The sequence below is a fragment of the Pseudomonas sp. TAE6080 genome, assembly GCF_018732265.1.
Taxonomy (GTDB): Bacteria; Pseudomonadota; Gammaproteobacteria; order Pseudomonadales; family Pseudomonadaceae; genus Aquipseudomonas; species Aquipseudomonas brenneri.
On the sequence record NZ_JAHIDY010000012.1, the window covers coordinates 1 to 56647 of the forward strand.

Consider the following 56647-nt stretch of genomic DNA (forward strand, 5'->3'; position numbering starts at 1 on the left):
TCATGCTGCTGAGGCTGCTAGCTGAAACTGTCCAACTTTTCGGGGGCAGTCCATTTGGAATGCATTCCCCTGTGGGAGCGGGCTTGCCCGCGATAGCGCCAGATCAGACAACCCCGGCCTTGCGCCACACACTGGCCAACCAGGGCTGCTGCTCGCGCGGCAGTCCTGCCGGGCGATAGTAGTGCTCCAGCTCCACAAACCCCGCCGCAGTCAGCAGCTCCTGCCAGGCCGCAAGGTCGTGATACGAGCCATAACGCGGCCCATTCCAGCCCTCCTGGTTTTCCCCCCTGGGATTGGAGCTGAACAACACCCCACCCGGCTTCAACGCTCCATGCAGTTGCCTGAGAATACGCGGCAGTTCCTGCTTGGGAATATGAAACAGCACCGCATTGGCAAAGATCCCATCGAACCGCTCGGCAGGCAGGTCGAGCTTGAGGAAGTCCTGGTGCAGTACCTCACAGCCGCTGTCCTGGCGCGCCATCTGCGCGAAACGCTCGGCGCCATCGAGCCCGACGGCGATATGCCCAAGCCGGGTAAACGTCTGCAAATCCCGGCCCGGCCCACAGCCGAAATCCAGCACGGTAAACGGTTTATCACCCTGGATATGCCGCAGCAACGCCTCGATGTTCTGGCTCACATCATGGTCGCGGGTGCCTTCGCGAAAGTCCTCGGCCACCTGATTGTAGTGGCCCAGGGTGGTGGAGGTGATCTGGTCGAGGTCGTCGGGGGCGAGTTTCATGGCAGTCGGCACCAGGGCAAAGAGAGGTGCCGACTATACCTCAGCGCTTGTTGAGCACGCGCGCCAGGCGATCGCCGCCCAGTTGAATCACCGCCACCAGGATCACCAGCAGCACAATCACCGTGAGCATGATCTGGCTGTCGAAGCGCTGGTAGCCGTAGCGGTAGGCGATATCGCCCAAGCCTCCGGCGCCAATCGCCCCGGCCATGGCCGACGAGTTGATCATGGTCACCAGGGTAATGGTGAACCCGCCGACAATCCCCGGCAGCGCTTCCGGCAACAGCACATGCCAGACGATATGCCAGCGCCGGCACCCCATGGCCTGCGCGGCTTCGATCAGGCCATGGTCGACTTCGCGCAGGCTGACCTCGGCGATCCGCGCAAAGAACGGCGTGGCGGCGATGGTCAGCGGTACCACGGCGGCCCACACGCCGTAGGTGGTGCCGACAATCAGGCGGGTGAAGGGAATCAGCGCCACCATCAGAATCAGGAACGGGATGGAGCGGAACAGATTGACGAACGCCCCCAGCACCCGGTTCAACGCCGGGGCCTGGTAGATGCCGCCCTTGTCGCTGGTCACCAGGAACACCGCCAGCGGGATGCCCACCAGCAACGCGATCAGCGACGACACGCCGACCATCAACAAGGTGTCGATGGCGCCCTGCAATAAACGATCAAACCACATAGCCCAGCACCTCGACCTGTTGTGCCCAGCGCGTGGCGCGGGTGCGTAATGCGTCGGCGTCCAGGGTTGAGCCCGTCACCGCCAGCAGCAATTGCCCTAGGGCGTGGCCCTGGATGCGTTCGACCCCGCCTTGCAGCAGGCGCACGCGCCCGCCTAGAGCGCTGAACAGCGCTGCCAGGTCCGGCTCGTCGGCGCTGGCGCCGGTGAATTGCAGGCGCAGCACCACGGCCGCATCTGCCGACGGTGGCGTGGCCTGCAAGCGTTTTTGCAGCTCGTCGGGCAAGCCGTGTTGCAGGGGCGCGAGCAAGGTCTTGCTGACGTCATGCCGAGGGTTGCCAAACACTTCCCACACCGGGCCCTGCTCGACGACCCGCCCGTGCTCCAGCACCACCACGCGGTCACAGATTTCGCGGATCACCGCCATCTCATGGGTGATCAGCACGATGGTCAGGCCCATGCGCTGGTTGATCTCACGCAACAGGCCGAGGATCGACTGGGTGGTCTCCGGGTCCAGGGCCGAAGTGGCCTCGTCGCACAGCAGGATCTGCGGGTCGTGCACCAGCGAGCGGGCGATTCCCACGCGTTGCTTCTGGCCGCCGGACAGCTGCGCCGGATAGGCCTTGTGCTTGTCCTGCAAACCCACCAGTTCCAGCAGCTCACGCACTTTTTGCTCGCGCTGTGGCTTGGGCACACCGGCGACTTTCAGCGGCAGTTCGACGTTCTGCCACACGGTCTTGGCCGACATCAGGTTGAAGTGCTGGAAGATCATGCCGATGCGCCTGCGCAGGGCCACCAGGTGGTCTTCGTCGAAGTCGCCGATATCCACCTGGTCGATCAACACCCGGCCGCTGCTGGGTTGCTCCAGGCGGTTGATGGTGCGGATCAGCGACGACTTGCCGGCGCCGCTGCGGCCGATGATGCCGAAGACTTCGCCACGCTGGATCGCCAGGTCGATGCCTTGCAGCGCATGCACCGTGCCGTCATAGGTTTTGCCCAGGTTGATAAAACGCACATGGGCGTGGTTCAGGTCGGGGTGCAGCTCTGTCTGCCGGGCGTCCCTGGGTGGTGTGCCCAGGTCGCGCAGTTGGGCGTTGGCGGCGCTCATGTTCAGCCTTCCCAGCCGACTTGGTAGAGCTTGCCCAGGGATTTATCCAGGGCCGCGCGAACCACCGGCGAGTGCTGGTAGATCTCGACGAACTTGATCACCCGTGGGTCGGTTGTGCCTTTGGGCTGGGTCACGAACTGGATCACATATTCCGGGTGGTCGAGGCCGTCGAACAGCAGCGCCGACTCGGCATTGAAGGTCTTGGACAGGCGGATATAGGCCGGGTAGCCCTGCACCAGATCGGCATCGTCATAGGCGCGCACCAGTTGCACCGCTTCGACTTGCAGGATCTTGATTTTTTTCGGGTTGGCGACGATGTCTTCTTCGGTGGCCTTGTAGCCCACGCCCGGCTTGAGGGTGATCAAGCCTGCCTTGGCCAGCAGTTGCAGGCCGCGCCCGCTGTTGATCGGGTCGTTGGCGATGGCCACGCTGGCGCCTTGGGGCAGCTCATCGAAGCTTTTGTATTTTTTCGAGTAGAGGCCCACGTTATTGATGATCCCGGGCTTGTACGGCACCAAGTCAAAACCGGCAGCGACCTTGGCGTTTTCCAGGAAGGGGATGTGCTGGAAGTAGTTCACGTCGATATCGCCGGCGGCGAGGCTGACGTTGGGCGCGATCCAGTCGGTGAACTCCACCAGCTCGACTTTCAGGCCCTGCTTGCCGGCCTCTTCGACGGCGGCCTCCAGGGGAATGGCAAAGGCGGCGGTGGTGCCGACTTTGAGCGGCGCATCGGCGGCAAACACCGCCGAGCTGAACAGTCCGAGGGCCAGGGCCAGTGCTTTGACTGGTTGGGAGAGCAGTGTTTTTTTCATAATGGGATTTCCAGTCATAAGGTGTAGGTATGAGCAATAAAGATCTAAATGTGGGAGCGGGCTTGCTCGCGAATGCGGTGTGCCAGTCACCGAATCTGCTAGCTGACACTCCGCATTCGCGAGCAAGCCCGCTCCCACATTTGGTTCAGTGGCGGTAGGTGGAACCGGTGTGTTGTTCGGGTAAGCGGGCATCGCGGTGGAAGACTTTTTCGCGCAGGGTGCCCGCGTCATAAGCAGTCTTGTATGACCCACGCTTTTGCAACTCGGGAATCACCAACTCGATAAAGTCCACATAGCTCTCCGGTGTAACAATGCGCGTCAGGTTGAAGCCATCCAGGCCGGTCTCGGCGATCCAGGACTCCAGCTCATCGGCCACCTGTTCAGGCGAACCCACCAGGGTGATATAGCGCCCGCCCAAGGCGTGTTGCTCCAGCAGTTTGCGACGGGTCCAATCGTTGTTTTGCAAGGCCTTGGTGGCTGACTGGATGGCGTTGCTCTTCACGTACTGGATCGGTTCATCCAGTTCGTACTGCGAAAAGTCGATGGCGGTAGACGCACTGAAATGCGCCACGCCGGCTTCGGCACTGGCGTAGCTCAGGTACTCGGCATGCTTGGCCCAGGCCAGTTCCTCGGTGGCGCCGACAATCACGTTGAGGCCCATGAACACCTTGATGTCGTCCGGGTTGCGCCCGGCCTCGACCGCACTGGCGCGTACCTTGTCCACTTGCACCTTGGTCGCGGCCTTGTTCTGCCCGCTGATAAATACACACTCGGCATGACGCCCGGCAAACAGCAGGCCGCGCTCCGAACTGCCGGCCTGGAACAGCACCGGCGTGCGCTGCGGCGAGGGCTCGCACAGGTGATAGCCCTCCACCTGGTAGAACTCGCCATGGTGCTCGACCTTGTGCACCTTGCCCGGCTGGGCATAGATCCGTTGTTGCGGGTCGTTGAGTACCGCGTCGTCTTCCCAGCTGCCTTCCCAGAGTTTGTACAGCACCTCCAGGTATTCGTCGGCCTGGTCGTAGCGCCGGTCATGCTCGACCTGCTCGGTGAGGCCCATGGCCTTGGCGGCGCTGTCCAGGTAGCCAGTGACAATGTTCCAGCCCACCCGGCCACGGCTCAGGTGATCCAGGGTGGACATGCGTCGGGCGAACAGATACGGCGGCTCGTAGGTCAGGTTGGCGGTCAGGCCGAAGCCGAGGTTCCTGGTCACGGCGGCCATGGCCGAGACCAGCAGCAGCGGGTCGTTGACCGGCAGTTGGATCGACTCCTTGAGCGGCACGTCGACTGAGCCTTGGTAGACGTCGTACACCCCGACGATATCGGCGATGAACAATCCGTCGAACAGGCCGCGCTCCAGCAGTTGCGCCAGTTCAGTCCAGTATTCGAGGGTCTTGTATTGGGGCGAGGTGTCCCGTGGATGGGTCCACAGCCCATGGTTGATATGCCCGATGCAGTTCATGTTGAAGGCATTGAGCAGGATCTTTTTCTTCGGCATCAAATGGTCCCCCGCAGTGGCGGGTTTTCATCGTTGAGGTAGTAATTGCCGACTGCGTGATACTTCCAGCGCACCGGGTCGTGCAACGTGTGCACCCGGGCATTGCGCCAGTGGCGGTCCAGGCCATGTTCGGCGAGGGTCGCCTGGCTGCCGGCGAGTTCGAACAGGGTGCTGCCGGCGGCCAGGGAAATTTCGGTGCTCAGGGCGCGGGCTTCGGCCACCGCAATCGACGCCGCAGCGACGGTTTGCGCGTTGCTGTCGGCCTGGGCGCGGTCGAGGACTTCACCGGAGCGCTCCAGCAAGGCTTCGGTGGCGTGCAGGCGCACGCTCAGGTGGCCGAAGCTCTTGAGGGTCAGCGGGTCTTCGCTGGCCTTGTCGTTGCCCGAGTCGATCCACGGCCGGGTCTTGGTGCGCACAAAATGCAGGGCATCTTCAAAGGCCGCGCGGGCGATGCCGGTGTCGATGGCGGCGTGGAGGATCTGGGCCAGCGGGCCGACGGTGGTCGGGCGCTCGAAGGCGCTCTGGAATGGGATCACGTCTGCGGCCGCGACCCATACCTTGTCGAACACCACCGAGCCGCTGCCGGTGGTGCGCTGGCCAAAGCCGCTCCAGTCGTCGATCACCGTCAGGCCCTGGCTGTCGTGCGGGACAAAAGCCAGTTGCTGCACGCCGTGCTCGTCCACCACCGATGTGGGAATGCGCTGGGCGTAGATCGCGCCGGTGGCGTAGAACTTGCGGCCACTGATACGAAATCCGTCGCCGTCACGGGTAAGCGCGGTCACCCGGTCATGGGCGGTCTTGGTGCCCAGTTCCGCAAGGGCATTGCCAAAGCGCTGGCCGGCCAGGACCTCGGCGTACAGGCGTTGCTGCTGCGCCGGGCTGCCATTGACCCGCAGCACTTCCAGGGCATAGAAATGGTTCTGCGGGATCTGCCCCAATGAAGCATCGGCCTGGGCGATCAGCGCGATGACCTTGGCCAGGGTGACGTTGGATACGCCAGCGCCGCCGTAGGCCTTGGGCACGCTGATGCCCCACAGGCCGGAGCGGGAAAAGGCTTCCAGCTCGGCGAGCGGCAGGCGGCGTTCGCGGTCGCGCAGGGCGCTGTCGCGGCGAAAGTCTTCGGCCAGGTCGCTGGCGACAATCAGGGCTTGTTCATCGCTGGTGATGACCGCGACGGGATGGGAAAGCGTCATGTTTTTCTCCAGATGTCTGGTCGTCAGATCCAGGAATGCCGGGCCGGCAATGTTGCGTTGAGGTGCCAGGCGCCCACCGCGTGATACTTCCAGCGCACCGGGTCGTGGAGGGTGTGTACCCGTGCATTGCGCCAGTGCCGGTCGAGGTTGAATTCGGCGAGGGTGGCGCGGCTGCCGGCCAGTTCGAAGAGCTTCTCGCTGACCAGCAACGAGACTTCGGTGGTCAGCACCTTGGCTTGTGCCACGGCAATCGAGGCCCGTGCGGCGGAGTGCTCGGTGATGGGTGCGGCGCTGACCTGGTCCAGCACCTGGCCGGCCTTGCGCAGCAGCGCTTCGGCGGCGTGCAGTTCGATTTTCAGTTTGCCGATATCGGCAATCACGTAGAGGTCATCACTGGCGCGTTCGACCTTGGCGTCGATCCAGGGGCGTGCGCGCTCACGTACAAAACTGATGGTGTCGTCGAGGGCGCCACGGGCGATGCCGGCGTCGATGGCGGCCTGGATCAATTGCGAGACCGCGCCCTGGATGCCGGGGCTTTGCCCCAGGCGCCAGGTCGGCACCACCAGGTCGGCGTCCACCGGCACGTTGTTCAGCAGTACGGTGCCGCTGGCGGTGGTGCGCTGGCCAAAGCCCGACCAGTCATCGACGATGCGCAACCCCGGCGCGGCGCGGCGCACAAAAGCCATGACCTGGCGACCTTCGTCGTCCAGAGCCTTGACCGCGACCCAATGGGCAAACAGCGCGCCGGTGGAGTAGAACTTCTGGCCGTTGATGACAAAACCGTCACCCTCGGCACTGATCCGGGCCTTCAAGTCCAGGGTGTTTTTAGTGCCGCGCTCCGGGCCGCCATTGCCGATGCGCCAGCCATCGAGGACGCTTTGGAACAACTGCTTCTTCTGCTCTTGGCTGGCGGCGCCTTGCAACACATGCAAGATGCCGAAATGGTTCTGCGGGATCTGCCCCAGGGCCGGGTCGGCGGCGCTGATAATCGCGAACACTTCGGCCAGGGTCACGAACGACACTTGCGGGCCACCGTATTCGCGGGGGATGGAAATACTGCCCAGGCCGCTGCGGGTGAACTGTTCGATCTCGGCCCAGGGCAGTTTGCGCTGGCGGTCGCGCAGCCCGGCTTGCAGGCGGGCGGCCTGGGCAAGCTCATGGGCAGCGGCAAGGGCTTCACTGTCGTTGCGCAACACCTTGGTGGGCAGCAGCAGCGGGGCGATATCCAGATCACTCTGGAGGGGCGATTGCGCCAAGTTAGACATCGGTGCGCCCCTGCGTGGCGACACGTAATGCCCTGGCGTTGTGCACCGGGGTAATTTTGACCATACCTACCTCACATCCGTGGAAAGCTTAAAAATCAGGAATGTCCGGTGGTCCGGTTCATATACCCTAAGCGTGTTTATTTTTTAAATAAACTAACTTTTAGGAATATGCATAGAAGGTCTGTCACCCCGGCTCGCAGGGCGAGCCAGGACGCCGTGGCTGGTACACCGACAGGCTGCCTGCCGAGCCATGCGCATGCGCCTGGGCGATGCTCACGGTACGTGCCGGTGCCCAGCGGGAGTTGTTGCCCACACGGTCGATCACGCAGTAGGTAACCTCCTGGCGGGCATCGTCGCCGGCTTCCAGGATCAGCGCCGAAGGCACCCACACTTGTACGGGCTGACCCACCTCGTTGACCTGGATGCGCGGCAGGTCCAGGCGCGCATCACCCCAGCGCAGGGTGATTGCATCACCGGCGGCCATGTTCAGGTATGGCTCGATGGTCAACGGTACGCCCCGGCGAATCTGGCTGGGGTTGACGCCATGGCGGCGGATGGTTTCAGGCAGGTCGACGGGGGCCAGACTCTGGTTTTCTTCACCGCATAGCACCGAGGGCTGGCCGCCTGGGCAAGCGGTCTTGACCTGCACGCGGGTGATCAGGGAGCGTGCCGGGCCGCGTCCCACCTGCATGACTCGGTAATGAATCCGCGCGGCGCCATTTTGCACAAAGCTCTCCGGCACTCGCAGACTGCTGAGTTGGCCGATATCGGCGGTACTCACGCGCTTGGAGGCGGCAAAGCAGTTGTTCCAGAACAGCTCGATCAAGTCGCCCTTGCCCATGTCCGGATAGGGGGCGATATCGACCTGCAAATGGGTAGCGGCCTGCGCATTGATACCTTGTTTGATGGCCTGGGGCAGTGTCGGCGCGGCGAGCATGGCCAGGGGGCGGATGTACGTCATAAATAATCTCCTTGATGCAGCCAGCAGCAATCGTTCCGAACCTCAGGGATGGGGTTCGAAAGGAACGATTTTTTGAAAAGCCAGGATGGGATCCAATCCTCTGGGCCTTAGATAAGAGGGTTGGCCGGAGGGCGTCAATGGCGGCAAAAGGCTAAACGGCGGGTTTGGGATTATTCAGAAGGGTCTTACTGAGAGGGGTTTTAAAGGCGGGATCGGGTGGGGTGCTTTTCTATGTGAGTAGCGCCGATTCCTGTAGGAGCGAGCTTGCTCGCGAAGAACGTCAACGATAACGCGGGCTATCAGTTTTACCGTGTCGTCTGGGCGTTTTTCGCGAGCAAGCTCGCTCCTACAGTAGGTCAGGGTTGTTTTAGTGGGTGAGGAATTTGCTGAGGAACTGCCGGGTCCGTTCTTCCCTGGGGTTGGCAAACAACGCCTTGGCTTCGCCTTGCTCGACGATCACACCCTTGTCGAAAAAGATCACCCGGTTGGCTACATCCCGCGCAAAGCTCATTTCGTGGGTGACGATAACCATGGTGCGATTCTCTTCGGCGAGGCTGCGGATGGTCGCCAGTACTTCACCGACCAACTCCGGGTCGAGGGCCGAGGTCGGTTCATCGAACAGGATCACTTCCGGTTCCATCGCCAGGGCCCGGGCAATGGCCACCCGTTGCTGCTGGCCACCGGACAGGCGCCGGGGGTAGGCGTCTTCCTTGCCCGCCAGGCCGACCTTGGCCAGCAGTGCGCGACCCAGGCGGTCGGCCGCTTCACGCGGCATCTTCTTGACCACCAGCGGGCCTTCGATGACGTTTTCCAGCGCGGTGCGATGGGGGAACAGGTTAAAACTCTGGAATACAAAACCTACGTGCTGGCGCAGGCGCCGTACCAGGCTCTGTTGCTGATTGAGCGGGCGGCTGCTGTCGATCTCGATGTCGCCCACCTTGATCCGGCCGCTTGTAGGTTCTTCGAGGAAATTCAGGCAGCGCAGGAAGGTAGTCTTGCCGGAACCGCTGGGGCCGATGATGGCGACGACTTCGCCTTCCTTGACCTCCAGGTCGATCCCATTGAGCACCACCTGACCCTTGAATTGTTTGGTCAGTTTTTCAACCACGATCATGCTTCAAGACTCCAGGTCATGCCGGTTGACCCGGTCTTCCAGGCGATTCTGAAAATGCGCCAGGATGCTTGCCAGGACCCAGTAGATCAGGGCCGCAGACAGGTACATGGTGAAAATTTCAAAGGTGCGTGCAGACACCAGTTGGGCTTGGCGGAACAACTCGGGCACCTGGATGGTGGCGGCCAGCGCCGTGTCCTTGACCAGCGAAATAAAGCTGTTGCCCAAAGGTGGCAGGGCCGTGCGCATCGCCTGCGGCAGGATGGCCCGGCGCAGGGTCTGCGCGCGGGTCATGCCGATACTGGCGGCAGCTTCCCACTGGCCACGCTCGATGGAACCGATGGCGGCGCGCAGGATTTCACAGGCGTAGGCGGCCATGTTCAGCGAAAAGCCGATCATCGCCGCCGGGATCGGATCCAGCTCGATCCCCACTTGTGGCAAGCCGTAGTAGATCAAGAACAGCTGCACCAGCAACGGCGTGCCGCGAAAGAACGACACGTACACCCGGGCGGTCCAGCTCAAGAGCTTGAAGCGCGACAGGCGCATCAAGGCCAGGCCGAAGCCCAACAGCAAGCCGAAGAACATCCCGCCGAGGCTGAGGATCACCGTGTAATACGCGCCCTTGAGCAGAAAGGGCGCGGAGTCGAGCGCGAGTTGGAAACCTGCTTCCATTATTGAGTGACGTCAGCGTTGAAGTATTTCTCGGACAGCTTCTTCAAGGTGCCGTCGGCGCGCAGTTTGTCGAGGGCCTGGTTGACCGCTTTGAGCAGCTCAGGCTCGCCTTTGCGCAGCGCAATCCCGGCTTCCTGGCGCGAGAAGGCATCACCGGCAGCGGCGGTATCCTTGGCTTTCTTGGCATATTCCAGGGCCGCCAGGCGGTCGATCAGAATCGCGTCGATACGGCCGATACGCAGGTCCTGGAACTTGGTCGGGTCGTCGTTATAGGTCTTGATGATGGCTTTGGGTTGATTGTCCTTGAGCCATTGTTCGTAGTTGGTGCCCAGGCCTACCCCGACTTTCTTGCCGGCCAGGTCGTCGGCGGTCTTGATGGTGTCGACGTTTTTCGCCAGGGTCAGGGCCTGGATCCCGGAGACGGTGTACGGCTTGGAGAAATCGTACTTTTTCTGGCGTTCTTCAGAGATCGTCACCTGGTTGACCACGGCGTCGAGGCGCTTGGATTCCAGTGCGGCGAGGATGCCGTCCCACGGGGTGGCTTGCAGCTTGACCTTGACGCCCAGCTCCTTGGCCAGGGCTTCGGACAACTCGACCTCAAAGCCGCTGAGCTTGCCGCTTTCATCAACGAAGCTGAACGGTGGGTAGGTGCCTTCCAGGCCGATCTTGATCTCGCCGGCCTTCTTGATCTTGTCCAGTTGCTCGCCGGCAACCGCCTGGCCCAGCAACCCGGCGCCAAGGGCCAGGCCCAACGTGCCAACCAGCAATGTGCGACGCAATACAGAAATAGTCATGACAAGCCCCTGTGTTTTTTATGGTGTGCGAAGCAGGTGACGCAGTGGTCGTATCCTGCCCTAAAAACGCGGTGTGTGGGAGCGCGACTATAGGGCGAGGTTTAAAGCGTTAAAAATAATATAAATTCAGTTTTATATTCTATTTTTGAATATAAGGTGAAGATTCAATGTGGGAGCGGGCTTGCCCGCGATAGCAGTGTGTCAGGCACCCGATTCATCACAGAATCACCGCAATCGCGGGCAAGCCCGCTCCCACATTCGGTCAGAACATCGACTCATAGGCAAACAACGCCGGCGCCCCGCCGGTGTGCAGGAAGATGATCGGGCCGTCCTCGAATGCCCCGCGCCCGATACCATCAAGCAACCCCGCCATCGCCTTGCCGGTGTACACCGGGTCGAGCAACAGGCCTTCCTGGCTCGCCAGCAGCTTGATTGCCGCCAGGGTGCCAGCGTTGGGTTCGCCGTAGCGCGGGGCAAAATATTCGTCCCACAAAACCACCTTGAACGCGTCGGGTACGTCCACCCCCAGCAATTGCGCCGTGCGCTCGGCCAGGCCCTGCACTTTGGGGCGTTGGGCTTCGTCGGTGCGCGACACAGTGACGCCAATCACCGGCAAGTCCGGCAGCGCTTCACTCAACGCCAGTGCCAGGCCGCTGTGGGTGCCAGCGCTACCAGAGGCCAGGACCACCGCCGCGAACTGCAGGCCGCTGTCTTCGATCTGCCCGGCCAGTTCCAGGCCGGCGCGCACATAACCCAGGGCGCCCAGGGCGTTGGAACCGCCGATAGGCACCAGGTACGGCTTTTTGCCGTTGTTGCGCAGGCGTTCGGCCAGGGCGTCGAGTTGCTCGTCGGCGTTGTCGAGGTTTTCGACCCGTTCGACCTTGGCGTCGAACAGCTCTACCAACAAGCGGTTGCCATTGCCCAGGTAGTTGGGGTCGTCGGTGCCCGTGGGGTTTTCCAGCAGGGCGACACACCCCAGGCCCAGCTTGGCCGCGAGGGCGGCGGTCTGGCGCACATGGTTGGACTGGATCGCGCCGGCGGTGATCAGCGTGTCGGCGCCCTGGGCCAGGGCATCGGCGGCGAGGTATTCGAGCTTGCGCAGCTTGTTGCCGCCCATGGCCAGCGGCGTGGTGTCGTCACGCTTGATGTAGATATCACGGCCCAGCCAGGTCGACAGTCGTTCGAGTTTTTCCAGGGCGGTGGCGCCACCCAGCAGTTCCAGACGATTAAAACGGTCGAGCTGTTGTTTGATCATGGTTACGCACGAGTCATAGGAGATGGAAAGGACTATAGGCAGGGCTTTTTGCGCGGGCAACTGTCAGTTACTTATGCCTGGTAGTTATTAGCATTGCACCATTGGTTATTAAGGGCGGCCTGGTTGCATACCGTAAAGTGATGGCCATTACGTCAGGAGTGAATACCGTGAGCGAGCGTTCCAGTCATTGGCAATTACAGACCATCGTCAGCCAGTTGCGCGGCGCCCGGGATCAGTGGCGTACGCGCAACGGGCGGGTCAGCGGCGAGCAGGGTGGTCGTGAATTACCTTCCCGTGAGGCGGTGGCGCAGATTCTTGAGGCGTTGTGTGGCGCACTGTTCCCCATGCGCCTGGGGCCGGTGGATTTGCGCGAAGAAAGTGAGGACTTCTATGTCGGCCATACCCTCGACGTGGCCTTGAATGCCTTGCTCACCCAGGCCCGCCTGGAGTTGCGTTATGCCGCACGCCAGGGTGGCGAAGCCGACAATCAGGTCGATGCGCTGGCCATCCGCTTGATCCAGGACTTTGCCCTGGCCTTGCCGGCACTGCGCAGCCTGTTGGATACCGATGTGCTGGCGGCCTATCACGGCGACCCGGCCGCGCGCAGTGTGGATGAGGTATTGCTGTGCTATCCGGGGATCCTGGCGGTGATCCACCATCGCCTGGCCCACCATTTGTATCGCGCCGGGTTGCCGCTGTTGGCGCGGATCAGCGCGGAAATCGCGCATTCGGCCACCGGCATCGACATTCACCCTGGCGCGCAGATCGGCCCGAGTTTCTTTATCGACCACGGTACGGGCGTGGTGATTGGCGAGACGGCGATCATTGGCGAGCGAGTACGCATTTACCAGGCGGTGACCCTGGGCGCCAAGCGTTTCCCGGCAGACGAAGACGGTCAGTTGCAGAAGGGCCACCCGCGCCACCCGATTGTCGAGGACGATGTGGTGATCTATGCCGGGGCGACGATCCTGGGGCGGATCACCATCGGCCAGGGCTCGACCATTGGCGGCAATGTGTGGCTGACCCGCAGCGTGCCGGCGGGGGCGAACATCACGCAGGCGAATTTGCAGCATGATGATGGTACGCAGAAGTAGTGTTGAAGTAGCGACGATCTAATGTGGGAGCGGGCTTGCTCGCGAATGCGGTGTGTCAGACACACAGTCAGTGACTGACACTGCGCATTCGCGAGCAAGCCCGCTCCCACATTTTTGCCTGTATTCCAAATTCAATCAGTAAATGCTGAACGTTTTACCTTTCCCACCCGTCATACCCTTCCTTGAGCTAGTGTAGGAATTACCTACCACTCAGCCCTGCGATTAGTCCCAGACCACCTATCCATGTTTAACTTGAACGTTCGTTCAAGTTAAACCGGTGGTTCGCTGCCCGCTCACAACAGGAGGCTTACCTTTGCTGAGTCCGTTTTTTACAGCCACATCCGACCTCATCGAGGTGCACCGTTCATGAGTGCATCGTCTACCCCTTCAAGCGGCCTGGTGCGCATGAATGCGCCGGTGTTTTACTTCGCCGCGAGCTTCATCCTGCTGTTTGGCCTCACCGTCATCGCGATCCCCGAACAGGCCGGTGCCTGGTTGCTGGCCGCGCAAAACTGGGCGGCCAATACGGTTGGCTGGTACTACATGCTGGCGATGACCCTGTATCTGGTCTTCGTGGTGGTCACCGCGCTGTCTGGCTACGGCAAGATCAAACTCGGTGCCGACCACGACGAGCCCGAATTCAGTTACCTGTCCTGGGCCGGCATGCTGTTCGCCGCCGGGATCAGCATCACGCTGTTTTTCTTCTGCGTCTCGGAGCCGTTGACCCACCTGGTGCAACCGCCTCAGGGTGAAGCCCTGAATGCCGATGCGGCGCGCCAGGCCATGCAGGTGCTGTTCCTGCATTGGGGCCTGCACGGCTGGGGCGTATTTGCGTTCGTCGGCATGGCCCTGGCGTACTTCGCTTACCGGCATAACCTGCCGCTGGCCCTGCGTTCGGCGCTGTACCCGCTGATCGGCAAGCGCATCAACGGCCCCATCGGCTATGCGGTGGACGGCTTTGGCATTATCGCCACGGTGTTCGGCCTGGGCGCTGACATGGGCTTTGGGGTGTTGCACCTCAATTCTGGCCTGGACTACCTGTTCGGCATCGCCCACACCCAATGGATCCAGGTCGGCCTGATCACCCTGATGATGGGCGCGGCGATCCTGGTGGCTATCGCCGGGGTCGACAAGGGCGTGCGGGTCATGTCCGACATCAACATGCTGCTGGCCTGTGCGCTGTTGCTGTTTGTGCTGTTCGCCGGGCCCACCCAGCATTTGCTCAACACCCTGATCCAGAACGTGGGTGACTATCTGGGCGCGTTGCCGACCAAGAGTTTTGACGTCTACGCCTACAACGAACCCAGCGACTGGCTTGGCGGTTGGACCGTGTTCTACTGGGCCTGGTGGATTGCATGGTCGCCGTTCGTGGGCCTGTTTATCGCACGCATTTCCCGTGGCCGGACCATCCGTGAGTTCGTCTTCGGCGTGCTGCTGATCCCGCTGGGCTTCACCCTGGCCTGGATGTCGATCTTCGGCAACAGTGCCATTGACCAGGTACTCAACCATGGGATGGCCGCGCTGGGTCAGTCGGCCATCGACAATCCATCGATGAGCCTCTACCTGCTGCTGGAAACCTATCCCTGGAGCAAGACCGTGATTGCGGTCACGGTGTTTATCAGCTTCGTGTTCTTCGTCACCTCGGCCGACTCCGGCACCGTGGTGCTGTCGACCCTGTCGTCCAAGGGCGGCAACGCCGATGAAGACGGGCCGAAGTGGCTGCGGGTGTTCTGGGGCGCGATGACGGCGCTGGTGACCAGCGCCTTGCTGTTCGCCGGCAGCATCGATTCGCTCAAGTCCGCGGTGGTGCTGACCTCGCTGCCGTTCTCGTTGATCCTGCTGTTGATGATGTTGGGGCTGCACAAGGCGTTCTACCTCGAATCGCAGAAGCAGATCGCACGGATGCATTCCCTGGCCCCCGTCTCGGCGGCTTCACGCAGAGGCCGTGGCGGCTGGCGCCAGCGCTTGAGCCAGGCAGTGCATTTCCCCTCGCGCGATGAGGTGTACCGCTTCCTTGAAACCACGGTGCGCCCGGCGATTGAAGAAGTGACTGCGGTGTTTGTCGAGAAGGGCCTGAACGTCGTCACCCAGCCCGACCCGGCCAACGACAGCGTCAGCCTGGAGATCGGCCACGGTGAAGAGCGTCCGTTTATCTACCAGGTGCAAATGCGCGGCTACTTCACGCCGTCCTTTGCCCTCGGTGGGCTGGGCTCCAAGGCCATCAACAACCGTCGCTATTACCGGGCGGAAGTGCACTTGAGCGAGGGCAGCCAGGACTATGACCTGGTGGGCTACACCAAGGAGCAGATCATCAACGACATCCTTGACCAGTACGAACGGCACTTGCAGTTCCTGCACCTGGTTCGCTGAACAAACTGTAGGAGCGAGCTTGCTCGCGAAGATCGTCAACGATGACGCGGGGCATCTGATGCCCCGCAGCGTCCTTGGGTTTTTCGCGAGCAAGGGTTTGTTAGAAGGGCACATCACCCAGGATTGTCGCCCGATGCATCACCCGCCGCTGTGGCCGGTAGTCATCCACCGCGTAGTGCTGGGTCACGCGGTTGTCCCAGAAGGCCACGTCGTTGGCCTGCCAGCGCCAGCGGATAGTGAACTCGGGGCGGGTGGCGTGGGCGAACAGCAGTTTGAGAATGACCTCGCTTTCGGCCGGTTCCAGTTCGTTGATCTTGCTGGTGAAGCCGTCGCTGACAAACAGCGATTTGCGCCCGCTGACCGGGTGGGTACGGATCACCGGGTGTGACAATGGCGGGTTTTTTCTACGTGCTTCTTCCCAGCGGGCCAGGTCTTCGGCGCTGTTGCCGTAACGCTCCAGCGGGAAGGAACGAGTGAAGTCGTGGGTCGCCGTCAGGCCGGTCAAAAAGCCCTTCATCGGTTCCGACAACGCCTCAAAGGCCGCGATGCCGCTGGCCCACAAAGTGTCACCACCAAAGGCCGGCAGCAGCTTGGCGCTGAGCACGGCGCCCAGGGCCGGAGTGGGCAGGAAGGTCACGTCGGTATGCCAGATGGCGTTGTCGCGCACGTCGGTGACGGCGGTGTCGAGGATCAGCACTTCGGGTTGTTCCGGCACGTTGGGGTAGATCGGGTGAATGTGCAGGTCACCGAAATTCGCCGCGAAGCGCGCCTGTTGCTGCGGGGTGATCGGCTGGTCGCGAAAGAACAGCACCGAATGCTGGAGCAGCGCCTGTTCGATGGCGTCGCGCTGCTCGACGTTCAGTGGTTGGGAAATATCGACGCCACTGATCTGGGCGCCCAGGGCGGTGCTTAAAGGGGTAACGGTCAGGCGGCTCATGCTGTTCTCGCAAATGTCGGGCGCCGAGATGCCGGCGTAGTCAGTGCTGTTGTTATTCAGTGGGCCTGGCCATGCCATGGCACCAGTTTGCGTTGCAGGGCGCGCAGGCCCATTTCCATGGCGAAGGCAATCAGGGCGATGACCAGGATCCCCAGCACCACCACATCGGTGACCAAAAACTGCGCCGCTGACTGCACCATGAACCCCAGGCCGCTGGTGGCGGCGATCAGTTCGGCGGCGACCAGGGTCGACCAGCCCACCCCCAGGCCGATCCGCACGCCGGTGAGGATGTCGGGCAGGGCGCTGGGCAGGATCACATGGCGGATCAACTGCGCCCGCGTTGCGCCCAGGGACTGCGCTGCGCGCAATTTGGCCGGGTCGACGGTGCGTACGCCAGTGGCGGTAGCGATGGCAATCGGGGCGAAGATCGCCAGGTAGATCAGCAGCACTTTGGACAGCTCGCCAATGCCGCACCAGATCACGATCAGCGGCAGGTAGGCCAGCGGTGGGATCGGGCGGTAGAACTCGATCAGCGGGTCGAGAATGCCACGGGCGATACGGTTGGCACCGATGGCAATGCCGACCGGCACGGCGGTCAGTACCGCAAAGCCCAGGCCCAGGCCGATGCGCCCGAGGCTGGCACCCAGGTGCTGCCAGAGGGTGGAGTCCATGTAGCCACTGGTTGCCAGCAGCCAGCCTTTTTGCAATACGGCCGACGGTGGTGGCAGGAACAGCGGCTCGATCAGCCCGCTGGCAGTCACGGCCCACCAGAGCACCAGCAGGGCAACCAGGGTCAGCACACTGATCCAGCGCGTGCTCAGGCTGCGGCGTAGCGGCAGGGCGGTTGGGGTGACGGCAGTGGCCGGGATTTCATAACTGCTCATGCGTACACCTGCCGTTGTGAGAACACTTTGCCCAGCACGTGCTCGCGGGTTTCGATAAACCGTGGGTCGGACTTGATCGCGCGTGCCGACTCGCCGGCAGCGTAACGCTGGCCGAAGTCCAGGCTCAGGCGCTCGACGATTTGCCCGGGGTTGGGGGCCAGCAGAATCAGGTCGGTGGCGAGAAATACCGCTTCTTCGATGTCGTGAGTGATCAGGAACACTGGCTTGGCCGTACGCCGCCACACTTGCAGCAGCAGCTCCTGCATCTGTTCACGGGTGAAGGCATCGAGGGCGCCGAAGGGCTCGTCCATCAGCAATACCCGTGGGTCGGCGGCGAGTGCGCGGGCCAGGCCCACGCGTTGTTTCTGCCCACCGGACAGTTGCCAGATGCGTCGGCTATCAAAGCCCGCCAGGTCCACCAGCGCGAGCATTTCACGGGCGCGGGCTTGTCGCTGGGCCTTGGGCACGCCGGCCAGTTCCAGGCCGAAGCCGACATTGGCCAGCACATCTTGCCAGGGCAGTAGGGCATCGTCCTGGAACACTACGCCACGCTCGGCACTCGGGCCTTTGACGGGTACGCCGTCGAGGGTGATGCGCCCGGCGCTGGGTTCGACGAAACCGGCAATCAGGTTCAACAGCGAAGTCTTGCCACTGCCGGAGGGGCCGAGGGCCACCAGCAATTGCTGGGGCCCAAGGGTCAGGGAAATATCCGCCAGCACGGGCGTGGTTGCGCCGGGGTACTGTGCGCTGATGCGCTCCAGCTGTAGCAAGGCCATCGCGGTGAACTCCCGATCAGTTGGTGATGAACTTGGCGCTGACGTAAGGGGCGTAGTCCGGCAGCACGGCCTCGACCTTGCCTTGTTCCTTGAGGAACGCGGCGGTGTCGGTCACCGCCTTGGTGGTCGGGGCGCCGAGCAAGGTCACCTGGTCGGCGGCCAGCGGGTAGACGTTGCCTTGCAGCAGCAGCGGAATGTCGCTGGCCTTGGCGCCGGAGAGCTTCACCAGTTTGTCGACGTTGCCCTTGTCGGCCAGCCAGGCTTGTGGGTCTTTGCGGTATTGGGCGTAGGCATCGAGGGTAACTTTGGCGAAGGCGCTGACAATTTCCGGGTGCTTCTCGGCAAAGTCCTTACGCACGATCCAGGCATCGAAGGTCGGCGCGCCGAACTTGGCCAACTCGCCGGAGGTGATCAGCACTTTGCCGTTTTCCTTGGCCACGCCCAGGGCCGGGTCCCAGACGTAGGTGGCGTCGATATCGCCACGCTTCCACGCCGCGATGATGGCCGGCGGGGCGAGGTTGAGCACGGTGACTTTCGCGGGATCGATGTTCCAGTGTTTGAGCGCGGCCAGCAGGCTGTAGTGGCCGGTGGACACGAACGGCACGGCGACTTTCTTGCCGATCAGGTCCTGCGGGCTGTTGATCCCGGAACCGTTGCGCGCCACCAGGGCTTCGGCGCCACCGATCTGGGTCGCCACGAGGAAGGTCTGCACCGGGACTTTGCGGGTGATGGCGGCGGTCAGCGGGCTGGAACCGAGGTAGCCGATCTGCACGTCGCCGGAAGCGATGGCGGCGATGATATCGGCGCCATTGTCGAATTTGCGCCAGTCGATCTTGGCGTTGGTGGCTTTTTCATAAGCGCCGTCGGCCTGGGCGACTTTGGCCGGGTCAACGGTGGTCTGGTAGGCAATGGTCACGTCGGCCGCATGGGCAAACAGACTGGCGCCGGCCAGGGACAGGGCCGCCAGGAGGCGAAAGGGGGCAGGCAGTTTCATGGGAAAGCTCCTCATCAGGCGGCCGAGGGTCGGCGAGTGAGGAGACTAAATGATCTAAGAATACGAAAATAAATAACATTTTCGAATTAGCTTATGTAGGAGCGAGCTTGCTCGCGAAAAACCTTAACGATGACGCGTTCGGCTTGGATAAACGCGGCGTGCTTGAGTTTTTCGCGAGCAAGCTCGCTCCTACAAAGGGCGTGTTAGTTACTGATCGCCAGGATGCTGGCCTGGTACGAACCGACAAACACATCGAAATCGCCCACTTCGTTCTGCTCCAGTTCGGCCTGTTGTGCCAGGGAACTGCGCGCCAGCTCTTCAAAGCGTGCTTGTTCGTCCGCCGGCAACGGCTCGCTACGGAAGTGCTCGGCATGCACCTGGCTCTGGCGCAGGGAGAACTGGGCAAAGCTCTCCTTGTGCTCGCGCATGGTTGCCAGCACCTGAGCCGACGGGGTCAGGGACGGGTCCTGGATCTTCGCCAACTGGGCATCCAGCGCCTGGCTGTGCTCATTGATGCCATGGCTCTGGTCCAGCAGCGCGGCCAGCGGGGCGATTTTCTCCAGCAGTTCGGCAGCCCATTCCTTCATCTCCACGGCTTGGCCGCGACGCTGCAATTGCAGGCCCGGGCGCCGGCCTTCCTTGACCACACTGAGGAAGTTCGACGTGGCGTTGCCGCACTCGCTGTTTTCGAACAACGGGCTGTCATTCAGTGCGCAATACAACAGGAATGCATCGAGGAAGCGCGATTCCGGCAAGTCGATGCCCATCGGCAAGAACGGGTTGATGTCCAGGCAGCGCACTTCGATGTACTGGATGCCACGGGCCATCAGCGCCTGGATCGGCCGTTCGCCGGTGTAGGTCACGCGCTTGGGACGGATGTTGGAGTAGTACTCGTTTTCGATCTGCAGGATGTTGGTGTTGAGCTGTACCCATTCACCGTCCTTGTGGGTGCCGACTTCGACGTAAGGTGCGTAGGGCGTTGCCACCGCTTCGCGCAGGCTGTCGGTGTAGCTGGCCAGATCGTTGTAGCAAGGGGTCAGGCCGGCCTGGGCGTTGCTCTGGTAACCCAGGTCGCTCATGCGCAGGCTGGTGGCATACGGCAGGTACAGGGTGTCGGCATCGAACTGTTCAAGCTGATGGGCACGCCCGCGCAAAAAGCCCGCATCCAGGGCCGGCGAGGCGCCGAACAGGTACATCAGCAGCCAGCTGTAGCGGCGGAAATTACGGATCAGCGCGATATAGGCCGTGGACTGGTAGTCACGGTCGGTGCCCACGAAACCTTCGGTTTCCTTGAGCAACGGCCACAGCTCTTCTGGCAGGGAAAAGTTGTAGTGGATCCCTGCGATGCACTGCATGGTCTTGCCGTAGCGCAGGGCCAGGCCCTTGCGATACACGTACTTGAGCTGTCCGATGTTGGAGGTGCCATAGTAGGCAATCGGAATATCTTCCTCGGCCGGCAACGGGCACGGCATCGATGGACTCCACAGGTACTCGTTGCCGAGCTTGCTGTAGGCAAAACGGTGAATTCGATCGAGGCTGCGCAGGGTGTCTGCCGGGTTGGGCAGCGCCGGGGTGATGAACTCCAGCAGCGACTCGGAATAGTCGGTGGTGATCGATTCATGGGTCAATGCTGCGCCCAGGGCCTCTGGATGCGGCGTTTGAGCCAGGCGGCCTTCGCCGGTGACACGCAGGCATTCACGCTCGATGCCGTGCAGGCAGTGCTCAAGCAAAGAGAGGTGTTCGCGCTTGCCGAGCAGAGCCAGGCGGCGGTTGAGAAGTTCGCTCAAGTTGGATTCCTTCACGCGTCAGTCGCCCCAATATGGGGGTGGGCAAGACGGTCTACAAGGGTGAAGTTAAAACTGGCGTTATCGCCTGGTTTTTGAGCCGGAATAACCTGCTCTGAAAGTGCCGACTTCATTCCCTGAATGTGGCTATCGCGCAGGAAGAAAATTCCGACGCCGCTTTTGCAGCGCCGAAATTAACCCAAATTGATGACAAGGAGCTATAGGACAGCGAAGGTGCCTTGTGCTTTTGCGACGAGTCTTTCGTCCTGATACACATCGGCCTCGACCACCAGCGTGCGCCGGCCAGGGTGAATAACCCGGGCCGTGCACACCACATCTCCGCCGGAAACGGCGCGGATGTAGTTGATTTTGCACTCGATGGTCGCGCTCTGCTGGTCAAACCCATGGGCGCTGGAACAGGCCAGCCCCATGGCAATGTCCACCAGGCTGAAAATCGCCCCGCCATGGAGCTTGCCTGCGCGGTTGCGCAATTGCGGCTCCAGGGTCAGGGCAACCTCGGCAACGCCTTGGTCCAGGCGTTGCAGGCGGCAGCCAAGCAGTTCGCTGAAGGCGCTGTGGGTCAGGCCGGCCGGCAGCTCCATCAACGTTTCTTCAGTTGCTTGGCGTTGGCGAACAGCGAAGCCATGGCGTTGTTGGCCGGGGCTGCGGTGGGCGTTTCCTTGCGTGGTGCACTGTTTTCCGAGCGGTTTTGCGACTGGCGCGGCGCGGAACCTGGGCGTGCGCCACGGGCACCGTCGATTTTCTCGCCGGGGGTATCGCTCATGCGCATCGACAGGCCCACGCGTTTGCGCGGGATATCGACTTCCATGACCTTGACCTTGACCACATCACCGGCCTTCACCGCTTCACGAGGATCCTTGATGAACTTCTCCGAAAGCGCGGAGATGTGTACCAAACCGTCCTGATGCACGCCGATATCCACAAAAGCGCCAAAGTTGGTCACGTTGGTCACCACGCCTTCGAGGATCATCCCCAGTTGCAGGTCCTTGAGGTCTTCGACGCCTTCCTGGAACTCGGCGGTCTTGAACTCGGGGCGCGGGTCGCGGCCGGGTTTTTCCAGCTCTTGCAGGATGTCGGTGATGGTCGGCACGCCGAAGGTTTCGTCGGTGTACTTCTTCGGGTCCAGGCGTTTGAGGAACGCGGCGTCGCCGATCAGCGAGCGGATATCGCGGTCGGTCTCGGCGGCAATGCGTTGCACCAGCGGATAGGCTTCCGGGTGGACTGCTGAGGAGTCCAGCGGGTTGTCGCCATTCATGACGCGCAGGAAGCCGGCGGCTTGTTCGAAGGTTTTTTCGCCAAGGCGTGCGACTTTTTTCAGCGCCGCACGGGTCTTGAACGCACCGTTTTCATCACGATGGGTGACGATATTCTGCGCCAGGGTGGCGTTGAGGCCGGAGATCCGTGCGAGCAAGGCGACCGAGGCGGTGTTTACGTCGACGCCGACCTTGTTCACGCAGTCTTCCACCACCGCATCCAGGCCACGCGCCAGTTTCAGCTGCGACACGTCGTGCTGGTACTGGCCGACACCGATGGATTTCGGGTCGATCTTCACCAGCTCGGCCAATGGATCCTGCAGGCGGCGCGCGATGGATACGGCCCCACGGATCGACACATCGAGGTCCGGGAATTCCTTGGAGGCCAGTTCCGACGCCGAGTACACCGAAGCACCCGCCTCGGAGACCATGACCTTGGTCATTTTCATGCCTGGGTATTTTTTGATCAGTTCCAGGGCCAGCTTGTCGGTTTCGCGGCTGGCGGTGCCGTTGCCGATGGCGATCAGGTCCACCGCGTGCTTGGCGCACAGGGCAGCCAGGATGGCCAGGGTCTGGTCCCACTTGTTGTGCGGCACGTGCGGGTACACGGTGGCGTGGTCCAGCAGCTTGCCGGTGGCATCAACCACGGCGACCTTGCAACCGGTGCGCAGGCCCGGGTCCAGGCCCAGGGTCGCACGCGGGCCGGCTGGCGCGGCCAGCAGCAGGTCGTGCAGGTTGTGGGCGAACACGTTGATCGCTTCGGTCTCGGCGCCGTCGCGCAACTCGCCCAGCAGGTCGGTTTCCAGGTGGGTGTAGAGCTTGACCTTCCAGGTCCAGCGCACGACTTCACTGAGCCACTTGTCCGCAGGACGATTCTGATTCTGGATGCCGAATTGTTGACCGATCATGCCTTCGCACGGGTGCATGGTGCCTGGCAGTTCGTCGCCGACTTTCAGCGCGGAGCTGAGAATGCCTTCGTTGCGCCCGCGGAAAATGGCCAGGGCGCGGTGGGACGGCATGCTTTTCAGCGGCTCATCGTGCTCGAAGTAATCGCGGAACTTGGCGCCTTCTTCCTCTTTGCCGGCGATGACGCGGGCGCTGAGGGTGGCTTCCTGTTTCAGGTAGTTACGCAGTTTTTCCAGCAGGTTGGCATCCTCGGCGAAGCGCTCCATGAGGATGTACTTGGCGCCTTCGAGGGCAGCCTTGATGTCGGCGACGCCTTTTTCGGCATCGACAAAGCGCGCGGCTTCGGTTTCCGGGGCGAGGGACGGGTCGTTGAACAGGCCGTCGGCCAACTCGCCGAGGCCGGCTTCCAGGGCAATCTGGCCCTTGGTGCGGCGCTTCTGCTTGTACGGCAGGTACAAGTCTTCGAGGCGGGTCTTGGTGTCGGCGAGCTTGATATCGCGTTCAAGTTGCGGGGTCAGCTTGCCCTGCTCCTGGATGCTGGCGAGGATGCTGATACGCCGTTCGTCGAGTTCTCGCAGGTAGCGCAGGCGCTCTTCCAGATGCCGCAGCTGGATGTCATCGAGGCTGCCGGTCACTTCTTTACGGTAACGGGCGATGAAGGGCACCGTGGAGCCCTCATCCAGTAGAGCGACGGCCGCTTCGACCTGTTGTGGGCGTACACCGAGTTCCTCGGCGATGCGGCTGTTGATGCTGTCCATAAAACCACCTGAAATTCTTGAAAGCAGTTCACAGGCCCGGAAAACAAGGCCTTGCGCGGCTGGTTGAGCGGCCCGACTGGCGCCGCTGCCTGGGTCAAGAGGCAGCCTATTGACCCTCGAAATCGAAAAAATCACGACAAGCAGATGAAAAAAACACCAGGCCGGCCATGGCATTGCCGGGCACTGAGGCGCGGCATTATAACCAGCGTTCCCTTCTTGGGGGGATTGCGCCAAGGGCGCGCGCACTGGTGGTTGGAGAAAAATCTGCTAACAATGCGTACCGTGCGTATAACGGCAGCTAAGCCATAATGCGCGCCAGATAAGAGGAGCATCCAATGAGCAGCACTGCACAAACTGCTGAAGGCGAAAAAATTCTCATCGTTGATGACGATCCGGGGCTGAGCAGCCTGCTGGAGCGGTTCTTCACCTCCAAGGGCTACCGTGCCCGCGCGGTGCCAAATACCGAGCAGATGGATCGCCTGCTGGGGCGCGAGGTGTTCAACCTGGTCGTGCTCGACCTGATGTTGCCGGGCGAAGACGGCCTGACGGCCTGCAAGCGCCTGCGCAGCACCAACAACCAGATCCCGATCATCATGCTGACCGCCAAGGGCGATGAGCTGAGCCGTATCAAGGGCCTGGAACTGGGCGCCGACGACTACCTGGCCAAGCCGTTCAACCCCGATGAGCTGATGGCCCGGGTCAAGGCCGTATTGCGTCGCCAGGCCGCGCCGGTACCCGGAGCCCCTGGCAGCGAAGACGAAAGCGTCACGTTTGGTGACTACGAATTGTCGCTGGCGACCCGTGAGCTCAAGCGTGGTGAAGAAGTCCACATGCTGACGACCGGTGAATTCGCGGTGCTCAAGGCGCTGGTGATGAATGCTCGCCAACCGTTGACCCGTGACAAGCTGATGAACCTGGCCCGTGGCCGTGAATGGGACGCCCTGGAGCGCTCCATTGACGTGCAGATCTCCCGTTTGCGCCGGATGATCGAACCCGATCCGTCCAAGCCACGTTATATCCAGACAGTGTGGGGCGTGGGTTACGTGTTTGTGCCGGATGGTACGGCAACCAAGTAACCGATGATTTGCACAGGCGGGTATTCCGGAGTTCGATCCCAAGGGGTCGGCCGGATGCCCGGCGTCTGCAATTCTGCGAGCCTTGCTCGCTCTTGCCAGGTGTCTAGCTGTCTTTTATGAAAACCCCGCTGTGGTTCCCGCAAAGTTTCTTCTCCCGCACCCTTTGGCTGGTGCTGATCGTCGTGCTGTTTTCCAAGGCGTTGACCCTCGTTTATCTGTTGATGAACGAAGACGTGCTGGTGGATCGCCAGTACAGCCACGGTGTTGCGCTGACACTGCGTGCCTATTGGGCTGCCGACCCGGAGAACCGCGAGAAAATCGCCAAGGCGGCGACCTTGACCCGCGTGGTGGGTGCAGGCGTGCCGGAGGGGGAGCAACATTGGCCATACAGTGAAATCTACCAGCGACAGATGCAGGCCGAACTGGGTGAAGACACCGAGGTGCGGCTGCGTATGCATGTCTCGCCAGCCCTGTGGGTACGGGCTCCGAGCCTGGGGGATGGATGGCTGAAAGTGCCGTTGTATCCCCATCCGCTGCGAGGGCAGAAGATCTGGAACGTACTCGGCTGGTTCCTGGCCATTGGCTTGCTTTCAACCGCCTCGGCCTGGATTTTTGTGCGCCAGCTCAACCAGCCGCTCAAGCGCCTGGTGTTCGCGGCCAGGCAACTGGGGCAGGGGCGCAGTGTGCGCCTGCCGATCAGTGACACACCCAGCGAAATGACTGAGGTCTACAGCGCGTTCAACCAGATGGCCGAGGACGTGGAACAGGCTGGGCGCGAACGTGAGCTGATGCTGGCGGGGGTTTCCCACGACCTGCGCACGCCGCTCACACGTTTGCGCTTGTCCCTGGAGTTGATGGGCAACCACACCGACCTTACCGATGACATGGTCCGTGATATCGAAGACATGGACGCGATTCTCGACCAGTTCCTGGCGTTTATCCGTGATGGTCGCGATGAAGTGGTGGAAGAGGTGGACCTGACCGACCTGGTACGCGAGGTCGTGGCGCCCTATAACCAGAACGGCGAGCAGGTGCATTTGCGCTTGGAACCGATCCAACCCTTTGCGTTGCGTCGGGTCTCGATGAAGCGCCTGCTGAACAACCTGATTGGCAACGCCTTGCATCACGCGGGCACTGAGGTGGAGGTCGCGGCCTATGTGTCTGGTGATACCAACGCGCCTTATGTGGTGCTGAGTGTCATGGACCGTGGTGCCGGGATCGATCCGGCGGAACTGGAGGGCATTTTCAACCCCTTCACCCGTGGCGACCGTGCCCGTGGTGGCAAAGGCACCGGGCTGGGGCTGGCGATTGTGCGGCGAATTGCTTCGATGCATGGTGGCAATGTCGAACTGCGCAACCGTGTCGATGGCGGGCTGGAAGCGCGGGTGCGCTTGCCGTTGGGGTTGATGTTGCCAAGAGATGCGGTCTAAACCACGACGAATATCAAATGTGGGAGCTGGCTCGCCTGCGAGAGGATGTAACAGTCGACATTGATGTTGAATGTTAGTCAGTCATCGCAGGCAAGCCAGCTCCCACAAGGGTTCGTGCCGTCTTCCAGGGCGTATTTCAGCCCTTGCCTTTGGTCCGGGTCATATTCGGTCCGCTGTTCTTCTCCAGATGCTGGATGATGATCCCCGCCACATCCTTGCCGGTGGTGGTTTCAATCCCTTCCAGGCCCGGTGAAGAGTTCACTTCCATCACCAGCGGCCCGTGGTTCGAGCGCAAGATATCCACACCTGCCACACTCAAGCCCATGACCTTGGCTGCCCGCAGGGCGGTCATGCGTTCTTCCGGGGTGATCTTGATCAGGCTGGCGCTGCCGCCTCGGTGTAGGTTGGAGCGAAACTCCCCCGGCTTGGCCTGGCGTTTCATCGCCGCAATCACCTTGTCCCCCACCACGAAGCAACGGATATCAGCGCCACCGGCTTCCTTGATGTATTCCTGGACCATGATGTTCTGCTTGAGGCCCATGAACGCCTCGATCACTGACTCTGCCGCCGTGGCGGTTTCACACATCACTACGCCAATGCCTTGGGTGCCTTCCAGCACTTTGATAACCAAGGGGGCGCCGTTGACCATCTCGATCAGGTCGGGAATGTCATCGGGGGAGTGGGCAAAGCCGGTCACTGGCAAGCCGATACCTCGGCGCGACAGCAGTTGTAGGGAGCGCAGCTTGTCTCGGGAGCGGGCAATGGCCACCGATTCGTTGAGCGGAAACACCCCCATCATTTCAAACTGGCGCAGTACCGCGCAGCCGTAGAAGGTCACTGAGGCGCCGATACGCGGGATCACCGCGTCGAAACCTTCCAGTGGTTTGCCCCGGTAGTGGATCTGCGGCTTATGACTGGCAATGTTCATATAGGCGCGCAACGTATCGATCACCACCATCTCATGGCCCCGTTCGGTGCCGGCCTCGACCAGACGACGGGTGGAATACAGACGCGGGTTACGCGACAGCACAGCGATCTTCATGCAACACCTGTGGCAGCAATAGTAGAGACCGGGAACACCGGCTTGTCTTGAACGTACTTGAGCCCTGGGTTGACCACCAATTGGCCGTCGATCAGGGCTTTGGAACCTAGCAACAGGCGGTAACGCATGGTTTTGCGGCAAGCCAGGGTGAACTCCACCCGCCATACCCGATCACCCAGGGCCAAGGTGGTGCTGATGACGTAGCGCACCTGCGCCTGGCCGTTGGAGCTTTTAATGGTTTTCATCGCCACCAGCGGTGCTTCGCAGCGCCGGTGACGCAGTTGCACCACGCTGCCCAGGTGCGCGGTGAAACGCACCCACTTTTCACCGTCACGCTCAAAAGGTTCGATCTCGGTGGCGTGCAGGCTGGAGGTACTGGCACCGGTGTCGATCTTTGCGCGCAGGCCCGCCACTCCCAAATCGGGAAGTGCCACCCACTCGCGCAGACCAACAACGGTCAAATGGTCAAATGTCTTCAATATGAACAACCGGCAATCAGAAATATTTCCAAGTCAGACGACACTAGCGTCCAACTGCTCACGGATTGTGACAACCCAGGAACGTTGACGAGCGCTTGGAGCCGAATTCGCGGTATTCACGCAGAATATTCACCAAATGGCGACAGATATCTTCACACCATGAAAAACCACGGCTGAAGGGAAACTGCCTGACACCTGGCGTATCTTAGGTGAGCCTTGGCGTTTGTGCGTCGAAGGGGTTCGACTGTTAAGTTGCGACATTTTTCAGAGCGAGGAATTCAAGTGGCTCAAAAGCAGGAAGAGGACGAAAAAGTCCGTTTGGACAAATGGTTGTGGGCCGCACGCTTCTACAAGACCCGGGCCTTGGCCAAGGCCGCCATCGAGAGCGGCAAGGTGCATTGCCGTGGCGAGCGCTGCAAACCGGGCAAGGAGCCGCGCATTGGTGACGAGTTGCAGATTCGTGTCGGGTTTGAAGAGAAAACAGTGGTGGTAGAGGCGCTGTCCATCGTCCGCCGCGGCGCTCCCGAAGCGCAGGCGCTGTACACCGAGACCCCGGCAAGTATCGCCAAGCGCGAAAACGCCGCGGCCATGCGCAAGGCCGGAGCGTTGGGTATGAGCACCGATGGCAAGCCGAGCAAGAAACAGCGTCGCGACCTGTTCAAGTTTCGCGGCAGTGGCAATGACGACTGAATATCGGTTATCTGCTGTAGTAACTGGCTCAGGCGTTGCGGGCCACGCTCAGGCGATCGCCCGCACATTCAGCCTGAGCGGGTGGCTGGCCAGCGGGTCATTGAGCAACTGAAACAGCCACTCGTCGAATATCACGTAAAGCATCTGGTCCGTGGGCCATAGCCAAAACACAGGAGCCCCAGAGCGAGTAAATTGCACAGGGCCAATCGCCCGAGGTTCCACTTGGCTTGGAACAAACCCGGATTGTTCATAAACTGTTTCCTCTTCGCTCTAAAACTCTCCACCTATCGGAAGAAAAGCGCACCAAATTGGTGCCAGGGCGCATAATTTTAGAAATATCGTCATCAATTCAGATACCCAGACCTATGACTGATCTACCGGATACCGACTTCACCCAACGTTTCCTCTTTGACGACAACGACGCTCGTGGCGAACTGGTTGCCCTGGAGCGCAGCTATGCCGAAGTCCTTGCCAAGCACCCCTATCCGGAGCCGGTCGCGCAGTTGCTCGGCGAACTGATGGCCGCCGCCTCGCTGCTGGTGGGCACCATGAAGTTCGATGGCTTGCTGATTCTCCAGGCCCGTTCCGAAGGCCCGGTTCCCATGCTGATGATCGAGTGCTCCAGCAACCGCGAAATCCGTGGCCTGGCCCGTTATGAAGAGGACCAGATCCCGGCGGACGCGACCTTGGCCGACCTGATGCCCAACGGCGTGCTGGCGTTGACCATCGACCCGACCGTTGGCCAGCGGTACCAGGGCATTGTCGATCTGGACGGTGAAACCCTGTCCGACTGCTTCACCAACTATTTCGTCATGTCTCAGCAAGTGGGCACCCGTTTCTGGCTCAATGCCGACGGCAAGCGCGCCCGTGGCCTGCTGTTGCAACAGCTGCCGGCCGACCGTATCAAGGACGAGGATGAGCGCGAAGAAAGCTGGCGCGGTCTCACTGCCCTGGCCGGTACCTTGACCGCTGAAGAACTGCTGGGCCTGGACAACGAAACCATCCTGCACCGCCTCTACCACGAAGAAGAGGTGCGCCTGTTCGATGCGCAATCGCTGCGTTTCCATTGCAGCTGTTCCCGCGAGCGTTCGGGCAATGCCCTGGTGAGCCTGGGCCTGGAAGATGCGCAAAATCTTGCGGTGGAGCACGGTGGCAGAATCGAAATCGACTGCCAGTTCTGCAACCAACGCTACCTGTTCGACGCTGCCGATATCGCCCAATTGTTCGCTGGCGCTGGCGTTGACACCCCTTCGGGCACCCACCACTAAAACGTTTAAGCACAGGTAAATCACCTGACAAACGCCGGATTAGAGGTGTTCTGACGGGAGGGCCCTACTCTTTTTGGGCTTTTCTGGCATAATCCGGCCCACTTTTTTCGCGGTAGTAGTGCGCAACTTTCTACTACAAAACGTTTGGAGCACTCGGCCATAGGCCGACGGGGAACCTCATGACGCAAGCCAATAACGCCGTATACACCGATCTGAGTGTTGACGATCTGGTCAAAGAAGCCCTGCAGCGCGGTGAAGGCGTGCTTGCCGATACTGGCGCGCTGGTCGTAGAAACCGGTCACCGCACCGGTCGTTCGCCGGTCGACCGTTTCATCGTTGAAGAGCCGTCCACCCAGGCCGCCATTGCCTGGGGCCCGATCAATCGCAAGTTCCCGGCCGACAAGTTCGATGCCCTGTGGGCTCGCGTCGAGGCCTTCAACAACGCGCAAGAGCATTTCGTTTCCCACGTTCACGTTGGTGCTGCGCAAGACCACTACCTGGCCGTGAAAATGACCACCCAGACTGCCTGGCAGAACCTGTTCGGTCGTTGCCTGTTCATCAACCCGGCCCAGTACAACCCGGCCGGTCGTGAAGAGTGGCAAGTGCTCAACGTTGCCAACTTCGAATGCGTACCTGAGCGTGACGGCACCAACTCCGACGGTTGCGTGATCCTCAACTTCGCCCAGAAGAAAGTGCTGATCGCTGGCATGCGCTACGCCGGCGAGATGAAGAAAGCCATGTTCTCGGTGCAGAACTTCCTGCTGCCGGCCGCTGATGTGCTGCCAATGCACTGCGCTGCCAACATCGGTGAAGAAGGCGACGTGACCCTGTTCTTCGGTCTGTCCGGCACCGGCAAGACCACCCTGTCCGCCGACGAAAGCCGTTACCTGATTGGTGACGATGAACACGGTTGGGGCGAAGGCGTGGTGTTCAACATCGAAGGCGGTTGCTATGCCAAGTGCATCGACCTGTCCGAGAAGAACGAGCCGGTCATCTGGAAAGCCATCAAGCACGGTGCGGTCCTGGAAAACGTCGTGATCAACGATGCCAAGCACGCCGACTACACCGATGTCAGCCTGACCCAGAACAGCCGCGCCGCGTACCCGCTGGAGCACGTTGCCAAGCGCTCCGAGCAGAACCTGGGTGGCGAGCCGAACGCAGTGATCTTCCTGACTTGCGACCTGACTGGCGTGCTGCCACCGGTGTCGATCCTCAATGAAGAGCAAGCGGCCTACCACTTCCTGTCCGGCTACACCGCACTGGTGGGCTCGACTGAAATGGGTTCGGGCAGCGGCATCAAGTCGACGTTCTCTACCTGCTTCGGCGCGCCGTTCTTCCCGCGTCCGGCTGGCGAATACGCAGAGCTTTTGATCAAGCGTATCCGCGGTTTCGGCTCCAAGGTCTACCTGGTCAACACTGGCTGGACCGGCGGTGGCTACGGCGTCGGCAAACGCTTCAACATCCCGACCACCCGTGCAGTGATCGCTGCGATCCAGAGCGGCGCGCTGATCGGTGCTGCCACCGAGCACCTCGACACCATCAACCTCGACGTGCCATTGGCCGTACCGGGCGTTGAGACTGGCCTGTTGAACCCACGCAACACCTGGGCTGACAAGGCTGCGTACGACGAAGCCGCGAAGGCTCTGGCCGGCCTGTTCGTCGAGAACTTCAAGAAGTTTGAAGTGAGCGACGCGATCAAGGCGGCGGGTCCTAAGTTGTAAGATTCGCTAGCTGTTAAAAAGCCGCCCCTAGTGGGCGGCTTTTTTGTGCGCGATGCTTTAGTCGATGAGGTGTAACAGCATTGCCCCGAGCAACACCAGGACCACGCCCATGATTTGCACCGTCGTTAGGCGTTCCTTGAAAAACACAAACCCCAGGATCGCCGCGATCCCGCCAGATAAGGTGCTGATCACCGTCACTACGGAAACCGACCCGGCCATCGCCCCCCACGAAAATGCCGAGAAACCGCCGAGATTCATCAGGCTTGCGCCGGTCAACGTTGCGCAGTTTTTCAGTGGTGGAATCTTCAGGCCGTCTTTGACTTTCAAGACCATCAATACCAACACACAAACGCCGACCAAGTAGCCGAGCCAGAGCATGGTGACGGGGCCAAGCGCAGGCAGCGTATAGCGGCCTTGCAGCCAAAAACTGCTGCCGTACAGAGCGGCGGCGAGCAAGGCGTAGGCGATGGCCTGGTTGGAGTGGTTGTGGGGAGCGCCGTTGTCCTTGTGAATGCTGGAAAGGATCACACCGATGACGCACAGGGCGATGCAACCAAGTTGGATCAAGCTGATCTGTTCGCCGCTGGCCCAGGACAATAATGTGGTGACCACACCATAGGAGGTCACCAACGGTGCGACGATGGCCGCTTTGCCCAGCGCGAATGCCTTGGACAGGGCTAGTGCGCCGGAGACGGTGAGCAAGGCTGCGGCGATACCCAAGAGCCAGACGCTCGCGGGTGCTGCCAAGGATTTGAAGAGGAAGGAAGGGAGGAGGATCAGCAGCAAGGTCATGATCACAAAGCCCAGCGCCTGACCGAAGTACACCGCGCGTTTTACCCCGACGGCGCGGGCGTTGAGGCCCACCAGGAAGTCCGTACCGCCCCAGAGCAAGGCCGCCAAAAGGCCCATTAATACGTCCATGTAAGGCCCTTTTTGTTTTAAGTGCGGCTTGCCAGATTAACGTAGATCCACAGGTGCTTGGTGGCTTGTGTGTGAGCAGGCACTTCGGTGTGTCAGTGACACAAAGCTGCGTTCAGCTCAAATTTTCCAGCGTCTGCGTATCCCAGCCATGAGTCTTGATGGCCAAGTAGAGCATGCCAATGGTAAGCGGCATCTTCTCCCCCCGGCCCTTGGCGCGATGCTTCAGGAACACATCAAAGACCGGTGGGTTGAAGTAACGGTAGGCATCATAGTCGCCCAGGTCGAGATCAAATGCCTGCTCCAGGGCTTCCATAAATTGCCTGGCTTCTGCGCCATCGCAGCCGAGGTCGAAGTTAAGCGAGGTTTTAAGGCGGATGGTCTTGTGCTTGGGCAGGCCGATTTCTTCGTGCAGCAATTGCAGAAGCTGCTGCATGACGGGGTCTTCGGGGAAGTTGGGGGCCAGGTTCATAGTGGGGGCACGCTGGAGTGGGTGAGGGGGATGGTCGTGGTGATGGCGGTATTTGTTGCGGGTAAGAAACAGTGCCAAGCCTATCAAGAACAGGGCGAGGGGGAGGAGTTGAATGCTGAGAATGATGGCCACGTAAGGTAGCAAGAATGTCAGGGTCAGGCCGCTTACGACAAACGTGGCAGCAAAGCGCCTTCTGAGTGTGCAGTCGGTGATTTTGAAATACAGCACAAGGAAAAATCCGAGGAAGAAGAGTATTTGCAGGTAGATATTCATGGCTTCTGATATCCGATTGCTTCCAGTGCCTGGGTGTCCCAGTACCTGGCTTTGATGGCTTGGTAAAGCATGTCGATGGTCAGTGGTGTTTTGCCTTCACTGCCTCTTTCCACATATCGCAAGTACGCGTCGAAACCTCTGCGTTTGAAGTAACGGGTGCTCTTGTAGTCGCCGAGGTGCATGCCGAAATCTTGCTTCAGCGCTGCCATCAAATGTTTGGCTTCAGCGCGGTTGCAGCCAAGATCATGGTTGATTGAAGTGCTGAGGGTGATTGATTGGTGTTTCGGCAAACCCACATCCTCATGCAAAAGCTGCAGAAAATGGCGCATGACGGGATCATCAGGAAAATCGGGAGCCAAGTTAAGTGTGGGGGCGATGAACAACGAGTGTGTGGGCCTCACTCGGTTGTAGCGATTTCGGTCAAAGTACAATCCTGAGCCAATTAGAATGGCGCCTATTGGCAGGCTAGGCAGTTGGGCTTCGTCTATCCAGTAAGGGAGCCATATTGCACAAATCAACCCTCCAGCCAGTATGGACAGGCCCGCGTATTTCCTGAGGGTCTGAGATTTTATTTTGTTGTCGAGAATAATGCTCAACACGATGAAAACGACCCACTGGAGGTATTCGATCATTGAGTTATCCCCCCGAGGAACGGGATGACTAGCGCAGACATGGAGCGTTGGGGACCTATTCCGCCATCGACTTGCGCTTCGAACCCGATGACCACGTCGCCAGCGTGATAGCTGCGGATGATGCTTTTGGTGATCAAGCCCACTGTGGCGCCAACGACGCGCGCTGCTGGCTTTGAAAACGGGTGAATTGGCACATTGAAAACCCCGGTTAACAATATGGCGATGATGGTTCCGCGTTCGTTGAGTAAATCTGCCTGCTGTCGGGTTAGTGGCTTGGAAATCGCGACAGTCAGTTTGCAAGGCAAATCACGGGCAAGCATCTTTTCGTAGAGATCCACCAATCGATAGCGAACCTCGTTTGCAGAGGCTCCGGCTTCTAACACACAGAGGTTTGCTAGCGCTTGTCGATTGGCAGGGAGAACGATAAGTCGAATCACCGTAAAAGTGACCCCGTAATGGCCAATGTATTGAGTCCTTTCAAGGTTCACGGATTTTTTGCCGAGAGGGTTGAGAGGGCACTAGTTTCGGTCAGGCATGGCTGATTCTGTAGAGGGTTGAGTGGCGCTTCGCGGCAGTTTGGGAAGCGTATGGTGGCCGGTTTGGATATTTCCTACGGAGGCTTCCGATCCGTTAGGTTTTGCTGTGAGGCGCCCAGGTGCAGGCGGGATAAAAACCACGTCACATTTTGTATAAAATCCCGGCAAACAGCCTGAATTCAGCGTATGTTTCACCGCAAAATCTTGTAGGGCGATTCCGCCCACTACTTAAAGGGAGTTAAGCATGGGTTTGCTTCGTGTCGCCTCGGCGATGTCTTTGTGTGCGCTGGCGTTTGCCGTCCAGGCCGAGCAGTTGCCAATTGAAGTGCTCAGTGCGGTGGTCAAGGACCAGAAAATCGCCGACGCCGAAGTCTTGTTGCAACGCAACGGCGCACAGAACGTGGTGGGGCGCACCAATGCCCAGGGCCAGGTCACCCTCACCAGTGAAGCGGCCGATGGCGCTGACAACCTGCTGATCATCAAGAAGCCCGGCTACTCCAACCTGGTGGTCAAGTGCCCGTGCAAAGGCATGACCTACGCCATCAGCCCAGTGATGGAAAACCTCGACGGCCTGCGTGTGGTGTTGACCTGGGGGCAAGCGCCTTCTGACCTCGACTCCCACATGATCTTCCCTGGCAATAACATCTACTTCAACAACAAGACCGGCACCGACGCCGAGCTGGATGTGGATGACACCGACAGCTACGGCCCCGAAACCATCACCCTGCAGAAAAAACATTACGGCGAAAGCTATGTCTACGCCGTGCATGACTTCTCCAACCGCACCAACACCGGTTCCACGGCACTCTCCGAGAGCCAGGCCAAAGTGTTTGTGTACATGGGGCAGTCCCTGGTGCGCACGTACTACGTGCCGACCAACCGCACCGGCAACTTGTGGACGGTGTTCCGCATGACGGGCAGTGGCGACTTCCAGGACATCAATACCTTCACCGGCGTGCTGGTCGAAGCCAAGGATGTACTCAACGAAGTCAAACCCCTGCTCAACGATAGCGTTGCCGTGGATGCCGTGGTGGTCAGTTCCGCAGTCCAGGGTGATGCGAAAAAGCTGAACCTCAAAGGCGAAGCGGCCTACCAGGCTGGTAACCTGGACCAGGCGATCGACTACTTCCGCCAAGCCATCGAGCTGGACAATTCCTTCGGCAAAGCCTACGGCAACCTCGGCCTGGCCTATCAGAAAGCCGGCAACACTGCCGAGTCGATCTGGGCCAACCGCAAGGCAATTGCCCTGGCCAGTGGCCCGACAGCCGCCACCGTGCGTGCCGGCTCCTACTACAACATCGCGCGGATCTACGAAGCGGCCGGGCAGTTTGCCGATGCGCTGCGTCACTACCAGTTGGCCAAAGAGCAGAAGGCCAACCCTGTGTATGACAAAGCCATTGAGCGTGTACAGAATCGCTGATTGAGCTGTAGTGAAGATCTAAAAGTGTGGGAGCGGGCTTGCCCGCTCCCACATTTGTTTTGGGGTGTTTTATAGATTGCCGTTTGCTACCGGCTTCGCCCCCACAGCCTGTGTATCATCCTGTCTCTCTTTTACTCGCGACCTTTCTCGATTCGCTGAAAATACCGGGCTATTTTTTAAGCCTGTTCAGCGGTCAATGGAGTGACAGCTTATGCACGACACCCTCCAGCAGGTCTTTGGTTACCCACAGTTTCGCCCGGGCCAGGAAGCGGCTGTCAGCGCCGTGTTGGCCGGTCGTTCGGCGGCGGCGATCTTTCCCACCGGTTCCGGTAAATCCCTCTGTTATCAGCTCTCAGCCGTATTGCTGCCGCACCTGACGTTGGTGGTGTCGCCGCTGTTGGCGTTGATGCAGGACCAGTTGGGCTTTTTACAGCGTCATGGTATTTCGGCCGGCAGCATCGATTCGGCGCAAAGTCGCGATGAAGCCAATGACGTCATGGCTCGTGCCCGCTCCGGCGAGCTGAAAATCCTGATGATTTCCGTGGAGCGCCTGAAGAACGAGCGCTTTCGCAACTTTTTGCACAGTGTTTCGATTTCGTTGCTGGTGGTGGATGAAGCGCACTGCATCTCCGAGTGGGGCCACAACTTCCGCCCGGACTACCTGAAGCTCCCCGACTACCAGCGCCAGTTCAAGATTCCCCAGGCACTGTTGTTGACGGCCACCGCGACACCCAAGGTGATTGCCGACATGCAGGTCAAGTTTGCTATCGCCCCCGCTGACGTGATCACCACCGGCTTCTACCGGCCCAACCTCAATCTGTGGGTGGAGCCGGTCACGGGCATGGACAAGCGCCGGCGCCTGGTGGAGTGGATGGGCGCGCGGCCCAACCAGCCGAGCATCGTCTATGTCACCTTGCAGAAAACCGCCGAGCAGATCGCCGAACATCTGAATCGCCATGGCATCCAGGCCGAGGCCTATCACGCAGGTTTGCCTCACGATAAACGCGAGGGTATCCAGCGCCGGTTCATGGGCGGCCAGTCCAATTGCATCGTCGCCACCATCGCGTTTGGCATGGGCATCGACAAGAGTGACATCCGCAACGTCGTGCATTTCGACCTGCCAAAATCCATCGAAAACTACAGCCAGGAAATCGGGCGTGCCGGTCGTGATGGCCAGCCTTCCGAGTGCCTGGTGCTGGCCAATCGTGACAGCCTCAATGTGCTGGAGAACTTCGTGTACGGCGATACGCCGGAGCAGGCAGGCATCCGGCTTGTGCTGGAGGACTTGCTGGCGGCCCGTGACGAAGGGCAATGGGAGTTCCTGCTGCGAGCGCTGGCGGACCTGAGCAATATCCGCGAGCTACCGCTCAAGACCTTGCTGGTGCAGTTGGAGCTCAAGGGGGTGATCGCACCACGCTACGCGTTTTACGCTGAGTATCGTTTCAAGTACCTGGTGGAGCCGGAGGTATTGCTGGCGCGTTTTTCCGGTGAGCGGCAGCAGTTCGTCGCCGCGATCATCCAGGTGTGCAAGCGGGCCAGGAGTTGGGCCACCGTAGATTTCGACGCGCTGTATCAGCAGCACCAGGCCGAGCGTGGCCGGGTGGTCAAGGCGCTGGACTATTTCCAGGAGCTGGGGCTGATCGAACTGGAGAGCAAGCAGATGACCGAGGTCTACAGCCTGCTCGACACCGGGTTTGATCCCCTGGCCTTGAGCGCCGAGTTATACACAAGCTTCAAGCAGCATGAGGCCACAGAAGTGGCGCGGATTCATGGGATGCTGGCACTGTTCGCCAGCGAGCGTTGCCTGGGTTTTCGGTTGGCAGAGTATTTTGGTGATGCAGATGCGCCCCGGCAGTGCGGGCATTGCTCGGTTTGTCATGGACAAATCGCCCACTTGCCATCTCCCCCTGGCCTGGCGCCGCTTGTGGATAAACACTTTCAGGGATTGTGCGGCGATTTTATCCACAGGCATCATCAGCACACCGGCAGTTTGCCGGGTGCTGAGCGCCTGACGCGGTTCTTGTGTGGGATCAGCGTGCCGTTGTTTACCAAGCTCAAGGCCCGGGGGATTCCGGGCTTTGCTGCGCTGGAAGAGTATCCGTATGCCGAGGTGCGGAAATGGGCCGAGGCGCACTTGAGCAACGTGTAAATCAACTTCAACGAGACTTGTCCATGCCAGACTCAACGCCACAGCGTGCCGACTACCGTCACTTCCAGCCGATCATTACGCGCTGGCACGACAATGACGTGTACGGCCATGTGAATAACGTCACCTATTACAGCTTCTTCGACACGGCAGTGAACACCTACCTGATCGAGCAGGGCGGGTTGGATATCCATGACGGCAAGGTGGTGGGGTTTGTGGTGAGTTCGGCGTGCGACTATTTCGCCTCGATTGCCTTTCCCGACCGCCTCGACATTGGCCTGCGGGTGGGCAAGTTGGGCAACAGTTCAGTGCAGTATGAATTGGCTGTGTTCAAGGCCGGTGAAGACGAAGCCTGTGCGGCGGGGAGGTTTGTTCATGTGTTTGTGGACCGGGCGACAAACCAGCCGGTGGCGATTGCGGGGGTGTTGCGCGAGGCGTTGCAGCGGTTGGTGATCTGACCCCGAACGCGTAAACGCCACCGAAGCAAATGTGGGAGCGAGCAAGCCCGCTCCCACAAGGGTTCTGCGGTGTTCTTTAGGTTTTACCGGTGACGGTAGTGATGCTTGTTCTTGCGATGGCCATAGGCATGACCGCGACCTGGGTGGTCGTCACGGTAGTAACGACGGTCATCACGCCCGCGATCGCGATAGCGACGGTCGTCGTCATCGCTCTTGTTGCCCATGTAGTTGCCCAGCGCGCCGCCGGCACCACCGCCTGCTGCCGCGCCGATCAGGCTGCCGGTGCTGCCGCCGACACTGCGTCCGACCACGTTGCCGCCCGCTGCGCCCAGTGCACCACCGATGGCGGCCTCACCACGGCTGCGTTTGTCAGCACCTACTGCGCTGCCGCCGGCGCCGCCCAGGGCTGCACCAATGGCCGAACCGGTATTGCCGCCAAGCTGTTGGCCGACGACTGAACCTAGAACCCCGCCCAATGCGCCGCCTACACCGGCTTCGGTGGTGCCACCGGCCATGGCTGCGCCACTGACCAGGCCAAGGGACAACAAGAGAATCGAGGAGAACTTCATAGGGGAACCTCAAGAGGATGACGGCGCGATCCTGAGGTTGTGAGAATTTTCTGGCAATCGAATTCCGACCAGTGGTGCGGGTTGTATACAATTAGCTAAGTTACTGTTTTAGCAGGGGAACTTAAGTCGTTTTTGCCGGTCTTTAACTACTTCGCAATGGCCGCTTTTATGCAAAAGCGGCCTTTTTTGTGCCAGGAACGATCAGGCGGTTTTGGCCATGATCAAACCATTCTCACTGGCCGCTTCCAGGCGAATCGCCACGAACTTGGAAGTAGGCGTATGGCTACCATCCCCAGTGCTTTCCAACGGCACCAGCGGGTTGACCTCCGGGTAGTAGGCCGCCGCCTGCCCCGCCGGAATATCGAATGCCAGCAAGGTAAAACCCTTGACCCGGCGTTCGCGTCCATCATCCCAGATCGACACGATATCGGCCTTCTGCCCTGGCTTGAAGCCCAGGCGGATGATGTCGGCTTCGTTGACGAACAGCACATCACGCTGGCCCTTGACCCCACGATAGCGGTCATCCAGGCCATAGATGGTGGTGTTGTACTGATCGTGGGAACGCATGGATTGCATGATCAGGTCGGGCAATTGGCCAGTGGCGCGGGTGCGTTCATGCACCAAGTCCTTGGGCAGGATATTGGCGCGGAAATTGGCACGCCCTGACGGCGTGTTCCAGCGGCGTGCGCCGGCGCTGTTGCCCAGGTAGAAACCGCCTGGATGCTGCACGCGCTCGTTGAAGTCCTTGAAGCCGGGAATGGTATCGGCGATCAAGTCGCGGATGCGGCGGTAGTCGGCCACCAGCCAGTTCCAGTCCACGGGTTTGCTGCCCAGCGTAGCGGCGGCGATACCCGCCAGAATCGCCGGTTCCGACTTCATCAGCTTCGACAGCGGCTGCAGCTGGCCATTGGAGCCGTGCACCATGCTGAACGAGTCTTCCACGGTCACCGCCTGCGGGCCGTCGGCTTGAATATCAATGTCGGTGCGGCCCAGGCACGGCAGGATCAAGGCTTGTTTGCCGTGGGCCAGGTGGCTGCGGTTGAGCTTGGTGCTGATCTGCACCGTCAGGTCGCAGTTGCTCAGGGCCTGGAAGGTGCGTGGGCTGTCAGGCGTGGCTTGGGCGAAGTTGCCGCCCAGGCCGATAAACACTTTGGCACGGCCTTCAAGCATGGCGTGGATCGCTTCGACCACGTTATGCCCATTGTCACGGGGTACCTTGAATTGGAAACGGCGTTCCAGGGCATCGAGGAAGGCCACGGGCGGCCGTTCGTTGATTCCCATGGTGCGGTCGCCCTGCACGTTACTGTGGCCGCGTACCGGGCACAGGCCGGCACCAGGGCGGCCGATGTTGCCGCGCAGCAGCATCAGGTTGGCGATTTCCTGGATGGTCGGCACCGAGTGCCGATGCTGGGTGATGCCCATCGCCCAGCACATGATCACGTTCTTGCCTTTGGCATACATCCGCGCGGCTTGTTCGATCTCGACCAGTGGCAGGCCGGACTGTTCGACGATCTCTTCCCAAGAGGTGTCGTCGATCTTCGCCAGGTAATCCAGCACATTGACCGTGTGTTCATTGAGGAAGTCGTGGTCGAACACCGCGTCCTTGCCTTCGGCCTGGGCCTGGCGCTCCCACAGCAGCAGGAACTTGGCCATGCCGCGCAGGATGGCCATGTCGCCACCCAGTGCCGGACGGAAATACGCAGTGTTGGTTGGCTTGTCGCCGTTGGTGAGCATTTCCAGCGGATGTTGCGGGTTTTGGAAGCGTTCCAGGCCACGCTCCTTGAGCGGGTTGATACACACCACCTGGGCGCCGCGCTTCACTGCTTCGCGCAGCGGTTCAAGCATGCGTGGGTGGTTGGTGCCGGGGTTCTGCCCCCAGACAAAAATCGCGTCGGCGTGCTCGAAATCGTCAAACGTCACCGTGCCTTTACCCACGCCCACGCTTTGCGCCAGGGCCACACCGCTGGCTTCGTGGCACATGTTCGAGCAGTCGGGAAAGTTGTTGGTGCCGTAGGCCCGCACGAACAGTTGATACAGGTAGGCCGCTTCATTGCTGGCGCGGCCCGAGGTGTAGAACTCGGCCATGTCCGGGCTTGGCAGGGCTTGCAAGTGCTGGCCGATCAGGTCGAAGGCCGCTTCCCAACTGATGGGCTTGTAGCGGTCGGTCTCGGCGTCATAGCTCATCGGCTCGGTCAGGCGGCCCTGGTATTCCAGCCAGTAGTCGCTTTGCTCCAGCAGCGCGCTGACGCTGTGTTTGGCGAAGAACGCGGCATCGACCCGGCGCTTGGTGGCTTCCCAGTTGACCGCCTTGGCGCCGTTCTCGCAGAACTTGACCATGCCGCTTTCCGGCGAGTCGCCCCAGGCGCAACCTGGACAGTCGAAGCCGCCGTTCTGGTTGGTCTTGAGCATCATGCGCAGGTTTTTCAGCGCGTTATCGCTGGTCAGCCACGCCTGCGCCACGCTGATCAGCGCGCCCCAGCCGCCAGCCGGGCCTTTATAGGGCTTGTAGCGCGGGGTTGGGGTTTGGTCGGCTTGGTGATGATTGCTCATGGCTGGTACTCCATCGCAGGGCTGTAGACCCGCGGCGCGCTTTTTTGCGGCAGGTGGATAAGGTTGAGGTTGTGCCGACGCGCCCATTGCAGGGCCAGGCCGGTGGGCGACGACAGGCTGACGAGGGTCTGGATGCCTGCGCGCAGGACTTTCTGGATCAATTCGAGGCTGCAACGGCTGGTGACAATTGCCACGCCGCCTGCTGTCGGGATGCGCTGGCGGACCAGGGCGCCGATCAGTTTGTCGAGGGCGTTATGCCGGCCGATGTCTTCGCGGCCCAGCAGCAGTTCGCCCTGGTCATTCATGAATACCGCCGCGTGCACCGCGCCGCTGTACTGGCCCAATGGCTGAAAGGCGCTGATGCGCTGGCGCAAGCCCTCCAGCCACGCGGCAGGCGGCAATGGCGCGCCAGGCAACACCTTGAGGTCCGGTAGCGCCTGCTCTACTGCTTCCACGCCACACAGGCCGCAGCCGCTGGTGCCGGCCAGTTGCCGGCGCTGTTGCTTGAGGTTCCAGAAGGCGCGGCTGGAGATCTGTACCTGGGCGTACTGGGCCGAGCCTGCACCGCTCAGTTGCAGGTCGTAGATATCGCTGATGTCACTGATGATGCCGCTGCCCAGGCTGAAACCGACAATAAAGTCTTCAAGGTCGGTCGGGGTCACCAGCATCACGGCCTGGCTGATGTCGTTATAGGCAATCGCCAACGCGACTTCCTCGGCCAGTGCAGTACTGGCCGATTCCGTGTGTTCGAGGTTGCAGTACTGATAACTCTGGCTGGCGGTGGGCGCGGGCGTTGTCAGGGCGGGCGCCGCGCAGGCTGGGCGCTGGGCGTTCATGAAGTCTAGTCACCGGCGAAGTGTTCAGGGTGAAGACTAGGCGCGACAAAGGGTCGCGTCTAATCGTCAGTACTGATCTACCGATAGATGACGTCGATCAAGATTCCAGCAGCGATTACTGATACAGCGCGAAACACGCCTCGGCCAGTGCCGAACGCGGCGCGCTGCGGCGCATGATCAGCCCCAGTTTGGCCAGGGTTTGCGCGTTTTCGATGGGTTGCAGCCGCAGGTGTTCGGTCAGGGCGTCGAGGCCGCCGTCCAGGGGCATCACCGCACAACACAGGCCGCCGTGCACGGCCTGCAGCAACTGATGGACGGCATCGGTTTGCAGCAACGGTTGTGGCGTCAGGCCCCGGCTGTGGAAGTTATGGTCGATGGACTGGCGAAAGTGCATGCCGCTGGTGAGCATGCCCAGAGGCAGCTCGATCAGCGCCTCCCAGCTCAGGGGCCTTTCGCCAAAACTGAAGAACCGTTGGTCGTACAGCAAACCCATGCGGGTTTCGTCCAGGGCCAGGGAGTCAAAGCGCTCGGCGTCCAGGCGCTCAAGGTAGGACACGCCCAGGTCCAGGCGATTGCTCGCCAGTTGCTCAAGGATCTGTTCAGAACTCAACGCCGACAACTCAAAGCGCAGGCTGGGGTGTTGCTTGTGCAGCTGTTGCATCAAGGCCAGTGGGTCAAAGCTCGACAGCGGCACCACGCCCAGGCGCAATGTCCCCACCAGGTTGCCCCGGCAGGCTGCCGCCTCGGCCTGCAGGCCGTCATAGGCCGCCAGCACTGTACGGGCCCACGCCAGCACTCGTTCGCCGGGGGCGGTAAAGCCCTCAAAGCGCTGGCCGCGATTGACCAGCGGCAGTTCCAGCTCTTCTTCCAGGCTGCGCAGGCGCATCGACAGTGTCGGCTGGGTAATGTGGCAGCGCGCGGCTGCCTGGCCGAAGTGACGGGTTTCGTCGAGGGCGATGAGGAATTTCAGTTGTTTGATGTCCATCTTCGCTCCGGGGCTCTTAATTCCAATGGCGCGGGGATTCTAGCGCGTTTGCGTCATTGGTCGGACTGGAACCAAGGTCTGTAAGACTGGTCTAGTCTTTGGCATCTGGAAACCCAATCCCAAGGAGAGCGCACTATGAGTCTTTTTAGCTTTATCAAAGAAGCCGGCGAGAAAATCGTTGATCTGTTGACGCCGGGTAATGCGAACGCGAGTGAGCAGTTGAAGAATCACGTTGCCAAGGTCGGTCTGGGTAACCCGAATGTGCAGACCACGGTGGACGGCGACAAGGTGACGGTCACCGGTACAGTCGCCAGCCAGGAAGAGAAAGAGAAGATTCTGTTGGCGCTGGGCAATATTGCCGGCGTGGCTACCGTGGATGACCAAATCACTGTGTCGGGCCCTGCTGTTACTGCTGCCCGCTTTGTCGTGGTGAAAAAGGGCGACACCCTGAGCGCGATCTCCCTCTCGGTCTACGGCAATGCCAACCTGTACAACAAAATCTTCGAGGCCAACAAGCCGCTGCTGTCGCACCCGGACAAAATCTACCCAGGGCAGACACTGCGTATTCCTGAGTAAGCTTGTCCCCTTGTAGGAGCGAGCTTGCTCGCGAAGGTCGTTAACGATGACGCGGGCATCCGCGCTGTCTAGACGTTTTTCGCGAGCAAGCTCGCTTCTACAACGGTAATCCTGAAATCAATTCCCGGTAATCCCCCACAGCAGCAAACTCCGCCGTGTCCTTTGGCCCCTTGCGGCTGTCCGGCTGTTTGACCGCCAGCAAATGCCCTACGCCAAAATCCCGCGCACTGCGCAGAATCGGCAACGTATCGTCGATAAACAGGCTGCGCGCCGGGTCAAAATCGATATCTGCTTGCAATGCGTCCCAGAACTGCGGGTTTTCCTTGGCAAAACCATAGTCATGGGAGCTGATCAGTCGCTCGAAATACGGCGCCAACTCAATGCGTTCCAGCTTCAACGACAGCGAATCGCGGTGGGCATTGGTGATCAGGATCACGCGTTTGCCGGCCTGTTTGATGGCTGCCAGGAAAGTATCGGCATCCGGTCGCAGGGCGATCAGGTGGGCGGTTTCCAGTTTGAGTTCGCGCACCGGGATCTTCAATTCGGCGCTCCAGAAGTCCAGGCAATACCATTGCAACTGTCCGGCGTTACGCTCGAATAGCGGCTGCAATTCCATCTCGGCCATGGCCTGGCTCACCCCGTGCAGTTCGGCATAGCGCCGGGGCAGGTGCTCCATCCAGAAGTGGTTGTCGAAATGCAGGTCGAGCAAAGTGCCGTCCATGTCCAGCAGGACGGTATCGATATCGGACCAGGGCAATGGAGGCATGGTGGGTTCTCAAGCAGGTAAGTAAATATATCCGACACAGACAATCGGAAAAGCCACGGTATAGTAACCCGATCACGCCAAGGAGCCCTTTATGCGCCAGAAACCCACCGTCCTCGCCCGCGAAATTGTCGCCAGTAGCCGTTTGTTCCGCGTGGAGCAAGTGCAGTTGCGCTTCTCCAATGGCGTTGAGCGGACCTACGAGCGCCTGGTGGGCCGTGGCGCAGGGTATGGCGCGGTGATGATCGTGGCGATGATCGACGCTGACCACGCGCTGCTGGTGGAAGAATACTGCGGCGGCACCGATGAATATGAGCTGTCCTTGCCCAAGGGCCTGATCGAACCGGGCGAAGACGTGCTGGCGGCGGCCGACCGTGAGCTCAAGGAAGAGGCGGGCTACGGCGCACGGCAGTTGGAGCACTTGACCGAACTGTCCCTTTCCCCCGGCTACATGAGCCAGAAAATCCAGGTGGTGCTGGCCACCGATCTGTACGAAGAACGCCTGGAAGGTGACGAACCCGAGCCGATGCGCGTGGACCGGGTCAACCTGCGCGAGCTTGCGCAACTGGCGCAGAACGCGCAGTTCAGCGAAGGCCGTGCCCTGGCCGCGTTGTACCTGGTGCGAGACCTGCTGACCCAGCGCGGAGCGTATCAGCCATGAGCGAATTGTTCCTCGGCCACCCGTACATTGCTCCGGTGATTGAACTGGCCCGCCAGGCCGGCGAGGTCATCCTGCCGTACTGGCGCGCCGATGTGGCCGTGACGGCCAAGGCAGATGATTCGCCGGTCACGGCTGCCGACCTGGCCGCCCATCACCTGATTCTTGCCGGCCTCACCGCGCTGGACCCGAGCATCCCGGTGCTGTCGGAAGAAGACGCCGATATCGACCAGAGCGTGCGCGCTGGCTGGCAGCGCTGGTGGCTGGTGGACCCGCTGGATGGCACCAAGGAATTTATCAGCGGCAGTGAAGAGTTTACCGTCAACATTGCCTTGATCGAACACGGGCGGGTGGTGTTTGGCGTGGTGTCGATGCCCACTAGCGGCCGCTGTTACTTCGGTGGTGCCGGCCTTGGGGCGTGGCGCTCCGACGTGAATGCTGCGCCCCGGCAGATCCAGGTGCGGCAGAAGCCCGCCGTAGGCGAGGCGTTCACCGTGGTTGCCAGCCGTCGCCATACCAGCCCTGAGCAGGAGCGCTTGCTCGACGGTTTGAGTGAAGGGTTGGGGGTCTTGAAACTGGCCAATATCGGCAGCTCCCTGAAATTTTGCCTGTTGGCCGAAGGCAGCGCCGATTGCTATCCACGCCTGGCGCCGACTTCGCAGTGGGACACCGCCGCCGCTCAAGGCGTGCTGGAGGGCGCGGGCGGCGAAGTGCTGGAGTTGAATGGCCAGCCGTTCAGCTACCCGGCGCGGGCGTCGCTGTTGAACCCGTTCTTCCTGGCCTTGCCAGCCAAGGCTGCGTGGCGCGAGCGCTTGCTGGCCCTGGCCCGTTCTTGAAGGCAATGCACAACAAAATGTGGGAGCGGGCTTGCTCGCGAATGCGCCGTATCAGTCAACATATCCATCACTGACCCACCGCATTCGCGAGCAAGCCCGCTCCCACTTTTAATCTGCGCCGTAGGGTTTAGCGGTGCAGGACGTACTGCCCGCTAAACGCCACCGCCGGCTCTTCACTGCCCTCATTCACAATCCACGTCTGCAACGCCAGCCGCGCCCGGCCATGGCGTTTGTAGGTCGCCAAAAAGCGCTTCCACACCTTGTCTTCCGGGGCCTGGCAAATCGCCGTGGCGTCCTGGGTGACAGGCAGCGGGTAGCTGATCTGCCCTTCCTGGATCACGATGTGCCCGTCTTCGATCCCTTCCTCGCGCAATTGCAGGTGCAGCCAGCCCCAACCCGCCAGCACGGCGCCGCAGTACAGGCTGCCGCCGAACATGGTGCTCTTGTGGTTGATATTGGCTTGCAAGGGTAAGTGCAGGCGCAGTTGCCGACCCTGCCAGTCGAGCACCTTGAGACCCATCTCCCGGGTCAGGGGGATGTCATGGTGCAGAATCGATTCCAGGTAACGGCTATCGCGGCTCATGGCGGTCTCTTGGCGGGTGGGAAAGGTCATTCGTCATCGGCGTGCTGGTTACCGCTGTCGGCAAAGTTCAGCCCATGCTTGCGCAGCTTGTCATGCAGGGTTTTGCGCGGCACCCCCAGGGCTTCGGCCAGGCTGCGCACGGAGCTGTGGGGGCGGCCGAGCTCGGCGGCGATCAAGGCTTTTTCAAAGTGCTCGACTTGCTCGCTCAAGCCCCCGGTAGACATCGGCACGCCGGGCGCCGGCCCGTCCGGTGCGTTGTCCAGGGCCAATTCAAGGCCAAGGGCGAAGCGTTCGGCGACGTTTTGCAGCTCGCGCACGTTGCCGGGCCAGTTATGGCGCAACAGCATCGCCCGCTGGCCGGGCTGTAACTCATGCAGCGGCAGGCCGTGGCGGCTGCTGGCCTCGTCGGCGAAGTGCTGGAACAGCATCAAGGCATCTTCGCCACGCTCACGCAGGGGCGGAATGCGCAACGGCGCGACATTCAGGCGGTAGTACAAGTCAGCACGAAAGCGGCCCTGGTCGGCGGACTGGCGCAGGTCTTCCTTGGTGGCGGCGATGATGCGGATATCCAGCGGGATCTGTTGATTACCCCCCAGGCGCTCGACCACACGCTCCTGCAACAGGCGCAGCAACTTGACCTGCACATCCAGGCTCATGCTCTCGATTTCATCGAGGAACAAGGTGCCGCCGTTGGCAAATTCGAATTTGCCGATCCGCCGCTTCTGCGCCCCGGTAAATGCTCCCGGTTCATGGCCGAACAGTTCGCTTTCCACCACGGACTCAGCCAGCGCCCCGGCGTTGATGGCAACGAAGGGCCCGGTGCGGCGGTTCGACAGGTCGTGCAGGGCGCGCGCCACCACTTCCTTGCCGGCCCCGGTTTCACCGAGGATCAGCACATCGGCGCGGGTCGCCGCCAGCGCACCAATCTGCTCGCGCAGGCGCAGCATTGGCGCCGATTGGCCCACCAGGCGCGTGCTCAGTTGCTGGCGATCGCTCAGGGCCAGGCGCAGGCTGCGGTTGTCCAGCACCAATCGGCGCAGGGCCAGGGCGCGACGTACGCTGTCGAGCAGGGCGTCGCTGGCAAAGGGCTTTTCGAGGAAGTCATAGGCGCCGGCGCGCATCGCCTGCACCGCCAGTGGCACGTCGCCATGGCCGGTGATCAGCAGCACCGGCAACTCCGGATCCTGGCCGTGGAGTTCGGCCAGCAGCTCCAGGCCATCCATGCCGGGCATGCGGATGTCGCTGACTACCACTCCCGGCCAGTCGCGCGACAGGCGCGCCGTGAGGCCGGTGGCTTCGCCAAGGGGCAGGACTTTCAGCCCGGCCAGGTCCAGGGTCTGGCACAGGGCCTGACGCAAGTGTGGATCGTCGTCGATCAACACCACCTGAATCTGGTTATCGATACTCATACACTGCGGTCCTCGGACGGTTGCAGACTGACGCCGGGTGCTCCGGCGCGCAGTTTCAAGGTTATCAGTGCGCCGCCTTCCTTGTGGTTGGCGAACAACAGTTCACCACCAAAGGCACGCATCAGGGTGTCACAGATGGCCAGGCCCAGCCCCAGGCCCTGGGTGCGGGTCTTGGTGGTGTAGAAGGGTTCGCCGGCGCGGCCCAGGGCCTCCATGCAGAACCCCGGCCCGTTGTCGCGGATGTACAGGTTGACGCCCTGTTCGGTGGATTCGGCACTCAGCCACAGTTTGCGCGGCGGACCTTTTTCGGTCAGGGCGTCCAGGGCATTGGCCAGCAGGTTGCCCAGCACTTGGCGCAAGCGGGTTTCCCCGGCTTCTACCCACAAGGATGCCTCTGGCAAATCGCGGATCAGTTCCACTTCCATGGAGCGCCGGCGCTTGGCCAGCAACGCCAGTGCATCGTCCAGGGCCGGCTGCAGGGCTACGCTTTCCGGGGCATGGCGGTCGCGGCGGGCAAACGCGCGCAAATGCGCGATGATCGAGGCCATGCGCCCGGTCAGTTCGCTGATCAGCTTGAGATTGCCCCGGGCATCGTCGGTGCGCTGGTGGTCGAGGAGAATCTCGGCGTTTTCCGCGTAACTACGGATGGCCGCCAGGGGTTGGTTGAGTTCATGGCTGATGCTGGCCGACATGGTGCCCAGCGCCGACAGTTTGCCAGCCTGCACCAGATCGTCCTGGGCGCGCACCAGTTCCTGCTGGGCATTTTCGCGCTCCAGCACTTCCTGGCGCAGGCGGCGGTTGAGGCCTTCGAGGTCGCTGGTCCGTTCGGCCACGCGCATTTCCAGCTCGCGCCGGGCCTTGGCTTCAAAGGCAATGCGTTCCAGGTAATGACGCCGGCGTTGCATCATCAGGCCCAGCAGCAGCATCAGCACCAGCAAGGTCGCGCCGCCGACCGCGACTACCGTGCGTACGGGGCGATCGATCAAGGTGCGCGGAGCGAGGATTTCCACATTCCAGCCGGTTTCGGCGATTTCGGTGGATTGGCGCAGCCAGGCGCTGGAGCTGAAATTCAGGGGCTGCGGATCGCGGGTCGGGTAGGGCTGGATCGCGATGATGGCCTGGCGCTCGGCCTCGGTCAGTGGCCGGGTGGTGCGAAAACGCCATTGTGGGCGTGAGGTCAGGATCACCACGCCATTGTGGTCGGTGACCAGCAATTGCTCGGGGGTCTGGCCCCACAGGCTTTCGGTGTGGTCCAGGTCGACCTTGACCACCAGCACGCCGATCACATGCTCGTCTTCACGGACTGCGGCGGCGAAGAAATACCCGCGCTTGGCCGACGTGGTCCCCAGGCCGAAGAAGCGGCCCAGGCGCCCGGCCATGGCCTCACTGAAGTAAGGCCGAAAAGAAAAGTTGCGGCCGACGAAGCTGTCTTGTTTGTCCCAGTTCGAGGCGGCCAGGGTCTTGCCGCGAGTGTCCATCAGGTACATCACTTCCACGCCCGCCTGGGCCGCTACCTGCTTGAGCAATTGGTTGGCGGCGACCAGGTTGGTGCTGACGTGGGGCGCTGCCAGGGCGGTGCGCAGGGCCGGCAGGTCGCCGAGGATCTGTGGCAACACTTCGTAGCGGTGCAGGGTGCCCAGCAGGTTGGCGACGTACAGGTCGAGGGTCTGGCGGTTCTGCCCGGCCAGCTCGCTGCGATAGTAACGCTCGGCCAGATGCTCCAGCGGCCACAGCAGTGGCGCCAGGCACAATGCCAGCAAGGCCAGGCTGCGCCAGCGGGGTCTGCGTGGAAGGGGTGGAGTCATGTAAGTCTGCGCCTGTGGGTACAGGCGCATTATGCCTAGTGCTGCTGTGCAAGACACTCGCGCAATGCTTCGCGCCATTGCGGTTGGCTAACGTGCCAGTGTTGTTGCAGGCGGCTGCAATCGAGGCGCGAGTTCAACGGGCGTTTGGCCGGCGTTGGGTAGTCACTGGCGGGAATCCCTTCCAGTGCGGCGCACGCCTTGCCTTCGGCCAGCAGTTGCTCGCCGATGGCCTGGGCAAAGCCGAACCATGAGGTTTCGCCCTGGGCTGTCAGGTGATACACGCCCCAGTCCCCGGCCTGACCAGCCTGCCAGCGCTCGATCAGGGCGCGGGTGCTGTTGGCGATGGTCCCGGCCCAGGTCGGCGCGCCGATCTGGTCGGCGACGATGCGCATGTGAGGTTTTTCCTGGAGCAGGCGCTGCATGGTCAGCAGGAAATTCTTGCCGTGGCTCGAATACACCCAACTGGTGCGCAGGATCAGGTACTGACCCCCCACCGCCGCGATGGCCTGTTCGCCCGCCAGTTTACTCGCGCCGTAGACGCCCAGCGGGTTGGGCACATCGTCTTCGGTGTAGGGCGCAGGCTTGCTGCCGTCGAACACGTAGTCGGTGGAGTAGTGGATCAGCGGGATGCCCAAGGCCTTGGCTTCCTCGGCCAGGACACCGGGCGCCGTGGCATTGATCGCGAAGGCCACATCGGGCTCGTTCTCGGCCTGATCGACAGCGGTATGCGCCGCCGCGTTGATGATCAGCCCGGGGCGATGGCTGCGTACCTGTTGGCGGATCTGCTCGGGGTTGGCCAGGTCGAGCTGGTCGCGACCGAGCACGACCAACTCCCCCAGGCCCTGGAGCCGCTGTTGCAGCTCGCGGGAAACCTGGCCGTGTTGGCCGGTGATGAGGATTTTCAACGGCGTGCCGCTCACATTCATTTGGTTTCCCCGGCTAGGGCGAACAGGTACTGGCCATAGCCAGTCTTGCCGAAGTATTTGGCCCGTTCGAGCAAATGGTCGCGGTCGATCCAGCCGTTCTCGTAGGCGATCTCTTCCAGGCAAGCCACTTTCAGGCCCTGGCGGTGCTCGATGGTCTGAACATAGATCGAGGCTTCCAGGAGGCTGTCATGGGTGCCGGTATCGAGCCAGGCGAACCCACGGCCGAAACGCTCGACATGCAGGTCGCCACGCTTGAGGTAGGCATTGTTGACGTCGGTGATCTCCAGCTCGCCGCGTGGCGATGGCTGGACGGCCTTGGCGATCTTGACCACATCGTTGTCGTAGAAGTACAGGCCGGTCACGGCATAGCTGGACTTCGGCTTGGCAGGTTTTTCTTCGATGGAAAGCGCGCGGCCTTGACCGTCGAAATCAATTACGCCGAAACGCTCCGGATCGTTGACCCAGTAGCCGAATACCGTAGCGCCGGATGGACGCTTGGCAGCGGTGCGCAGTTGCTCGCCGAAGTGCTGGCCGTGGAAAATGTTGTCGCCCAGGATCAGGCACACCGGGTCATTGCCGATGAATGCTTCGCCGATAAGGAAGGCTTGCGCCAGGCCGTCGGGCGATGGTTGCTCTGCATAGCTGATCTGCACGCCAAACTGGCTGCCATCGCCCAGCAGATTGCGGTATTGCGGCAAGTCCACCGGCGTGGAAATCACGAGGATCTCTTTGATTCCGGCCAGCATCAGCACGGAAATCGGGTAGTAGATCATCGGTTTGTCGTACACCGGCAGCAACTGCTTGGAAACCCCCAGGGTAATGGGGTGCAGGCGTGTCCCGGAGCCACCGGCCAGTACGATTCCCTTCATCATGCAATCAGGTCCTTCGCGTCGGTGCTGCCGAGGCGTTCGCCCTGATAGCTGCCGTCCTGGACCCGACGGCACCATTCCAGATTATCCAGGTACCACTGCACGGTCTTGCGCAGGCCGGTCTCGAAGGTTTCTTCCGGAACCCAACCCAGTTCGCGCTCGATCTTGCTGGCATCGATAGCGTAGCGCTGGTCGTGGCCTGGACGATCCTTGACGAAAGTGATCAGGTCGGTGAACTGGGCAACGCCGGCCGGGCGCTGTGGCGCCAGCTCTTCGAGCAGTGCGCAGATGCCACGCACCACATCGATGTTCTTCTGCTCGTTGTGCCCGCCGATGTTGTAGGTCTCGCCCACGACGCCTTCGGTGACCACTTTGAGCAGCGCACGGGCGTGGTCTTCGACAAACAACCAGTCGCGCACTTGCAGGCCGTCGCCGTACACCGGCAGGGCTTTGCCTGCCAGGGCATTGAGGATCACCAGCGGGATGAGTTTCTCGGGGAAGTGGAACGGCCCGTAGTTGTTCGAGCAGTTGGTCAGCAGCACCGGCAAGCCGTAGGTGCGCTGCCAGGCGCGGACCAGGTGGTCGGACGCCGCCTTGCTGGCGGAGTAAGGCGAGCTTGGCGCGTAAGGCGTGGTTTCGGTGAACAGGTCATCTACACCATGCAGGTCGCCATACACTTCGTCGGTGGAAATGTGATGGAAACGGAAGGCGCTCTTGGCCGGCTCTGCCAACTGTTGCCAGTAGGCGCGAGTGGCTTCAAGCAGGCTGTAGGTGCCGACGATGTTGGTCTGGATAAAATCCGACGGACCGTCGATGGAGCGGTCGACGTGGGATTCGGCCGCCAGGTGCATGATGGCCTGGGGCTGGAAGCGTGCTAGCACTGCGCTGACAGTGGCCTGGTCGATGATGTCGGCCTGGACGAACTCATAGCGGGTGTTGGTCGCGATGCTGGTTAGCGACTCAAGATTACCGGCATAGGTCAGTTTGTCGAGGTTGAGAACTTCATGTTCAGTGTTTTGAATCAAATGGCGGATCAGTGCGGAGCCGATAAAACCGGCACCACCGGTAACAAGAATACGCATGTCGAGAGGCCTTTTCCTTAGACGGACATTGAGCGAATGGGGCATAGCTTGCGGGCTTGCGGTGGGCGGTGCAAGGGGCGGTGGTCAGATTGGCCCGGCTTGCGTGCTTAAAGAAGACAATCGCAATAGGTTGGGGTTGCATCAGACCTGATAACAATGGCGATATAAGCGCCAGATAAAAAACCAGGGGCTGTCAGATGTTGCTCGATACATTGATCCACCGCGCCAGTTTGCCGTGCCCACAGGTCGAGCCTGGGCAAGCCTTGCAGTTGCTTGAGCAGCATTACGGCCTCAGTGGCACGCTGCAGTCCCTGGGCAGCCAGCAAGACCTCAATTACCGGGTCGACAGTGATCGTGGCCGCTTCGTCCTGAAAATCTGCCGTGGCGAGTACGCGGCCATCGAGTTGCACGCCCAGCATGCCGCCCTGGCGCACTTGCAGGCACACGCCAGCGTCCGAGTGCCCCAGGTCATCAGCACCCTCGCCGGCGAACAACTGTTGAGTGTGACGGTTGCCGGGCAGGCCGTGCATCTGCGGTTGCTCGACTATATCGACGGCCAGCCGCTGACCCACCTGCCGCACCTGGATCGTGGGGTGATCGAAGGTTTCGGCCGGCTATGCGGGCAGATGAGCCAGGCATTGGCTGGCTTCACCCATGCGGGCCTTGCGCGCACCCTGCAATGGGACCCGCGCCACGCGCTGGAACTGATCAGGCATTTATTGTCGACACTCGACAACGTGCCCCAGCGCGCGGCCCTGGAGCGGGTCGCGGTACAGGTCGAGCAGCGCCTGCGCGCCCTGGCGGATCAATTGCCCTGGCAGGCCGCGCACATGGACATCACCGATGACAATGTGATGTGGCAGCGCGATACCCAGCAGCATTGGCAGGTGCAGGGCGTTATCGATTTCGGTGACTTGGTGCACACCTGGCGGATTGCCGATCTGTCGGTGACTTGCGCCGCGCTACTGCACCACGCCGAAGGTGACCCGTTTGCGATCCTGCCGGCGATCCAGGCCTATCACGCGCTGACTCCGTTGCAACCGCAGGAGTTGCAAGCGTTGTGGCCGCTGATTGTGGCCCGCGCGGCGGTCCTGGTATTGAGCAGTGAACAGCAACAGCGCCTGGACCCGGATAACACCTACCTGTTGAAGAATGCCGAGCACGAGTGGGAAATATTCCAGGTTGCCCTCTCGGTACCCTTCGAAGTGATGGAAGCGGCGATCCTGGCGTGCGTCGGTACACGCCTGGCGCCGCTGGCCAGCGAAGGGTTTGCCCCGCTGCTACCGAGCCTGGTGGGGCGCGAATTCGCACTGATCGACCTGGGCGTGCTCAGCCCGCATTTCGAGGCGGGAAACTGGGAAACCCCCGGCATCGACCAACATCTATTACAGCAAGCGGCAGCGGTCCATGGCCTGGCGGCCAGCCGTTATGGTCAATATCGGCTGTCCTGCACGCTGCCTGACTGCGCGACCGAACCCGAGACCTTCGCGCTGCACGTTGAACTGCATGCGCCCCAGGGGACTGCCGTACAAGCACCGTTTGCCGGCACCCTGCGCAGCACGACCGATGGCGGCTTATGTGTGCACAGCGCGGAACTGAATGTACGACTCTGGGGGGTGAAACCCGCGTTGCAACCCGGTGCAGCGGTGCTCAAGGGCCAGGTCCTGGGTGAGGCTGGCGGACCATTACGGGTGCAGTTATGCCGCGCTGATCTTGAGCCGCCGTTGTTCTGCACGCCATCGCGCGCTGCGGCCTGGCAGGCGTTGTGCCCGTCCCCGGCGACGTTGCTGGGCCTTGCCTGTGACGCCGAGCCGGAGCTGGATCCAGACGCCTTGCTGGCCCGGCGCGATGCCAGCTTCGCCCGCTCGCAAAAGCACTATTACGTTGACCCGCCGCACATCGAGCGCGGCTGGCGCAACCATCTGATTGATATGCAGGGCCGTTCCTATCTGGACATGCTCAACAATGTCGCGGTGCTGGGCCACGGCCATCCGCGCATGGCACAGGTGGCGGCACGGCAGTGGTCGTTGCTCAACACCAACTCGCGTTTTCATTACGCCGCGATTGCCGAGTTTTCCGAGCGGCTGTTGGCGCTGGCGCCGGATTCCATGGACCGCGTATTCCTGGTCAACAGTGGCACCGAAGCCAACGACCTGGCGATCCGCCTGGCCTGGGCCTACAGCGGCGGGCGCGACATGCTCAGCGTGCTGGAGGCCTATCACGGCTGGTCGGTGGCGGCGGATGCGGTGTCCACCTCGATCGCCGACAACCCCCAGGCCTTGAGCAGCCGGCCGGACTGGGTGCATCCCGTGACCGCGCCCAACACTTATCGAGGCGAATTCCGCGGCCCGCACAGTGCGCCGGATTATGTGCGCAGCGTCGAGCACAACCTGGCGAAGATCGCCGCCAGCCAGCGCCAACTGGCGGGTTTTATCTGTGAGCCGGTGTATGGCAATGCGGGCGGTATCTCCCTGCCAGCGGGCTATTTGCAGCAGGTGTATGCCCTGGTTCGCGCCCAGGGTGGGGTGTGTATCGCCGATGAAGTGCAGGTCGGCTATGGCCGCATGGGGCATTTCTTCTGGGGTTTTGAAGAGCAGGGCGTGGTGCCGGACATCATCACCATGGCCAAGGGCATGGGCAACGGCCAGCCCCTGGGCGCGGTGATCACCCGCCGGGAAATTGCCGAAGCGCTGGAGGCTGAAGGCTACTTCTTCTCGTCCTCGGGCGGCAGCCCGGTCAGTTGCCAGATTGGCATGGCGGTACTGGACGTGATGGAAGAGGAAAAACTCTGGGAAAACGCCCAAGTGGTCGGCGGGCATTTCAAGGCGCGACTGGAGGCGTTGATCGCACGGCATCCGCTGGTGGGGGCGGTGCATGGCTCGGGTTTCTATCTGGGGTTGGAGCTGGTGCGGGATCGGCAGACCCTGGAGCCGGCCACGCAAGAGACCGCGAAGTTGTGTGATCGCCTGCGCGAGCTGGGGATTTTCATGCAGCCGACGGGGGACTATCTGAACATCCTCAAGATCAAACCGCCGATGGTGACGTCCAGACGCAGTGTGGATTTCTTTGTCGACATGCTGTCGAAGGTGTTGGATGAAGGGCTGTAGACCCCTTTCAATGACTTGAAATGAGATCAACACTGTTGATTGGATTTCAATTTTAAATTCGATTGTTATCGGGAATTTTTTGTTTTTTTTCGATAGGTGGAGATCGATCAGCTTTAAAAGCCGATTTTTATCCGTTATAAAGTCGTCCAGCATTCCCCTTTCTGTCATCGGCCATGGTTATCCTGGCCGCTGACCACCGCCCAGGAGATGATTCATGAGCCGTATCGTTACCGTCGCCGCTACCCAGATGGCTTGTTCCTGGGATCTTGAAGCCAACATCGAGACCGCTGAAAAGCTGGTCCGTGAGGCCGCCGCCAAAGGCGCGCAGATCATCCTGATCCAGGAACTGTTCGAAAGCCCGTACTTCTGCCAGAAGCCAAACCCGGACTACCTGCAACTGGCTACGCCGGTTGACGACAACGTGGCCATCAAGCACTTCCAGAAAATCGCCAAGGAACTGCAAGTGGTCCTGCCGATCAGCTTCTTCGAGCTGGCCGGCCGTGCGCGTTTCAACAGCATCGCGATCATTGACGCCGATGGCTCCAACCTCGGGATTTATCGTAAAAGCCACATCCCGGATGGTCCTGGCTACCACGAAAAGTACTACTTCAACCCGGGCGATACCGGCTTCAAGGTGTGGAACACCCGCTACGCGAAAATCGGCG

51 protein-coding genes and 1 pseudogene (1 of these 52 cut by a window edge) are annotated in these 56647 nt (G+C 61.0%); 15 read left to right on the forward strand and 37 right to left on the reverse strand.

Going from position 1 to position 56647, the window contains the following annotated elements; translation table 11 throughout:
• Positions 1–103: 103 nt before the first annotated feature.
• The 12 genes from KL786_RS11080 to KL786_RS11135 all read right to left on the reverse strand — a co-directional run bounded on the left by KL786_RS11080 (position 104) and on the right by KL786_RS11135 (position 12090).
• Positions 104–739, reverse strand: coding sequence for a class I SAM-dependent methyltransferase (locus tag KL786_RS11080; RefSeq protein ID WP_215517647.1), 636 nt, complete (start codon positions 737–739; stop codon positions 104–106).
• A 40-nt stretch (positions 740–779) separates the two neighbouring features.
• On the reverse strand, positions 780–1424 hold the full coding sequence (locus tag KL786_RS11085) for a methionine ABC transporter permease (RefSeq protein WP_032856565.1): 645 nt from the start codon (positions 1422–1424) through the stop codon (positions 780–782).
• Positions 1414–2529 carry a methionine ABC transporter ATP-binding protein gene (locus tag KL786_RS11090; RefSeq protein WP_215517648.1) on the reverse strand — a complete coding sequence of 372 codons (1116 nt, stop codon included), beginning with the start codon at positions 2527–2529 and terminating at the stop codon, positions 1414–1416. The genes KL786_RS11085 and KL786_RS11090 overlap by 11 nt, the downstream gene beginning before the upstream one ends.
• A gap of 2 nt (positions 2530–2531) precedes the next feature.
• Positions 2532–3341, reverse strand: coding sequence for a MetQ/NlpA family ABC transporter substrate-binding protein (locus tag KL786_RS11095; protein WP_215517649.1), 810 nt, complete (start codon positions 3339–3341; stop codon positions 2532–2534).
• Between the two features lie 145 nt (positions 3342–3486).
• Complete coding sequence (locus KL786_RS11100) at positions 3487–4839, reverse strand: LLM class flavin-dependent oxidoreductase (RefSeq protein WP_215517650.1); 1353 nt, start codon at positions 4837–4839, stop codon at positions 3487–3489.
• Positions 4839–6032 carry an SfnB family sulfur acquisition oxidoreductase gene (locus KL786_RS11105; protein ID WP_215517651.1) on the reverse strand — a complete coding sequence of 398 codons (1194 nt, stop codon included), beginning with the start codon at positions 6030–6032 and terminating at the stop codon, positions 4839–4841. Before KL786_RS11105 ends, KL786_RS11100 begins: the two co-directional genes overlap by 1 nt.
• A 23-nt stretch (positions 6033–6055) precedes the next feature.
• Positions 6056–7297: an SfnB family sulfur acquisition oxidoreductase gene (locus tag KL786_RS11110; RefSeq protein WP_065944478.1), complete on the reverse strand. Its 1242-nt coding sequence runs from the start codon at positions 7295–7297 to the stop codon at positions 6056–6058.
• Between the two features lie 184 nt (positions 7298–7481).
• On the reverse strand, positions 7482–8258 hold the full coding sequence (locus tag KL786_RS11115; RefSeq protein ID WP_215517652.1) for a hypothetical protein: 777 nt from the start codon (positions 8256–8258) through the stop codon (positions 7482–7484).
• A gap of 367 nt (positions 8259–8625) precedes the next feature.
• Entirely contained in the window at positions 8626–9372 is a 747-nt protein-coding gene (tcyN, locus tag KL786_RS11120; RefSeq protein ID WP_032856572.1) for an L-cystine ABC transporter ATP-binding protein TcyN, read from the reverse strand.
• Positions 9373–9375: 3 nt separating this feature from the next.
• The gene (gene tcyL, locus KL786_RS11125) at positions 9376–10041 is read right to left on the reverse strand and encodes a cystine ABC transporter permease (protein WP_029299561.1); all 666 of its coding nucleotides are present in this window, start codon (positions 10039–10041) and stop codon (positions 9376–9378) included.
• Entirely contained in the window at positions 10041–10835 is a 795-nt protein-coding gene (gene tcyJ / locus KL786_RS11130) for a cystine ABC transporter substrate-binding protein (protein ID WP_215517653.1), read from the reverse strand. The genes tcyL and tcyJ overlap by 1 nt, the downstream gene beginning before the upstream one ends.
• Positions 10836–11097: 262 nt before the next feature.
• Positions 11098–12090 carry a D-cysteine desulfhydrase gene (locus KL786_RS11135; protein ID WP_215517654.1) on the reverse strand — a complete coding sequence of 331 codons (993 nt, stop codon included), beginning with the start codon at positions 12088–12090 and terminating at the stop codon, positions 11098–11100.
• Positions 12091–12257: 167 nt separating this feature from the next.
• Between KL786_RS11135 and epsC the strand changes: the two genes are divergently transcribed.
• Both epsC and betT read left to right on the forward strand, forming a co-directional pair.
• Positions 12258–13184, forward strand: coding sequence for a serine O-acetyltransferase EpsC (gene epsC, locus KL786_RS11140; RefSeq protein WP_215517655.1), 927 nt, complete (start codon positions 12258–12260; stop codon positions 13182–13184).
• Positions 13185–13589: 405 nt separating this feature from the next.
• Entirely contained in the window at positions 13590–15554 is a 1965-nt protein-coding gene (gene betT / locus KL786_RS11145; RefSeq protein ID WP_215517709.1) for a choline transporter BetT, read from the forward strand.
• 100 nt (positions 15555–15654) lie between these two features.
• Here the strand turns inward: betT and tauD are convergent, their stop codons facing one another.
• From tauD to KL786_RS11180, 7 genes are all read right to left on the reverse strand, one after another.
• Entirely contained in the window at positions 15655–16491 is an 837-nt protein-coding gene (gene tauD, locus KL786_RS11150) for a taurine dioxygenase (protein WP_215517710.1), read from the reverse strand.
• A gap of 56 nt (positions 16492–16547) precedes the next feature.
• Complete coding sequence (tauC, locus tag KL786_RS11155; RefSeq protein WP_215517656.1) at positions 16548–17375, reverse strand: taurine ABC transporter permease TauC; 828 nt, start codon at positions 17373–17375, stop codon at positions 16548–16550.
• On the reverse strand, positions 17372–18151 hold the full coding sequence (gene tauB / locus KL786_RS11160) for a taurine ABC transporter ATP-binding subunit (protein WP_090292693.1): 780 nt from the start codon (positions 18149–18151) through the stop codon (positions 17372–17374). The genes tauC and tauB overlap by 4 nt, the downstream gene beginning before the upstream one ends.
• Positions 18152–18167: 16 nt before the next feature.
• The gene (gene tauA, locus KL786_RS11165) at positions 18168–19145 is read right to left on the reverse strand and encodes a taurine ABC transporter substrate-binding protein (RefSeq protein ID WP_215517657.1); all 978 of its coding nucleotides are present in this window, start codon (positions 19143–19145) and stop codon (positions 18168–18170) included.
• 203 nt (positions 19146–19348) lie between these two features.
• Positions 19349–20932, reverse strand: coding sequence for a glutamate--cysteine ligase (gene gshA / locus KL786_RS11170; RefSeq protein ID WP_215517658.1), 1584 nt, complete (start codon positions 20930–20932; stop codon positions 19349–19351).
• A gap of 215 nt (positions 20933–21147) precedes the next feature.
• Positions 21148–21531, reverse strand: a complete 384-nt coding sequence (locus tag KL786_RS11175; protein WP_215517659.1) for a PaaI family thioesterase — start codon at positions 21529–21531, stop codon at positions 21148–21150.
• On the reverse strand, positions 21531–23867 hold the full coding sequence (locus tag KL786_RS11180; RefSeq protein ID WP_215517660.1) for a Tex family protein: 2337 nt from the start codon (positions 23865–23867) through the stop codon (positions 21531–21533). The genes KL786_RS11175 and KL786_RS11180 overlap by 1 nt, the downstream gene beginning before the upstream one ends.
• Positions 23868–24202: 335 nt before the next feature.
• Between KL786_RS11180 and ompR the strand changes: the two genes are divergently transcribed.
• Both ompR and KL786_RS11190 read left to right on the forward strand, forming a co-directional pair.
• Positions 24203–24943, forward strand: coding sequence for an osmolarity response regulator transcription factor OmpR (ompR, locus tag KL786_RS11185; protein ID WP_032856582.1), 741 nt, complete (start codon positions 24203–24205; stop codon positions 24941–24943).
• A 116-nt stretch (positions 24944–25059) separates the two neighbouring features.
• Positions 25060–26373, forward strand: coding sequence for an ATP-binding protein (locus tag KL786_RS11190; protein ID WP_215517661.1), 1314 nt, complete (start codon positions 25060–25062; stop codon positions 26371–26373).
• A 136-nt stretch (positions 26374–26509) separates the two neighbouring features.
• Here KL786_RS11190 and rimK read toward each other — a convergent pair whose 3' ends face one another.
• Positions 26510–27415, reverse strand: coding sequence for a 30S ribosomal protein S6--L-glutamate ligase (gene rimK / locus KL786_RS11195; protein WP_010567113.1), 906 nt, complete (start codon positions 27413–27415; stop codon positions 26510–26512).
• Complete coding sequence (gene rimB / locus KL786_RS11200) at positions 27412–27894, reverse strand: retropepsin-like aspartic endopeptidase RimB (protein ID WP_029299782.1); 483 nt, start codon at positions 27892–27894, stop codon at positions 27412–27414. Before rimB ends, rimK begins: the two co-directional genes overlap by 4 nt.
• 282 nt (positions 27895–28176) lie before the next feature.
• Between rimB and KL786_RS11205 the strand changes: the two genes are divergently transcribed.
• The gene (locus KL786_RS11205) at positions 28177–28584 is read left to right on the forward strand and encodes an RNA-binding S4 domain-containing protein (protein WP_032856584.1); all 408 of its coding nucleotides are present in this window, start codon (positions 28177–28179) and stop codon (positions 28582–28584) included.
• 51 nt (positions 28585–28635) lie between these two features.
• Here the strand turns inward: KL786_RS11205 and KL786_RS11210 are convergent.
• Positions 28636–28835 (reverse strand): annotated as a pseudogene (locus KL786_RS11210) (phosphatase PAP2 family protein); the annotation flags it as partial.
• Positions 28836–28949: 114 nt separating this feature from the next.
• Between KL786_RS11210 and hslO the strand changes: the two are divergent.
• Positions 28950–29852, forward strand: a complete 903-nt coding sequence (hslO, locus tag KL786_RS11215) for an Hsp33 family molecular chaperone HslO (protein WP_154841960.1) — start codon at positions 28950–28952, stop codon at positions 29850–29852.
• A gap of 179 nt (positions 29853–30031) precedes the next feature.
• Complete coding sequence (locus KL786_RS11220; protein WP_215517662.1) at positions 30032–31573, forward strand: phosphoenolpyruvate carboxykinase; 1542 nt, start codon at positions 30032–30034, stop codon at positions 31571–31573.
• 57 nt (positions 31574–31630) lie between these two features.
• On the opposite strand, the gene KL786_RS11225 is transcribed toward KL786_RS11220, so the two are convergent.
• From KL786_RS11225 to KL786_RS11240, 4 genes are all read right to left on the reverse strand, one after another.
• On the reverse strand, positions 31631–32482 hold the full coding sequence (locus KL786_RS11225; protein WP_215517663.1) for an EamA family transporter: 852 nt from the start codon (positions 32480–32482) through the stop codon (positions 31631–31633).
• A gap of 124 nt (positions 32483–32606) precedes the next feature.
• Positions 32607–32963 carry a DUF1493 family protein gene (locus KL786_RS29940; RefSeq protein WP_215517711.1) on the reverse strand — a complete coding sequence of 119 codons (357 nt, stop codon included), beginning with the start codon at positions 32961–32963 and terminating at the stop codon, positions 32607–32609.
• A 269-nt stretch (positions 32964–33232) separates the two neighbouring features.
• Positions 33233–33868, reverse strand: coding sequence for a DUF1493 family protein (locus KL786_RS11235; protein WP_215517664.1), 636 nt, complete (start codon positions 33866–33868; stop codon positions 33233–33235).
• A complete protein-coding gene (locus tag KL786_RS11240) occupies positions 33865–34356 on the reverse strand; it encodes a hypothetical protein (RefSeq protein WP_215517665.1) in 492 nt (163 codons plus the stop codon). The genes KL786_RS11235 and KL786_RS11240 overlap by 4 nt, the downstream gene beginning before the upstream one ends.
• Before the next feature lie 292 nt (positions 34357–34648).
• On the opposite strand from KL786_RS11240, the gene KL786_RS11245 reads away from it, so the two are divergent.
• From KL786_RS11245 to KL786_RS11255, 3 genes are all read left to right on the forward strand, one after another.
• Positions 34649–35824, forward strand: a complete 1176-nt coding sequence (locus KL786_RS11245; RefSeq protein ID WP_215517666.1) for a tetratricopeptide repeat protein — start codon at positions 34649–34651, stop codon at positions 35822–35824.
• Between the two features lie 211 nt (positions 35825–36035).
• Positions 36036–37973 (forward strand): RecQ family ATP-dependent DNA helicase, encoded by a 1938-nt coding sequence (locus KL786_RS11250; RefSeq protein WP_215517667.1) that lies wholly within the window; start codon positions 36036–36038, stop codon positions 37971–37973.
• 23 nt (positions 37974–37996) lie between these two features.
• Complete coding sequence (locus tag KL786_RS11255) at positions 37997–38428, forward strand: acyl-CoA thioesterase (RefSeq protein ID WP_065944485.1); 432 nt, start codon at positions 37997–37999, stop codon at positions 38426–38428.
• 83 nt (positions 38429–38511) lie between these two features.
• Here the strand turns inward: KL786_RS11255 and KL786_RS11260 are convergent, their stop codons facing one another.
• The 4 genes from KL786_RS11260 to KL786_RS11275 form a co-directional block, all read right to left on the reverse strand.
• Positions 38512–38997 carry a glycine zipper domain-containing protein gene (locus KL786_RS11260; protein ID WP_032856590.1) on the reverse strand — a complete coding sequence of 162 codons (486 nt, stop codon included), beginning with the start codon at positions 38995–38997 and terminating at the stop codon, positions 38512–38514.
• Between the two features lie 201 nt (positions 38998–39198).
• Positions 39199–41547 carry an FdhF/YdeP family oxidoreductase gene (locus KL786_RS11265; protein WP_215517668.1) on the reverse strand — a complete coding sequence of 783 codons (2349 nt, stop codon included), beginning with the start codon at positions 41545–41547 and terminating at the stop codon, positions 39199–39201.
• Positions 41544–42383, reverse strand: coding sequence for a formate dehydrogenase accessory sulfurtransferase FdhD (gene fdhD / locus KL786_RS11270; RefSeq protein ID WP_215517669.1), 840 nt, complete (start codon positions 42381–42383; stop codon positions 41544–41546). Before fdhD ends, KL786_RS11265 begins: the two co-directional genes overlap by 4 nt.
• A 115-nt stretch (positions 42384–42498) precedes the next feature.
• Positions 42499–43368 (reverse strand): LysR family transcriptional regulator, encoded by an 870-nt coding sequence (locus tag KL786_RS11275; protein ID WP_032856593.1) that lies wholly within the window; start codon positions 43366–43368, stop codon positions 42499–42501.
• Positions 43369–43503: 135 nt separating this feature from the next.
• Here KL786_RS11275 and lysM point away from each other — a divergent pair, with 135 nt between their 5' ends.
• Complete coding sequence (gene lysM / locus KL786_RS11280; protein WP_215517670.1) at positions 43504–43944, forward strand: peptidoglycan-binding protein LysM; 441 nt, start codon at positions 43504–43506, stop codon at positions 43942–43944.
• 97 nt (positions 43945–44041) lie between these two features.
• On the opposite strand, the gene yrfG is transcribed toward lysM, so the two are convergent.
• Entirely contained in the window at positions 44042–44710 is a 669-nt protein-coding gene (gene yrfG, locus KL786_RS11285) for a GMP/IMP nucleotidase (protein WP_032856595.1), read from the reverse strand.
• Between the two features lie 91 nt (positions 44711–44801).
• On the opposite strand from yrfG, the gene nudE reads away from it, so the two are divergent.
• Positions 44802–45368, forward strand: a complete 567-nt coding sequence (gene nudE, locus KL786_RS11290) for an ADP compounds hydrolase NudE (RefSeq protein ID WP_032856596.1) — start codon at positions 44802–44804, stop codon at positions 45366–45368.
• Positions 45365–46201: a 3'(2'),5'-bisphosphate nucleotidase CysQ gene (gene cysQ, locus KL786_RS11295; protein WP_215517671.1), complete on the forward strand. Its 837-nt coding sequence runs from the start codon at positions 45365–45367 to the stop codon at positions 46199–46201. Before nudE ends, cysQ begins: the two co-directional genes overlap by 4 nt.
• Positions 46202–46328: 127 nt before the next feature.
• Here the strand turns inward: cysQ and KL786_RS11300 are convergent, their stop codons facing one another.
• Genes KL786_RS11300 through rfbB form a run of 6 tightly spaced genes read right to left on the reverse strand, consistent with a single transcriptional unit; the run spans position 46329 to position 52875 of the window.
• Positions 46329–46784 carry a thioesterase domain-containing protein gene (locus tag KL786_RS11300; RefSeq protein ID WP_215517672.1) on the reverse strand — a complete coding sequence of 152 codons (456 nt, stop codon included), beginning with the start codon at positions 46782–46784 and terminating at the stop codon, positions 46329–46331.
• Between the two features lie 26 nt (positions 46785–46810).
• Positions 46811–48193, reverse strand: coding sequence for a sigma-54-dependent transcriptional regulator (locus KL786_RS11305; RefSeq protein WP_215517673.1), 1383 nt, complete (start codon positions 48191–48193; stop codon positions 46811–46813).
• Positions 48190–49998: a sensor histidine kinase gene (locus KL786_RS11310; protein ID WP_032856624.1), complete on the reverse strand. Its 1809-nt coding sequence runs from the start codon at positions 49996–49998 to the stop codon at positions 48190–48192. The genes KL786_RS11305 and KL786_RS11310 overlap by 4 nt, the downstream gene beginning before the upstream one ends.
• Positions 49999–50033: 35 nt before the next feature.
• Positions 50034–50924, reverse strand: a complete 891-nt coding sequence (gene rfbD / locus KL786_RS11315) for a dTDP-4-dehydrorhamnose reductase (protein ID WP_252193698.1) — start codon at positions 50922–50924, stop codon at positions 50034–50036.
• Positions 50921–51796: a glucose-1-phosphate thymidylyltransferase RfbA gene (gene rfbA, locus KL786_RS11320; protein WP_215517674.1), complete on the reverse strand. Its 876-nt coding sequence runs from the start codon at positions 51794–51796 to the stop codon at positions 50921–50923. The genes rfbD and rfbA overlap by 4 nt, the downstream gene beginning before the upstream one ends.
• Complete coding sequence (gene rfbB, locus KL786_RS11325; RefSeq protein ID WP_154907186.1) at positions 51793–52875, reverse strand: dTDP-glucose 4,6-dehydratase; 1083 nt, start codon at positions 52873–52875, stop codon at positions 51793–51795. Before rfbB ends, rfbA begins: the two co-directional genes overlap by 4 nt.
• Positions 52876–53072: 197 nt before the next feature.
• Here rfbB and KL786_RS11330 point away from each other — a divergent pair, with 197 nt between their 5' ends.
• Together KL786_RS11330 and aguB are read left to right on the forward strand one after the other, a co-directional pair.
• Positions 53073–55982, forward strand: coding sequence for an aminotransferase (locus KL786_RS11330; protein WP_215517675.1), 2910 nt, complete (start codon positions 53073–53075; stop codon positions 55980–55982).
• Between the two features lie 214 nt (positions 55983–56196).
• Positions 56197–56647, forward strand: the 5' portion of a protein-coding gene (gene aguB, locus KL786_RS11335; protein ID WP_215517676.1) for an N-carbamoylputrescine amidase. 428 nt of this gene lie beyond the right edge of the window; 451 of the gene's 879 nt are visible here — the first part of the coding sequence; its start codon is at positions 56197–56199; the stop codon falls past the right edge of the window.

What these genes read in the sequence shown, in the direction of transcription:
- betT (WP_215517709.1), top strand. Translation starts at nt 13,590, where the DNA reads ATGAATGCGCCGGTGTTTTACTTCGCCGCGAGCTTCATCCTGCTGTTT.
- tcyJ (WP_215517653.1), bottom strand. Translation starts at nt 10,835, where the DNA reads ATGACTATTTCTGTATTGCGTCGCACATTGCTGGTTGGCACGTTGGGC.
- tcyN (WP_032856572.1), bottom strand. Translation starts at nt 9,372, where the DNA reads ATGATCGTGGTTGAAAAACTGACCAAACAATTCAAGGGTCAGGTGGTG.
- KL786_RS11250 (WP_215517667.1), top strand. Translation starts at nt 36,036, where the DNA reads ATGCACGACACCCTCCAGCAGGTCTTTGGTTACCCACAGTTTCGCCCG.
- KL786_RS11190 (WP_215517661.1), top strand. Translation starts at nt 25,060, where the DNA reads ATGAAAACCCCGCTGTGGTTCCCGCAAAGTTTCTTCTCCCGCACCCTT.
- tauA (WP_215517657.1), bottom strand. Translation starts at nt 19,145, where the DNA reads ATGAAACTGCCTGCCCCCTTTCGCCTCCTGGCGGCCCTGTCCCTGGCC.
- ompR (WP_032856582.1), top strand. Translation starts at nt 24,203, where the DNA reads ATGAGCAGCACTGCACAAACTGCTGAAGGCGAAAAAATTCTCATCGTT.
- KL786_RS11220 (WP_215517662.1), top strand. Translation starts at nt 30,032, where the DNA reads ATGACGCAAGCCAATAACGCCGTATACACCGATCTGAGTGTTGACGAT.
- KL786_RS11260 (WP_032856590.1), bottom strand. Translation starts at nt 38,997, where the DNA reads ATGAAGTTCTCCTCGATTCTCTTGTTGTCCCTTGGCCTGGTCAGTGGC.
- KL786_RS29940 (WP_215517711.1), bottom strand. Translation starts at nt 32,963, where the DNA reads ATGAACCTGGCCCCCAACTTCCCCGAAGACCCCGTCATGCAGCAGCTT.
- KL786_RS11090 (WP_215517648.1), bottom strand. Translation starts at nt 2,529, where the DNA reads ATGAGCGCCGCCAACGCCCAACTGCGCGACCTGGGCACACCACCCAGG.
- rimK (WP_010567113.1), bottom strand. Translation starts at nt 27,415, where the DNA reads ATGAAGATCGCTGTGCTGTCGCGTAACCCGCGTCTGTATTCCACCCGT.
- KL786_RS11305 (WP_215517673.1), bottom strand. Translation starts at nt 48,193, where the DNA reads ATGAGTATCGATAACCAGATTCAGGTGGTGTTGATCGACGACGATCCA.
- KL786_RS11180 (WP_215517660.1), bottom strand. Translation starts at nt 23,867, where the DNA reads ATGGACAGCATCAACAGCCGCATCGCCGAGGAACTCGGTGTACGCCCA.
- hslO (WP_154841960.1), top strand. Translation starts at nt 28,950, where the DNA reads ATGACTGATCTACCGGATACCGACTTCACCCAACGTTTCCTCTTTGAC.
- KL786_RS11225 (WP_215517663.1), bottom strand. Translation starts at nt 32,482, where the DNA reads ATGGGCCTTTTGGCGGCCTTGCTCTGGGGCGGTACGGACTTCCTGGTG.
- rfbD (WP_252193698.1), bottom strand. Translation starts at nt 50,924, where the DNA reads ATGAATGTGAGCGGCACGCCGTTGAAAATCCTCATCACCGGCCAACAC.
- KL786_RS11330 (WP_215517675.1), top strand. Translation starts at nt 53,073, where the DNA reads ATGTTGCTCGATACATTGATCCACCGCGCCAGTTTGCCGTGCCCACAG.
- KL786_RS11245 (WP_215517666.1), top strand. Translation starts at nt 34,649, where the DNA reads ATGGGTTTGCTTCGTGTCGCCTCGGCGATGTCTTTGTGTGCGCTGGCG.
- KL786_RS11085 (WP_032856565.1), bottom strand. Translation starts at nt 1,424, where the DNA reads ATGTGGTTTGATCGTTTATTGCAGGGCGCCATCGACACCTTGTTGATG.
- KL786_RS11110 (WP_065944478.1), bottom strand. Translation starts at nt 7,297, where the DNA reads ATGTCTAACTTGGCGCAATCGCCCCTCCAGAGTGATCTGGATATCGCC.
- KL786_RS11115 (WP_215517652.1), bottom strand. Translation starts at nt 8,258, where the DNA reads ATGACGTACATCCGCCCCCTGGCCATGCTCGCCGCGCCGACACTGCCC.
- tauD (WP_215517710.1), bottom strand. Translation starts at nt 16,491, where the DNA reads ATGAGCCGCCTGACCGTTACCCCTTTAAGCACCGCCCTGGGCGCCCAG.
- KL786_RS11175 (WP_215517659.1), bottom strand. Translation starts at nt 21,531, where the DNA reads ATGGAGCTGCCGGCCGGCCTGACCCACAGCGCCTTCAGCGAACTGCTT.
- KL786_RS11265 (WP_215517668.1), bottom strand. Translation starts at nt 41,547, where the DNA reads ATGAGCAATCATCACCAAGCCGACCAAACCCCAACCCCGCGCTACAAG.
- fdhD (WP_215517669.1), bottom strand. Translation starts at nt 42,383, where the DNA reads ATGAACGCCCAGCGCCCAGCCTGCGCGGCGCCCGCCCTGACAACGCCC.
- rfbA (WP_215517674.1), bottom strand. Translation starts at nt 51,796, where the DNA reads ATGATGAAGGGAATCGTACTGGCCGGTGGCTCCGGGACACGCCTGCAC.
- KL786_RS11275 (WP_032856593.1), bottom strand. Translation starts at nt 43,368, where the DNA reads ATGGACATCAAACAACTGAAATTCCTCATCGCCCTCGACGAAACCCGT.
- yrfG (WP_032856595.1), bottom strand. Translation starts at nt 44,710, where the DNA reads ATGCCTCCATTGCCCTGGTCCGATATCGATACCGTCCTGCTGGACATG.
- KL786_RS11080 (WP_215517647.1), bottom strand. Translation starts at nt 739, where the DNA reads ATGAAACTCGCCCCCGACGACCTCGACCAGATCACCTCCACCACCCTG.
- rfbB (WP_154907186.1), bottom strand. Translation starts at nt 52,875, where the DNA reads ATGCGTATTCTTGTTACCGGTGGTGCCGGTTTTATCGGCTCCGCACTG.
- KL786_RS11255 (WP_065944485.1), top strand. Translation starts at nt 37,997, where the DNA reads ATGCCAGACTCAACGCCACAGCGTGCCGACTACCGTCACTTCCAGCCG.
- KL786_RS11100 (WP_215517650.1), bottom strand. Translation starts at nt 4,839, where the DNA reads ATGCCGAAGAAAAAGATCCTGCTCAATGCCTTCAACATGAACTGCATC.
- lysM (WP_215517670.1), top strand. Translation starts at nt 43,504, where the DNA reads ATGAGTCTTTTTAGCTTTATCAAAGAAGCCGGCGAGAAAATCGTTGAT.
- cysQ (WP_215517671.1), top strand. Translation starts at nt 45,365, where the DNA reads ATGAGCGAATTGTTCCTCGGCCACCCGTACATTGCTCCGGTGATTGAA.
- nudE (WP_032856596.1), top strand. Translation starts at nt 44,802, where the DNA reads ATGCGCCAGAAACCCACCGTCCTCGCCCGCGAAATTGTCGCCAGTAGC.
- tauC (WP_215517656.1), bottom strand. Translation starts at nt 17,375, where the DNA reads ATGAGCAGTTATGAAATCCCGGCCACTGCCGTCACCCCAACCGCCCTG.
- KL786_RS11300 (WP_215517672.1), bottom strand. Translation starts at nt 46,784, where the DNA reads ATGAGCCGCGATAGCCGTTACCTGGAATCGATTCTGCACCATGACATC.
- tcyL (WP_029299561.1), bottom strand. Translation starts at nt 10,041, where the DNA reads ATGGAAGCAGGTTTCCAACTCGCGCTCGACTCCGCGCCCTTTCTGCTC.
- KL786_RS11310 (WP_032856624.1), bottom strand. Translation starts at nt 49,998, where the DNA reads ATGACTCCACCCCTTCCACGCAGACCCCGCTGGCGCAGCCTGGCCTTG.
- KL786_RS11105 (WP_215517651.1), bottom strand. Translation starts at nt 6,032, where the DNA reads ATGACGCTTTCCCATCCCGTCGCGGTCATCACCAGCGATGAACAAGCC.
- KL786_RS11095 (WP_215517649.1), bottom strand. Translation starts at nt 3,341, where the DNA reads ATGAAAAAAACACTGCTCTCCCAACCAGTCAAAGCACTGGCCCTGGCC.
- KL786_RS11135 (WP_215517654.1), bottom strand. Translation starts at nt 12,090, where the DNA reads ATGATCAAACAACAGCTCGACCGTTTTAATCGTCTGGAACTGCTGGGT.
- KL786_RS11235 (WP_215517664.1), bottom strand. Translation starts at nt 33,868, where the DNA reads ATGATCGAATACCTCCAGTGGGTCGTTTTCATCGTGTTGAGCATTATT.
- tauB (WP_090292693.1), bottom strand. Translation starts at nt 18,151, where the DNA reads ATGGCCTTGCTACAGCTGGAGCGCATCAGCGCACAGTACCCCGGCGCA.